Origin of the sequence: Halorubrum coriense DSM 10284, assembly GCF_000337035.1 — an archaeon.
GTDB classification, from domain to species: Archaea; Halobacteriota; Halobacteria; order Halobacteriales; family Haloferacaceae; genus Halorubrum; species Halorubrum coriense.
This window is the reverse complement of sequence record NZ_AOJL01000026.1, coordinates 1-57,437: the sequence shown is the minus strand read 5'-3', so window position 1 is coordinate 57,437 and position 57,437 is coordinate 1. Positions and strand designations below refer to the sequence as shown.

Here is a 57,437-nt window from a genome sequence, read left to right as displayed (position 1 = left end):
ATCGTCTTGGGTAGTTAGGTTGAGGAACTCGTCGACGTTTTCGGCCGTCAGTCGCGCTTTTTTGACCCGAGTAGAGTAGTCGTCGTCCGGCTCAATTGGTCGGTCTAGATTTACGAGGACGTCTCCCCCCAGCTTCCGCTGTATCTCAACGATGGCCTCCTGATCAACATCAACCTCAAAGTTGCTACCATCTAAGGTACCGTCGCCAAGGAATTTGAATCCGCCTGAGTCAAGAAAAAGGGTACCATTAAAATCGAATACATCGCGTTCCCTGATCGGTGCGGCAATGTAGTCTTCGTACCGCTCTCTCGAGATGCCGTAGTCCGTAAGCGACGCAACTGATGTCATCACACCATCGAAATATCGGCTGTAATCTCCACCGTTTACGACTTCATCTCCGTTCATGAACTCCTTGATAGTTCGGTGGATCCCGCCGCCATACAGACTTGCGTCTGTTCCCCCGGCATAGAAGTTAACAACTGGGAGAAGATTCGGAGTCGATAGTTTCGTGTCTCCGATCTGTAAAGATCCACTTCGAGCGTCACCCGCCTCAGCGGAGATCTCAAAGATGTCGTTTTTGAACTGCTCTGACCGAGATTCCATCACGCAGTCACCTCGGTGCCCATATCATTACGTACCACTTGTTTCAATTTCCTCCCTTTTGTTCCGATTCCATCACCTTTGACATAGTTTATATTTACATTATTATGGTTAGAGATATCACCAACAGCTTGAGTGTAGACAGACCCCATGTTCATGATAACAGTCTCATAATCACCATTTGAGATACAGTGACGTAGGTCTTCTGTAACGTATTCGCGTAATTCGCTAGCCCGCGAGGGTGTCATACGACGGTCATAATTGATGATTTCGTCGTCAGCGCGGAGTATTCCGTGCTCCGCAGAGAGAATCCGAAGTTCTATATCTGAGCGAAATGCGCCCTCTCTTATTGCTTTTTTGATAATTCTGAAAAAATAGCCATCGTATACTTCGATAGCTCGGGTAGGTTCAGCCACGTCATTTTTGGTAGCCGAACAGGACTGAACGAGGAGCGTGGTCATTGCATCCGTATCGATCCCGACCAGTCAAAAGTGTGTCCCCTAGGGATAACCAAATCAGCTATTTCAGTCGAAAATGTCGGTGTCTCAGAAAATTATCAGATACTATCGGCAATTACGTGTCATAACCTCTACCGTTATGTTTTCAAGAACTCGTGAACTGTTTTACTACAATACGGGAGCGAAGAGCATGTCGCAGTAATATCGGTAACCAAATGGACGCAGAAAGAATCTCGAAGCAATCGAAAGGTAACGTCGACCAGTCACTACTAGAAGGAACGGGTAGTGGCGGAATACTATCTGCGGGGTATTTCAACGATAATTCGCTTCTCGATCGACTTTACGACGGTGAGCGTGTGGACTACGCTCTTCAGAATCTCACTAAGGGAATTACAGTCGATAATGGCGACTCCTGTGATACAATAAGCCCTCATTCGAGCTATCGGACAGTCCTGCTCGTAACTGACGAGCGTCTCCTCTATGTCGTTGGTCAGGGAAGCGGTGATAAAACGTTCTCTGTCCGGTTCGAAGATATTCGAGATGTCGAGATATCTCAAGGCGTTCTAAAAGACCGAATTATTGTCCAAACAGACGATGAGACGTATGATATGTACACACAGAAAGATGGCAATTTAGACGAAGCTTCCAAACACATTTCTGACATCTCAGAAAAGAGGGCAAAAAATTCGAATGAATCGTCTGGTGATAAGCAAGTAGAGCGAACAAACAAAGAAGTTTCAGATAACGACGCAAATGGTCCTCCCGACAGACCCCAACGATCTGCTAACGTACTAAACCAATCCGGCCATAATAGGGATTCCGAGGGAAATTCGTCGAATTCAAACTCAAATATGTCTGTAACTGTTGAGATACTCGTTTCTAATATCGATGGAGAACCAGTCCCTGACGCAAGGGTCAAAATCACTGGTACGACACTCTCTGTCGACGGACGAACTTCGCAAACTGGGCGGTGTAGTATCTCTGTTTCCGAAGCCTCCGAATCGGTCAAGATGGAGGTCAATCATCCTGAGTATCGAACAATACAGGAAGAGGTAACGTTGGCTGATGGTGCCGTCATCGATATTACCCTCAAAGGTGCTGATAATTCTGACAGTCACTCGGATGAGAAGTCTCGCTCTGAGGGTGCAGATTCGACTGAAACTTCAGATACAAGCAATGAATCACCGGAGCGTACGGAGCTATTGGACGAGCTCGTCGCGCTAAATGAGCGCTTCTCCCGGAAGGTGACTCGAGGGAGAATGCGAACTGACGGAAAGTACAGTCCGGAAGATTATGAGAGGGAGTTCGGATCGTGGTCAACTGCCGTGGATCAAGCGCCGTTTGATCGGACGAACGAGAGTTCATCAGCTCAACCAAATCAACAAACGTACTCGAGACAGGAAGTTATCGATGCCCTCGTTGACCTAATCAAGGAGGTGGACGGTCGACCTAGTACCTCGGATATGAACGACCTGGGTGGAATGTCTGCCTCTCCCGTCTACCAGTATTTCAAAAGTTGGGATGCTGCCGTTGATGTTGCAAAGGAGGAACACGGTGCGGTAGAGTCAGGTCAGACCCGAGGTCAATCTGAGGAACCGGCTGACGATTCAGATACAGATTCTCCTGCGAAGGATACGGCGTCGGAACAGACAGAGGACGGCGATTTTCCGGCCGATCAGCGGGATTCGGAGGTTTCTTCTGAGGCATTCGCCGAACTCAGTGGTTTTCGGCGTGATTTGTTGGTCGTGATCAATGGATTGGAAGCACCGAAAGGACTCGAAATTAAACGGGAGCTAGAGGAGTACTATGACGGAACGATTCACCATGGTCGTCTTTATCCCAACTTAGATACGCTCGTGGAAGCAGGTTTCCTCGAGAAGTCAGCACAGGATGAACGGAGCAATCGATATGAGCTGACGGACCTCGGTGCCGATCACATTGAAGCCCGATATCGCTGGCAGCAGAATCGAATCGCCACTAACGAAAATCAAACACGGACTCCTGAACTCGAAGATAGGACGACATCAGAGAGCACTGAGTACGACACCCCCAATAAGAAAGAGCAACGAGATAACACTCACACAGAAAATATTCCACATGATTCGGCGACAGAGGATAGCGACCAAGACTCTAACAGTGAGCTGACCGAAGAAGATGACTTCGAATGGGGCGTCGAAGAGTCGGACACACTCTCGGACGACCTCAGTGAAGTACCAGAAGGACGTCTCTCTAACGTAGTTGTAGAAGTAATAAAAATCCGAGATATTTCGTCTGGGAAGCGCGATTCGATCGTCGACATCAAGCTATCGAACGGGAAGCGAATCGACTTCACGATCTGGACCAAGCACGACATTGAGATTGATTTTCAGACTGGGGATAAACTCCGGTTAAATGAGGTCAGACTCAAGCGATGGGAAACCGATCACGGATACGCTCATCAATTGAGTAGTACGAAAGACCTCACAATCGTTCCCGTTGAGGAGTCTGGTGTTCAGCGGCCGCTTGAGGAAGATGAAGAAGACGAGTGTGTAAGTGGTGAGTCAGAGAAAGCGGACGACGTTGATCAGCTTATCGGAGTGGGAGGTGCGACGAAAGCCGACGCGGAGGCTCTCATGGAATCCGGGTATATGACGACTGCGGATCTAGAAAATGCCTCGCTCGATGACCTCCGTTCCGTCTCAGGACTTGACGACGGAACGGCTTTGCGTATCAAAGCAGAACTCGGGTAGCGGAATAGCCGCTCGATGCCTACGACAACGAGAGTTCCACGTAATCCTCGAGGTCAGAATCTCGCAGCAAGTCGATCTGCTTGTCGGTAAGCTCGTCGAGAAAGAGTTGTTTATCGGATAGTAATCCCTCAACTATCGGTTCCAACGGCGTCCCAACGTACGGGCCGAATATCTCTTCGCGGCACTCTTCGAAGTACTCCCGCATGTCCTCACCGTAGTCTGCAGCCCGCTGCTTGAGTCTTTCAAAGCTCCACTGATCGTCTCGGTAGACCTGTCCCTTCCAATCCCAATCGGAGAGGAGTTCGTGGACCGCTTCGAGTCTGACCTCGCTCACACGTTCAACACGCTCATTGAGTCGCCGCATTCCGTTCACGCGGCTTTGCATTCCGATTCGAATCTCGTGAATCTCGTTGCTCACCCGACGTTTCTGGTCTTCAACCTTCGATCTGAGCGCATCGATGCGATCTCCAAGTGCCTCGAAATCGTCTTCTTCCAACAAATCTCGTGCCTCGGCAACGGCTTGTTTGGCATCATCGTCGATCTCAAGATCAGTCTGAAGGAACTCTTCAGCCAGGATCCGTTGGAGTATCGTTTCCTCCATCGTTTCAGCGATATCCTCCAATCGGGAAGCGAGCTGTCGGTGACGATACTGTTGGTAGATCTCTTCGATGCTTTCTTCGAAATTTTTGTCTGGCAAATTTTCAGATTGTTCAGTCGACATAGTGGGTACTCACCTCCGTGAACTCCTCGCCGAGCTTATCGGTGCCACTAGTACCTGTTAACGGGACTTCTCTGAAATCCGTCACCACTACATCGTTGTCAAGTTTCAGACTAGCCAGAGTTGCTGTAGTTCTGGCGAATGGTTTTCCACCATACAGCCTATTGGCAAGCTCAGCTGCACTCACGGCATCATCCAACTCTGATTGAGTGTGATTACAGACCTGCCCGAGCTGCTCCGTGAGATCGGGATCAACCGCATCGTACGTCTTCAGTTTCTTGTACCGATCACTAACGGATTGTAGGTCCGTATCCGACAGCATCTCTGAGACGTATTCAACCGCTTCGCGCTGATAGCCGTGGTCCGTTGTGTCGTTGAGCGCCTTCCTGACATCGTACATCGTGTTGGCAAGGTCACGTACGTTATGACCCGATTCGAATCGGACACGTGATTCGATATTTCCGATGTACTGCCGACCGAGCATCCCGAGAACTTCGAAAGGCGGGTTTTGTTCCAAACGGTCGCGGACCTCCGGTACGTCGAGAGTGCTTGCGGAAACACCTAGCAACGAACCAAGCACATCTTCAACGTACTTTGCGTCCTCCATCGCTTCCTTGACTGTCTTAATCTCCTCATGTCCAAGTACTTCCTCAAGTCCCGAGAGCAGTTGCCGGTCAACCGTGAGCTCGTCGTCAGATTGGTACCGCTCGTTCAGCCGCTCGGCAGTCACTTCGTGCCACGGATCATCGAGAAGTGTTAGCGTCGAATACGTTGCGAGAAGGAAGTCAGTGAAATCGTATCGAGCGTGCCGCTTATAGAACACGCTGTCGCTGTTCAGTTGTTTTTCGATGATCTTGTCACGCCACTCTTCAGCGTATCCGGTTAGTTGAGTACCGGCGGCTTCCAACTGTGCCGAAGAGTCCGAGGACCTCGGTTCCATGTCTCGACGTACCCCAAATTCGACGAGCCGACGAAGGTCGGAACGGCGAAAATCACCTCTGTCAAGGATGATCTGGTCGGAATCCGGTGACTCGTTCGAATCGGGATAGACGAATGGAGATTTCTGGCTACTGAGCATGTAGCGCAGTGAGGTTCCCTCGATTAGACGGAGATCATCAGTGATCTCTTCCAAGAGATCACGGAGAGCACGTTTGATGTACTCGTCCGTTTCGATGTACTTCTCCGGGTCTTCGATCCACGAGTCAATCTGTTCTTTTTGTTCCTTGATTTCCTGTTCAAGTCTAGATGGACCACCGCCACCACCAATTCTGTAGCCGCACTCAGAACAAATCCGGCTACCATCGGTATCGGTTCTCCACGCTATAGCACCACACTCGGGACAGGGATCCGGGGTTGGTCCCTCCCCGGTAGATGCTATCTCTACCTGATGAGCGCCAACTTCTATCTCGCTGGGTAGCCCGGTCGTTTCGAAACCAAACGCGTCGACAAATTCTCTATTGATAACGACGTGGTTTCCCTGCTCACGTCCGTACCATTTAGCGAGATCGGCGTACTCCTCGGCATCTTCGTAAACCTCGTCTGCGACAGAAACCGTATTCCCGAGTGGCCTGAGAACGTCCGCGGACGACGGTGATTCAATGTATCCTTCATGATAATCCTGTAACACCTCGAATATCGTCATGATAAATTCACGCGGGGACTGCTGACTCTCGTCGAATCCGGCATAGATCCGCCGAACGAACGTCTGGTTGAACGGGAATAAGTCACGGAACGATTCCTCACAGAAGCCACAATCAGCGCAGATTGACCCCTCTGGGGCTTCTTTGAGGTCGAACGTTCCATCGCCGGTGTCCCGGTCGTATTGAACGCTACCGTCGTGTGATTTGATATATCCGAGATACGGGCGCACAAAGTCGACTGCAGAATCTTCGTTCAGGAATAGCACCGTATTCGAATCCTGTTCATTCGTTTGGAAGAACTCGAAGCGATCCTCCGCCGTCCGAGTGTGTAACACCTCTGTAGAGTCACGGGTTCCCGCGACAATGAAGTCCCAACTGTCCGCGGATTTGTCGCGCTCCATGTACTTTCGGAGCCGCTCTGCTTCCATCGCGGCGATAGAGAAGTCCTCGAAGACGATGACCGGCCGAGTGTCCTCGAACTGTTGTCCGACTTGGTCAAGCACGTCACCAAGCGAAGAGGTATCGTAGTTCTCCCTGATTACCTGCCAGAGAGCGTTGTTGAACGCTTCGACGGCTTCTGAAACGCCAATCTCCTCGTTGAAAATCTTCAGTTCATCGCGCTGTCTGTATTCGTTTTCTCCGATGAACTGAATCTTCTGAGCATACTCGCCCCGCTCGACGAGACGATTCAGTTTCTCTGCGATGTAATCTCGTATCTTGTCAGTCTGCTCACCGTCGGGAGCGACGTCGTACCCCTGTCTACGCAGTGTGAGGGTGGCACCCGAAGTGGCGTTGTCTGCTACGGTCTGCGGGATATCGACGATGTCGTCACGTAGGCGCTTGAACTCAGACGCTCCCGAGAGCTCTTCACCGAACTGCTCCCGGTAGAACTCCGGAATCCGCTCGGAAAGGATCGACATCAGATCGTCGTCTTTGTCGATGTGAAGCATCGGACGATCATCGAGTCGGAGCCGATGAGAGAGGTACGCACAGAGTTCCGATTTACCGGTACCGACTTCTCCTTCGATGACGACGGCGAAATTCCCGACCCGATTATCAGAGAATTCTTGGTAGATGCGATCCTCGCCCCACGTTTCACCTCCCGCGGCTGTACCGCGGAAGACCTCCATGGGCCGGTGCGTGAATTGGAAGAGGTCGTAATCCTCAGAACGAACTGCAGCGACCTTACTGAACAATCGACGAAGCGTCTCTTCATCGACTTCGTCGTAGTGTGGACAACGTGTCGAGTCGGATTCGTCTGGTTTCACGATTTGATTCATTGAATCACCTCAATCGAGTTCGCGTCTCTGTCGATTCCGCTCCGCCGAGGGACACCATTCAGGTCGACGGCAGCAGCGTCACCTGATTCGACAATTCTAATCTCCTCCTCCCGCACTAGGTTGAAAAGAACCCGCGAGAGGGAGGCTGGTACGTTCCCGTCGGCCGTAAGCTCAATAAGAAAGAGATTTTCCCGCAACCAATCGATATACTCTGTAATTGTCACGCGTCCGTTTGTCCCAACTTCGTCCACTGCAAGCTGTATCGACTCCTGAATCATATCCGGGCCTGGGTAGACGGTATGTCTTCTGCCGTTAGCTTTGTGAACGAGGTTAAGAAAGTCCACGAGCCGGGACCAGTTGACGAACTTGTGTTCATTTAAATCGATCTCTCCCTGTTGAGACCGAGGAACGTATCCGCGCTCGCGGTGCCACCGATTGATCCTCGTGTACAGAGAGGAATCGTCGGAATCGAACGCCTGAATTTCCTCCTGAAGGAGGTATTGATAGTTGAGCAATACAACAGACTGTCTTCCCCAGTCTGCTTCCTCGGCTTCCGACGTGAGATTATACAGTACACCAAGCCGGAAGTCGAGGTCTTCATCGCCAGTTTTCCACGGGAGGTCAACGGCGTAGTAGTCAGGCTCTTGACGGCCGACGAGTCCAATTGCGCGCAACCCGTTTATCCCTTGGTTCAGAAGGTCGTCACTAAGTACGGTGTCGCTTTTGAGTTCATCTTTGGTAGTGTGTCCCCGCTTTATCGACCAGTAAACGGTTCGCAACGGGGCAGGAGTCTGTACCGTGTTCAGAATGTAAGGTGCTGTTTCGCTCATAGTGGGTGCATTAGCCAGTCGTGATACCGTGTGTCTATCGGGCTCGTCTCGGGGGGGAGATCCTTCGCCGCCTCTCGAGCCAAACGGATCTTTGGACTACGTTTCGCGTAGGAGGGGTCAAAGGTTGTTCCTTCCATCGAGACTGACCGATTCAGGTCGTGTGCGATCTCCGATGCAGTCGATTTGTCCCACTCGATTCGCCGTCGGAGCCAGCCTCCGAAGGCCTCGATAACGTCGTCGCTCTCCAAAGGTGAGACCCCAAGTTCGTCCCGGCGTGCGAAAATGTTTGAGAAGGCCTCGTAGAGTGGAAGGTACGGCGCTTCCGTGAGTTCGTCGAACAGTTCGGACGTCGTCTCAACCGTATCGTCTTCAACCAGTTCGTAGAGGTTCGCGTTGTCTTGTACAAAGAGATTTTTCGTGTCTCGAAGCGGCATCACCCAGCCTTCGCTCTCGTAATGCTCGACAAATGCCTCATAAACGCGGTCGTACCTCCCGATATGTCGACAGAACGGCTCGTGGTATAGGGGGCGAAGGCCACCAGATGGTTGGAAGCGACGCTCGTCAGCGACGACGATCAATGATCCCTCGGAACTCGCGTATCGGTTGACGAGGTCATTCATCGTGTACTGCGTGTTCTTTTCGTAGTAGCTCGTCGTGACGACACAGAGGTCCTCTGACGGAGGAAGCTGTATTCCCCCGCTAACGTGATAATCATACCCGGGGAAGTCGTATTGTCTACCCCCACGTTCGTGTTGCCACGTGTGCTTGAGCTGACGCCACGAAGTCGGGTACGTGGCGTGTTCCGTACCGAGATAATTAATCGCGGGGAGCGATCGCAGTTTCCAATAATGGACGTTTCCATCTGGGTCGTGGATGAACGCGACATCAGCGTCGTTCATCCGATTTTGGATTGCTTGTAGACTCACTGCTCACCTCCATCGACGACGGCAGTGAGTGTCCGGTGATCAAGCAGATCATTTTCGAGGTAGTGGCTCGGCGTCCGCGAGAGCAGCAGACACTCGTCACAGTAGTCGACGCATCGGTCACAATCACCGACATCGATGACGTTGTCTGCGACTTCCTCAAGGCTCTCATGGACGTGCCAGCCGATACCGTTGCCACCCTGGCGACCGTCCACGATGTAGACTTCAACCGTGTCTTCGGTGATCGACGCCTTGACTCGATAGTCGGACCGGTCACACTTGACGACGACCGGAATAGCCCGATCAAGGGCTTGTTCGAGGCTGGTCAACAGCTGTGGCCATGAGGCCGTGGGATGAGTCACCCGTTCGAACCGCTCGGCGATTGCATCACGCTCAAACTCGAGGCGCAGTCCCTGCGTGTGATGTTGTTGCCCCACGGGACGGTACGTCTCTTCCTGTGACTTTTCGAGCCGCTCGCGCCATGAGAGTCCGTCAGTGGAGCCGCCACCGTCATCTTTCTCGATCAACGCCTGTGATCGCAGTATCTCGGTCGAAGGGCTCATCGAATGGCCGCGCTCGAAAGCATAAACGAAGTCCGTCAGCTCGAATTGTCCGTATTCGATATCGCAATCTAAACCAAATAGTTCCGTCTCCTGACGGTCCCGCTCTGCGTCTGTTGAACGAACGTACGTCGACATCTGTGCGAACGTCCGATAAGAACGTTGGCCTCCCTTGGCTACCGAGCACTCAACTGACGAGATGCCGTGGATTTGTGTGGTCGTGAGGTCGGAGTCGCAATGTGGACAGATAGTCTCATCAGGGTCGAAGCTCCGGAACCGTCGATCACACTCGTCGTTGTCACAGACGGCGACGTCAGTGAGCGGTTTCTGTGTTCCCCGGACGTCATCGACGATGTATTCTGTTCCGTGTAGCGACACCATCCCCCCGAGCTCGTTCTCTTCTCCGGGATACATGTCGTACAGTCGACCGCTCCCTTCGAAAGAGATCTCTTCCCGCTGACCGCTGAATTGAACGGGGAAGTTCTGACCGAAACTACGGTAGTTGGCGAGATACCCGAGCTTACTCAGCCACTGATCGAGACGTGACGTGTTGCTCGTGAGATCTCGGTTCGTCGCCGCGCCTGTAGACATCCCGCGGAGCCGCGAAAACGTCTGATCAACACGCCGTGATAGGGAAAGCGGGCCGTCACCGAAGAAAATCTCTTCGTACACCTCGACTCCACGCTGGCCAAAAATACCGTGGAGGTATTCTCGCAGGACATCGTCCATCTCCTCTTGAATGAACTCTTGGAGGATCTGTAGCTTGTCCTCAACGGAGGTGACAAACTTCTCCAAATTCTCAAGCTCGGGCTCCGAGAGCCGATAGGTCAACTCAAACACTTGGTCTTCGTGCGGATTTCGCGCAAGGTATGCGAATACCTCTGTGACGACGTGTCCCGCTAGTACCTCGTCGAAGTCCTCTGGATCAGGAATCCGGACGGGTTCAAATTCTCCGAGATAACTATCCAAATTGGCGTAGTAGTGGCCGTCGACTGGGTGTTGTCCACGGATCACCGTCATCACGAGTGACGAACTACCTCGGGTCCGACCAGTTCGCCCGGACCGTTGGACGTAGTTCGTGAGCGTCGGTGGAACGCCGACTTGTGCGACCGTATCGAGGCTCCCGATATCGACCCCGAGCTCCATCGTCGGCGTTGAACTAACTACGTTCACCTCCGGCGGATCCTTGCGGAATCCTTCTTCGATAGCACCGCGGATTGCTGGTGAGATGTTCCCTTTATGTATGCCGACCGTGACGAACTCTGGTTCCTCTCCCCCCCGAATCGGTTCGGTCACGTCGTGGGCCCAATGGTCAATTGCGTAGTCCCATCCGGACTCGACATCGGCGTACCCGGGATTCGCCACGAATTTTCCCTCATCCGTTCGGGAGAACCGGGAATACGTCTCTATCGGCTTTCCACACTCCAAACAGGTATCGGGAGCGTCACCCGACTCCGTAGTGGGGAAAGACGCATAGCACTCCGTACAGAACGCTGCGTCGGGAATTAGAACAAGATTCGACTCGTCTTCTCGAACGTTTCGAGTGAACACTCCACTCTCTACCGGCGGTTCGACCAATCCGCTTTGTTCGAGGGAATCCCTTGCCTCATCGAAGAATTTCCCCACTTTGGCACGCTTCTCGTCATCTGTAATATTGGCTTGATCGACTCCGCGCTTGAGGGATTCGTGACTGGCGACGGAGACGATTCCACTCTCAAGAAACCGACTTAGGACGTCGTTGAGGACGTTATCGATTCGGGCACGGCTGGTTTCGAGATCGCTTTCGAGTCGGTCGAGAATCTTCTCCCGAGACAACCCGTCGATCTTTACGCCGGCGTATTGGAACGAGGCATCGCCGAGCACGAACCGCTTGTAGAGTGCGTGTGCGATTGTGAGGTCAGTTGGGTCATCGAACTCCATGACGGCATCAGCGGTCACGAGGGCGCTATCGAGTAGCGCCTCGCAGTTGGAGAGATACGCGTGAGCTTCGATATCCTCTCGCAACGGAACTAGGAAGTTGTAAGCTTCCGCGTCCTCGTCGAGATTCTCCTGAACTAGCGGCTCCCAGTACTCCTCGCGGAGGGTATCAGCAACCGATTTGAAAAGCTCGTACTGGTCGGCTTCACCACCAGCCTCTAGTAACTCTTTGAGGTAAATCGTCTGCGCCATCAGCCCATACTCGGTTCCAATGATTTCTTCGCCCACGCTCTCAGCAGCGCTGTGGGAGTCCGAGAAGACGAGCGTCTTATTCGACGGTGTAACACGGCATACCTCCGATAACATATATGAGAGAAGCGAAGACGTGGGAACACCGATATCAGTTAACCGGGGTGATCCTCCGCATCCTGGGCAACCACCAGTACCGTCACCACGTATCGGTGCGAACGTTTTCTCTTCTTCCTCATTGTCGACCGCGACGTACGGTTCGTGACATGTCCCTTTGCGACAGAACTGTACCTCCGGGATTGGTGCGGCACCGCATTCACGACACCGGTTGTCTCTTGAGAGTGCCCCGCACTCACGGCACCAGTGGACCCGGTGTGGTGGCTTGAGGAATACGTGGTATTTCTCAGTGACAATTCCCGCGAGTCGACCGAAGGCCATGATCGTATCGAGAACGCCTTCCGGGTCTGAAACCCCTTCGCGCTCCACCTCCGCGACGAGGCCCTCGTAGGATCGGAACCCTACTTCACCCGTTGTATCCCGATCGAACCACTCGGTGAAGGCTGCCACTTCGGGGAATTCTTCAAGTACAAACTCAAACCATCCACTCGCAAATCCACCGGACTCGATGGCGGCCTCAACGAGAGCGTCTCTACCTTCTTCCGTTCGCACGGTTTCGCCAACATCAGCTATATCGTTGGTTTCAGTATATTTGGCCGCAGCGTCGTAGAGTGGTTTGAACGCCCACTCCGGGGCTGAAGATGAAGGTTCGATAGAATCCTGAGCCAGTAACCCGACCACTCTGAGGGATTCAACCGCGCTCTGTAGACCATGCTCGGCGATAAAGCTATCTGGGTCGGCTACTCCGATTCGGGCGACTGCGAGCGCGGCCACGATCTCGTCGAGACTGCTCCCCGGGAGTCGGCCGAAATCGGGAGTAGTTTGAGGGCGGAACTTTCGGCCGGTGAACTCAACGCTATTGATTGAATCCTCGTCGCTGCCGGTGAGTGAGGCGGCGAGTTCCGTGGGATTGTCTACCGTCGCGGACACCATCGTAACTTGCGGATCGTTGTCCGCGTAGAACTCTTTTAGACGCCGCGAGAGCATTGAAATCGCTGCTCCCTGAATTCCGCTCCACACGTGTGCTTCGTCAAAAACGATATGCTCTAGCGGCTGCTGACTTGGCTGGTCTCCGAGAATATTTCTTGTCTCCTCCTTATCATTGACGAACATGTAATCCAATGCTTCCGGATTCGTGAGGAGGATATCCACCCCTTGTCGGATAGAATCACGAGTCACCTTGATCCACGAGTAGGAGTTATCTGTCGTCCCGACCGCGGAATCGCTCAGTATCCGAAGTTTCTCGTCCGGATTTCGGGGGTCAATCAGTCCGCGCACGTACGTCCCCTCCTCCATCTCGAAGTCCCGAGTACCGACACGAGCCGGCGTATCGGAGTCCCAGATGCCGATTGTGATTCGATCCTCCGGGGCCCGGTTCCGATTGATGTGATCGAGGTAAGTGATGAAACGGTTGAACTGATCGGATCCCAGCGTCTTCATGGGATAGAGGATCGCCGCCTTCAGTCCGGGTTTGTCGACGGAAAGGCAGGTGTTGAGGATCGGAAGGAAGAACGACTCGGTCTTTCCGGATGCGGTCGGGACCGCGAGAACATTGTCACCGGGCTCGGTCTCTATCGCATCGATCGTCTCTGCTTGGTGTTGGTAGAGCTGACCGTCAGGGTCGCCGCCGAACACTTCTCGCCGAATAGCATCCACAATGTCGTCGTGGTAATCAAGATCTCCGAGAAACTCGGCAGCGGTCTGACTATGGAACGCGGGTGCGTCGACGAATTCGACAAAAGGGCCCTTACGCTCGATTGTCTGATCAGAAACAAACGACTGAGCCCCCTCCACTCCATCGACATCGTTGAGCTTGGTCATGGCACGGTTCCACCAGGTGATCTCAGCCGCTCTATCGGTGGCAGCGTTGAGTCTGTCTTGTGGTGAATTCATTTTATGTGGTACCTGATCTCACCTTTGTCATCACGTACTCGACAACAGTGAGAAGGCAAAGATTTCCTGCCGTTTCGGTGCCGCCCCCGAATCGCTAGATTTGACGGTCGGTTTGTCAACGTTATCTCACGATTTACGTGACTCTGATGTAAAGTCACGGGGTCAAAAAATCACGTTAGATACTGACGCGCCGGTGAGAGTTTGCTGAAAACCACACCGTAAGGCCGCAATGGACCGTGGATATCTACAGAAACCGCTTCCTTCCTCTTTTCCGCATTCTATGCTTATTATTAACAAGATGCTTAGTTCGCAGTTATTCCAACCTACGCCGGAAGATTGAACTTGATATCCGAACCACACGTGATATCTCACTCGATGAAATATTTTGATTCGAATTCGGATCGATCACGCGTTGACGATGATGTAGAACCCCTTGTCCACGGGATTCTCGAAAATACGCAAATCTTCGGACCAGATACAAAGAGCCCTCCACGGGTCACCTCCGCGCTCAAGTACGTTCAGGAGCCGCAGAAGCGCCGAAGCCCGGGAGAATACAAGGGCGACGACGAGTTCATCGAGAACATTATCGACATTTTTGGATTTGAACCTCTGAACTTCCAACAGACGAGCTGGGACACCGTCCGTGACCTCAACGAACGACGACGGGGAGGAGATTCCCAAGGCGCAATATTCTCTGCACCAACCGGATTCGGAAAAACGGAAGCGTTCCTCGGTCCGCTGTATCAGTTATTACAGGACGACGACCTCGATCGGGTAGCCCTAGTATACCCCAGTAAAGCGTTGTTACAGGACCAATTAGGCCGTGTCCTCAAACACCTCCACACGATCAAAACGACGACTGATGAGCAGCTGTCGGTCGGCGTTTGGTCGGGAGACACAGCATACAAGCCCGAGGACGTTTCCACGGAAGATGCACTGTTCGAAGGAACAGGCCGGAGAAAACGATTCAGACTTGCCAACTGTTGGTGCGGTGATCACCAGGATCCGCACGCATTTCAGTACGAAGGGGGTGGCAGTCACTACGACCTCGTCTGCGAACACGACGAAGCGCACCGATTTAGTGATCGAGAAGTTGTCCTGAACAGAGAGGACATCAGGCGAAGTGATGGACCGGATATCGTCCTTACGACACTCGAATCGCTAGAGCTGTTCGGATTGAAACCGAACTACAGCCTCATTGATGAAATAGATGCTATCGTCTTCGACGAAGTACACCTTTATACCGGGATTCGTGGCGCACACGCAGCGAACATCATCGAGAACATCGAGGAGATTACGGATCACTCAACGCTCTGGCTTGGAGCGAGTGCGACGGTCGACGACGCCGAACAGTTCGCAGCCAAGATCTTCCCGATTCCGGACGGTCGGATTAGAGCCGTTTCTCCACCCGATGAAGACTTTGCTACCGACCACAACGATAAGGAGCATTACTTCTTCCTGAAGGCAACAGAAGACGGGCCCGGTGTCTCGTCTATGTTCATCCAACAGATCCTGCTTCTTGGCCACGCAATGCTCCAACAGAGGGGTGAACCACGCGGAAAGGTCCTCTCGTTCATCGATAGTATCAGTCAGGTCAATCAGAAGCGCTCGCAGCTAGAGGACGCGGACCGACAACGCGACCTGTGGCGGTACCACACGGACATCGATGAACCAGGTGACTGGCGCGAAGTTGCTAACGGGATGGACCGAGAATTTGTGGAGGGTCCTCTGAATTTCTCGTCCGTCTTTTCCGACGTTGGGTTCGATGCCTCAGTCGTACAAAGCGACGTACTCCTGTCGACGAACTTCCTCGAGGTCGGTATCGACGTCGGGGATATTTCGATCGTTACCCAGTACCGGACGCCGTGGAACCTCTCATCTTTCGTTCAGCGCGTCGGGCGTGCTGCCCGTGAGTCGGGAACGGACTCGTTCATCTTCGTCTTCCTATCGGATCTCACCAGCGACGCGAACATGTTCTACCGAGCTGATCGGTTCCTCGGCTCCGAGATCAGGACACCACTGAAGTCTGACAATGAGGTGATTGATTGGATTCACGAGCGATACCGCGAGTTCTATGAGGTCTCATCACGTGTCCGTGACCGCCACCACTACTCCACGAGTCAAGAAAAGACGGAGTTTCACAAGGAGTATTTGGTCGATGAACTTGGCTGGGAATCATATCATACTCTGATCTCCGATCCCCAGACGGTACTGTCCCGTGAGCTTGGGATGACCGACTCATTCTCACCGTTGACCGGACAGGAGCCGATTACGCACGTATTGGCTAAAATCGAGAGCAGAGAGGAAGAAATACAGCGAAAACTGGGTAATCTCGGACTTGACGGTGACTCCTCTACCGGAAATACGGCGAGAGAGATGGTTGAAGGCGTCCGTGAGGACATACTGTCATACGTCCAAGAGCGAGTGGTCCTCGTCGAACAGTGTCGAGAACATGATGACCCACTTGTTGAGGAATCAGTCCTCGACAGGTTAGAAGAAGTCCTCGTACAGTCTAGAGACACCATTGCGGACTCGAATCCTGACCCGATGGCAGAGCTCGATCACTTCCGTGACGTACTTCCTCTACTCTACGACTCTAAGGCAAGTGTCCTCAGAATAAAGAACGCCTCCGATCGTGACGATATCGTCCTCCCACGACTAAATTACGACGTCGGCGAGCTTGAGGACGCAGTCGAACGTGTTGCGGACGCAGCTGACGACGGGAGAGCAGGTGCGCTTGTCCGTGAGAGAAAACGGATTTACTACCTCAAACAATCACTTGAGGAGCTCTACGACTACCAGTCGATCCAATCCAATATCCTCAGTCTCTACTATGTCAAGCATCTCCTCCGCGGTGCGTACTACTACGATCGTTTTCTACAGGTCAACAATGATTCTCTCGGCGGTGAGGTATGGTATGTCCCCGAGAACTACTTCGATGACGCGGGGCAGTATTTCACCGTATTCCATGGAAAGAACGATACCGACGGGAGCGACCAGTCAATTGATACGTTAGTCCATTCGTATGCCCCTTTCAGAAGTGAATACAAACAAGAAGCCGGTCGCCTACAAGCGTTCGTCCCCGAAACAGTAGTTGAAGACGATACGGTCCGGTTTGTTTTCGAAGACGTGCCTGGTGAACGACGGGACGGCCTCATCATCCCCGACTCGATCAGACTCGACGAACTCACTGATCTGAGCGGATCGAAGGCACTGAACATCGTCAGATACTGTCCGCAGTGTCTTCAGATTCTCGACCAGGATAGCTGCTTGCGCCATAACGACTCGGCCTACGGTAAGATCCATGCCAGCCCCGATGTTGAGACGGACGTTGTCCTCGGCGGTGATGCCGAATCGCAGGAGATTTCGACACTCTCGGACGTTTCAGGCGAGATCAGACTCAGCGGTGCATCTTTAGAAATCACGCCGGCGACATATGCTCGCTCGGCGGACGAATACATCTTCACGGGCGGTGATCGAATAGAACGCTCCATCAAGGCTCCCGAACAGACACTCGGATTCGAACTAGACACGCGTGGTATTACCTTCGACGTGTCGGGATACCTCGAACGTATTGACGACCCGGATGTCATCTCACGAGTCGATCGATACAAGAACCTCTCTGAGGTCGGACTACAGGAGATTGGTGTACACACAGCCGCCCACTTTTTCACCCAATTGGTTGCCGACGTAGCTGGGGTAACTCCGGGGTCGTTGTTTTATGGTGTAGACTCCGAGGAGGAGGTTGTCTACGTCTTCGAGCGGTCGCAGGGCGGACAGGGACTCGTGGACATGGTCTTCGAGGACTTCCAAGAGGACCCGGGAACTACACTCGAATCAGCGACTCGGATCACGTATGATCCGCAAGTGATCTGCGAACGACTCTGGGCAGACAAAGATTTCATCGACAAGGTTTCTACGTCCGATATCGGCCGGGCGAAAATCGAGGAAATCGTCCGTAAATCGGACGAGGTGCCGGTGTTTGAACACGTCGTCGAGCAAGTCGTAGAAGAAGTACAGTCGTCAATCGACCGAGCACGTCAGCTCGTTCGGGAAGAGAACATATCCGTACGACGTGCGTGTACTGTGAAACACGTGGTCGCATCAGCACGGATAGACGGTGATGACACGTATCCCGAGGAAAAAGTGAACAACCACCTTACGGACTTCGACAATCACGAGCGGGTGAAGGCGCTCTTCTTTTCGCCGAATATCGACGGCTGCGTCGAGAATCTCCAACTGTCGGAATGTATCTCAGGCCACGACCAGTCGGACACTCTTAGTTACGTCCTCTTAGAGGAACTTCGTGAAGAGCTGATTCAGCGGGTTGAGCATGAAGATCTCGGTGATGAGATATTTGACCGCGAAGTCTTACCAGGAGGTGAGTACGATGGGACGAGCATTTTCCTTACCCTCTAGCGGCCTCCGATATCTGCTCGGCCACGCACTCACATACAGTGAGCATGTCGTGATCTGTTCACCGTGGTTAAGCGATGTCGACGTACATCTCCCACTCACGGAGGATATCAACGAACGCAGAATGAAGTTGACTGCTGCGATTAGAGCGTTGCCCACCCAACTCGACGTCTACGTCCGGCCTGACGAATCAAGTAACGACTACGCACTCTCTCGACTCACCGATATTGAGAACGTCAACGTTCAACAGATTAGCGACCTCCATGCGAAAGCGGTAATCACCGAGAAGTACGTCTACGTCGGATCTGCGAATATCACCCGAGGAGGGCTACTGACTAATCTAGAACTCTGCGAGGTTCTTGAAAACGACTACGGGAACGTAGAGACGTACCTCACAAAGGAGTTAGATTTAGGCAATTAAATCCGTCTGGGGGACTTGATCGGTTATTTATCACTACACAGTAGAAACTGGTATTATGAATCATAGTGCTCGTAGAGGAGAGAAATCTGAATTGGCGGTTGCCTCGGAGTTGTTGGCACAAGGGTACGGTGTGTCGTTCCCGTTTGGTCACAACCATCAGTACGACCTCATCGTTGACAAGGACGGTTCTCTCTACAGAGTTCAGGTAAAAACAGCAAAACGCGAGGGAGGAAACCGGTTTTACGTCCAAGCAGATGCCGATGCCTACGATAAAACACATGTTGATTTGTTAGCAGGCTATTCCGAGGAGAAAGAGCCCGCATTTTTTATTCCGATTGAAGAGACGAGTGGAAAGCGCCAACGCGTGACGTTTACCGACTTAGACCAGATGGGATCTGACGCAAGTCGGCAGCGGGCACATCATATCAGCGATTATCGGTTTAGCGAGGCGATCAAGAGGGTATAATTTGATATGTTCTTCCGTCGAGTTCGTTAATACAGCCTCTATTAACGTGACGTGTTCTGACCCAGTCGCAGTCAGTACAGAGGAGACACTTATCGCTCAATACCAGTTTTAATGCCAGCTACTATTCCTGCATCAACTTCCGGAGGTTCTGCTGCGTGTTTCTGTTTTCATTCACCTCGAAGTCGGTACCTTCCGCGATACTTCTCATAGAATCCATCAATCCGTATGAAACAGGTGAAAGCTCTGCGACTGTAGGTCCACCGTCGCTAGATTGTTTCTCAAATACGACTCCACTGTCGTCTTCAAACTGCATAATCAGGTAGTGGCCACCGTTGCCGTCACTAAGTTCTTTGAATCCGCTCAGCTTCTCTTTGAACCGATCTGCGTCACTTCCCATAGCCGAGGTTAGAATTCTCAAACGACTTATAACGTAACGGCACGCCGGAAATTAAGAAATGTTGATGATTGAGAGAACACTGGTAAATACGCAGCTCTCACTTACTGGCTGTTTCAGGTGAGAATCAGTCTGAGGAATAGTATTTCAACAGAGTCGTACATTCAAAATATACCCCAACTAAGCCGGCCGTTCCACGAACTCCGTAACAGCGTAGAACGGAAGCGTATCGATCAGCGCGACAAGCAGTTTCACGATGTACTGCCCAGTAACGATCGACACAAGCGCCCAACCCCACGTCGGGTCCCCACCGAGGCCGAGTGCCGGAAAGATAGCGAAGCCGAGCGTAATGAACACGACAGTGTCCACGCCCTGACTAATTGCGGTGGACCCGCAGTTTCGGAGCCAGCGATGCCGACCGCCGGTGCGACTCTTCAGATTAGCGAAGAGTCGGACGTCGAGATGTTGGGCGGCGGCAAGCGCCACGACGGAGGCAAGGATGATCGACGCGGAACCACCAAGCGTCGACACGAACGCTTCCTGCCCACCGTAGAACGGAGCAGATGGCATCCAAATGGCGAGGTACACGAGGGCATACGCGAAGACGAGCGTGACGACGGTCCCGTTGACCACGGTCGCGGCATACTCTTTTCCGTGATACTCGACGAGCAAGTCTGAGGCGAGGTACGCGACGCCGAACGCAACGAACCCAGCAGGAACAGCCACGCCGCCAAGCCCGGGGAGTTCGATCCACGTGAGTTTCGCGGCGAGGACGTTTGCGAGAACAATGGAGCCGGCGAACACGGCAGTAAAGATGGCGCGAGTCTCCTCAGTTTCCATCAGCTGTCACCACCGGTCATGACCGTATAGTCGCGTGCGGTGCTGTGTCCCGGTTCACCCGGAGTGAGTACCGATCGGCACCGAGCAATTCGGTGATCAGACGATCGTGAGTGGTGTTGCTGTTCCATCGGTGTAGCAACGAAACTCAATCTTTATGTATTCTCCGAATATTCTCCGAGTATGGCCCGAGGTTTATCGAGAGGCGAGTCCGAATCAGATGCGCTTCAGGAAGCAGGCCAACGCACACTCCACATCGGAGCCGACAACCCCATCCGAATCAGCTCGGGCCACCGCATCCTCCACCACGACGGAAAGTGCTCGCGGCCACACGGCCACAACTACAAAATTACCGTCGAAGTGACCGGTGAACTCACTGAAGAAGGCTGGGTCGTTGACAAAGGCGACGTCACAGACGTCATCGACGCGTGGGACCACCGGTTCCTCGTCGAGGAAGGCGACCCGCTCGTCGACGCGTTCGAGGCGTCCGGCGACGGCGACGCACTCGTCGTCTTAGACCACCCACCGACGGCAGAGGTGATGAGCGTGCTCCTCGAACAGCGCATGCTCGACGCGTTCCCAGACACTGTCTCGGACGTGTCGGTGTCGGTGAGCGAAACCGGCGAGCTCTGTGCGACGTACTGATGCCGGTCGCTAGCGATATCGAAGAGCCCACAACGGACGCTGACGCGGGCGGAGAGGGCCTCCCGATCAACGAGGTGTTCTACTCGCTCCAAGGCGAGGGAACGCTTGCTGGCGTCCCCTCGGTGTTTGTGCGGACGTCTGGGTGTAACCTGCGGTGTTGGTTCTGTGATTCGTACCACACGTCCTGGGAGCCGACCGGGGCGTGGCGTGACGTCGACTCGATCATCGAGGAAGTACAATCACACGAGCAGGCTACCCACGTCGTGCTCACGGGCGGCGAGCCACTCATCCACGAGGAGTCGGTCGAACTCCTCGAGCGACTCTCGGCTGAGGGGTATCATACGACGGTGGAGACCAACGGCACGATCTACCGGGACGCGCCGATCGACCTGGCGAGTATCAGCCCGAAACTGGCGAGCAGCACGCCGACACCGGATCGAGACCCGAAAGGAGAGGGCGAGTGGGAGGAGAAACACGAACAGAATCGGATCGATATGGATGCGCTCTCCCAGATGGTCGACGAGTACGAGGCGCAACTCAAGTTCGTTGTGACAGATGAGTCGGACCTCCCGGAGATCACGGACCTCGTCGATCGTGTACGGGCGGCGACCGCGACGACCGTGGCGGACGATGATGTCTTGCTGATGCCGGAAGGCATGACGCGGGAGCAACTCGATGGGACGCGAAGTGAGGTCGCAGAGTTAGCGATGGAGTACGGGTACCGGTACACACCACGACTCCACGTCGATTTGTGGAACGACGCGCCAGGAACATGATTGTCGCCCCGGTCAGCCCGGTCGACAGTGTACGGTGGAGGCGTGGACAGAGCAACAATCGAGACGACGCAACTGAGCAGACATGAGCAACAAAAGCGCAGTAATTCTGGTGTCCGGCGGGATGGATAGTGCGACGGCTGTCTACGAGGCGATGGAGCAGGGGTACGAGCCGTACTTCCTCCACACGTCGTACGGGCAGCGGACCGAAGACAAGGAGTACGAGTGTGCGAAAGCGCTTGCTGAAGAGGTTGATGCGGCTGACTTCCTCCATATCGAGACAGGGCACCTGTCTCAGATTGGGGCCTCGAGTCTCACAGATGAGGAGATGGACGTGGCAGATGCTGATCTCGAGAGTGATGAGATTCCGACGTCGTACGTCCCGTTCCGGAACGCGAATCTGTTGTCGATGGCGACGTCGTACGCGGAGGCGACCGATTCAGAGGCGCTGTTCATCGGTGCGCACTCCGAGGATTTCTCCGGGTACCCTGATTGTCGTCCGGCGTTCTTCGATGCCTTTCAGAACGTGATCGACGTTGGGACCAAGCCGGAGACGGAGATCGAGCTGAAAGCACCGTTCGTCGAGTGGTCGAAAACGGACATCGCGGAACGTGGCTTGGAGCTTGGGGTGCCGTACAAGATGACGTGGTCGTGTTACCGAGATGAGGAGCCGGCGTGTGGGACGTGTGATGCCTGTGCGTTCCGCTTGGAGGCGTTCCGGAACGCCGGCTCACGCGACCCGATCGCGTATGCTGAGCGGCCGGAATTCTCGTGATTGACAGGCCAAACGGGGCTCGTGCTCTTTGAGATGCCCTTGCGGCTGTAGATCAGAACACACGTCCGGTTATCCCCGTTCTGTGACGGACAAGTAGAGAGCGTAATTCCCTGTCTTCTCCCCCGTCTCTCGGTCTTCAGTCTCTTTCAGATTTATTTCCACTCGGCGGCTGTAGTCCTCCATATCGACAATCCACCGGAACAACCCAGCGATAGTCTCTATGAATTGTGGGTCTCCCGTGATTCGAATGTTCGAAATATCTGTCGGGTAGGTACTTCCCTCAAAATCGCTTGGTTTCTCCATAGTTGCCTGTTTCAACTCGGTTTCCGACGGGCGATCACGGTTGTTTAACCAGTCCATCGCTTCTGACTTCGGAATGGATCCCGACTTCGTCGTCGGGAGTGATTCAAGTTCTGTTTTGTTTGAATCTCCGCCGTCAGGCAGACCACGTTCAGCTTCAGTTTCGTCTTGAAACGATTGTGATGCCGCCTCTTCGACCTCATATTCCGAACCGCACTCTTCACACTCGCCACTTCCGCTCTGTGGAGTGATCATACTACCACAGTTCTCGCAAAATAACATGCTGAGGTACACTTTGTGTGGGTTAATAAATACTTACAACACCGTCTAGCACGTTGCTTCGACAGACACACACAGCGAAGTGTCAAATTATAACGGGAAGCTAGCCGGAGCCAGTAGTAGGACTTACGATAGCCAATCTGGGAGAATTTCTGAGAGTTCTGGTAATTCAATCGATGGCAAATGCCGCTCAATCGGGCCTTGGGGCGGGCGAGCAAACGGAGCACCGCCGCCACCACTGAAATCAGTTGAATCCACTAGCTCTCGTATCTCTTCTTCAGTGAGTTTAACATCAACATCATAGTCGATCTCACGTGCCTCCGCGTGTAGTTCGTCAAGTTTTCTCGAAATGAATGCAATCTCGTCCTCGGAAGTGACCTTGTACGGGATAACTCGAAGTCCCCAGTGGAGTTCGCTCATCACTGCTGCTATACAGCCATTACAGCCGTGATTTGCGTATCGGAGGATACTGCGATTTGACGCGAACCGAGTCCCAGACCATGCCATTCGGTATGGGGCAGTACTGTACCACAGAGCTACCTCTGCTCCAAAGGCCAGACACGCGTACATAAACCGCTCCACTTGGCTGGGCTTCGGAGGGTCTTCGACAGCGCAAGCGGCGGCTTGGAGGTTGGTGAGCGAGCCGATTAATGGGACAAATCGGGCTACTTTGTTGTAATCGACCTCAACGGATCGGACCATTGACTCATCAATAGCTGATGTAATCTGCTGTTCATTTAGGATTCGAACCGCAAACCGAACGCGTCGGATATGGTGTTTCAGATCATCGGTTTGATTGACGATCTTTTCCGTTGATTGTTCAGATCGATCCACATCTCCACAGAGGGCATTCGCACAACCAATGAACGCCTCTTTTTTGTCCGATTCTGAGACGCCTTCGAGTTCACTGAAGAATCCATCTTTGATGGACACCTCTTGAGTTGAAGCGACCGAAGGTGTCCCTGCCACGAAGGGTGAAGCTGTAATTCCGCTCAGTACTGATCGTCGGGTGAGTTCCTTCCTCATTATTACTCCTCAAACTCCACGTAGTTATTCTCAGAGCTTACCAACAACTCGCGTGTGGACTCTGTCAAATTACTAGGCTGAACCGTTCTCACTTCCCTAAGATGATTTTGGTTGTGGCTGGGACTGAGTTTCTCTAACGCTGCCGACCTTGGCGTCGGGCATCTTCAAGTACCAAACGGCTCTTCTCTTGACAACGATTCAGCGGTCGTCGAGATGATCCGGATGGGGACACTCCTTTGGACAAGCCATCCATCTTAGTGACTCATCTGACACTCTTGCTCGGCTGATAAGTGAATGGTGGTTTTTATCCCACTCAAAACGACGAATTTTGCTCGTAGCGCCTTATTCGTACAATGATCCCAAAATAGGATGGTAGAACGGAATCTGAAAAGCTGACGAGGGGTTAAGATCAGTTGATATGTGACAGTATTAGTTGTAATATATTTACATAACACCTCCGATCTAAGAGATCTAAAGTCAGAGAAACCAGTCAAAGTGGCTTGATTGACTCTATTTCGAAGGTTCTAGATATGTCTATGGTGTATAAGACAATAGTAATTCAGATAATATGGTGGAAAACAACTAAGTTTCGACAATACCTCCACTGACTTAGGCCATTAGGAATACGACATTGTCTGGTAAGATTCCGTTCACATCGTCGTGGACGCTTGCTTGCTGAACAATACCCAGACGCACACCGAGTGACTGCCACCCGTAGTGATCGAAAACCTACCACACTACACAATGAGTACCAGCGATTCCAACGACACTGACAGACTTGAACAGTATATCCACGACAAGAAGGGCCATCTCCACAGTTGCGAGAGTATGATTGCGCTCGCCAATTGGCTCTACACGAACGAATATTTCGAGACCAATGACCGTAACGTCCCCACGAGCGATCTCAAAGAAACTCCGGGCAATCGGCTCGAATACGGTGTGGACACGGTTCTCGACCATCTCGAAGAAATCAACGTCGTCGACGAAGTCTCACGAGTAGGTGGTCAGTTCATCCTACATGAGCGGACCGGGCAGGCATTCTTCGACCCGGACAACAGAGAGATGCTGCCACTCCTCGACGAAGAGATTTCGCGGTTCCTTGAAGACCTACACCAGCAAGAAAGCCAAGCGCTAGAATCCGAAGACATCGGCAAAGACGAACCTCAGTCGGTTGCTGACGGCGGAGAATCCGAAGACGCCGATCAGGACGACACAAACGGGACGGAAGCTGACAATGGGGTAGACTCCGCCGACGTGCCGACAACGTTTCGCGCAGTCGCCGCAGCTTCACTAGACGTTAAGATACCGCTTGAGGACGCACTCACAGACCCCACGGACCATATCGAGCGGATTGTCCGATTCGATGACGTAGTTACGGCGATCATTGAGAGCGATGACGTGAGCCGCGGCCGTGCGTACGAGCCGATGGGGTGGCGCAACGCTGCCAACAAATGGGTGCTGACGATGACGGCGAAAGCACGCAAAGAGAACGAATCGTTGTCGTGATTGGTCAGCATAAGGAATCGACCTCGTACGTTCCCTTCCGGAACGCGAACCTGATGTCGGTGGCGACGTCGTATGCAGAGGTGCTGTTTATCGGTGTACACTCGGAGATTTTCCGGGTACCCTGACTGTCGCCTAACCCTCTTCGATGCCTTTCAGAATGTGATCGACGTTGGGACCAAGCCGGAGACGGAAATCGAGCTGAAAGCACCGTTCGTCGAGTGGTCGAAAACGGACATCGCGGAACGTGGCTTGGAGCTTGGGGTGCCGTACGAGATGACGTGGTCGTGTTACCGAGATGAGGAGCCGGCGTGTGGGACGTGTGATGCGTGTGCGTTCCGACTTGAGTCCTTCCGGAATGCGGGGTCACGCGATCCAATTCAGTATGCCGAGCGGCCGGAGTTCTCGTAACCAGGCGGTTGACACGGGTTTACGGGCCGGATGGTGTTGTAAGGTCTTGTGGATTCGTGAACTCAGCGACATGCTGATAATATTCCTCTCCGAATACGCTAGTATACCGAAAGTCAGCGTCAAAATTCCTCAAGAACTGCTTGATGACGTTGAAATCGAAGTATTCACCGTGCCACCTGCCTCCCTAATGTGAATACAAATAGTGCGATTAAGAACGCGCCTGTGAATGATTCAATGATAACAAGCGCGTTCGTGAGGGACCCGACTGGGGCGTAGTTATTGTAGCCTATCGGCGCAAACGTGACGATACTGAAATGTAGCGTATCACCGAGGTATGAAAGATAGTTGGTGCCGTCACTTGTAAGGACAGTCTGGAGTGAACGTGTTTGACCACTTACTTCGATACGACCAAAATATAACAGGAAAAGCCAGGAAGATACGATCACGGCTATCGAGACGAGAATCGGCTGTAGTGGGCTTTCACCATACCGGGTCGTCCACTGGTGGAAGACTTCCCGAAAGTACTTGGAGGCATTCTGAACCGTGGACTCGGTGTTGAGTTTGTCAGCCGTCTGTAGTGCGTGCCTGTGACGCAGTTTTCTCGCAGTTCGTTCTTGGAGATACAGGTGTGACGCTGAGTAATTGTCCCCCCAATCTGTCGCAGCTTGTCGAGCGAGCAAATATGTCTCTTCGTTGTCTTTTAGTTCCTTATCATAGCTGTAATTCGGTATCGATGGTGGCGTGATACTGCTGGCCAAATCGGAATGCTCCACTTCAAATCGCTCCATATTGTCCACCTCGAACCGGTGAAGCTGCCAGTTTTCATCTGCGAAGGTATTGCGATGGTTAGCGTACCGAAACCCATCGTATTCTGTCTCATGGAAGTAATACCGTGTGAGTGGTACATTTGAGGGGATCTGAATATCTCCGAGAATTGCTCGCGTGAAGTCATAGTAGAGTGGTTTGTCATTCGGTTGTCCTAATCTCCCTCCATTAATGTTCGTATGATGCCACAACAGAAGTGTCGCGGAGGCAGTCTCAATTCCTAATTTGATGCTGGAGAGTTTCGAGTCCGAGAAGAAAATTCGGTCATCCGGATCAGCATCCGTGAGATCAAGTCCTTCTTGAAAGGTACATTTGTGAATGTATGCGTCGTTACCCACCTCTATCCGTTTACACTGTACTGGTCCTTGGAATTGAGCCCGGTTAAAGAGAAGCCCCTCATTAAATGTCGAATCAATAAACTGAGCGCGGTCAGCAAACGTACCGCGGAGTCGGAAAGATTTCTCGAATACATTTCCATTTATATTGATAGGTGCATCAGTATCGGCTCCCCGAATAGTGACGTCCCCCCGATATCGATTACCGCTCAAATCGAACTTGTTGGTGGTTTCAATCCGGTCTACCCGAAGCCTGTCGAAGAGACTGCCTGCAATCGTAATGTTATCGTGGCTTATCAGCTCTCCAATCTCAAACCCGTCGAGAAACTTCACGTTGTGTAGCACGACCTCACCCTCGGTTCCGAGTTCAATGGTGTCGAGAGTGAGGCCGTGAAACTCTGCACCCAAGACGTGATCAGATTCCGTGATTAGTGACCGGAACGCCTGTTCAGTCGTGACTTCAGCGTCATCGTGCTGGTCGATCTGCGCATGATATTGGCATTTCTCAGCTCCCTTGATAGTCGGTTGGTGGCACTGTTTTATTCCATCATATTTTGCTGAAAGATCAAACCGATGTTCCCACTTGGTCGATTCAAATTCGTGGCTACATTCAGTCACAATTGTACAGATACTAGAACTACAATAAAAATTAGCCTCCACCGGTTAGTAGCAACCAGTTGATAATTATATCGGAATGCGTGCGGTGCTGTGTATCCGTTCCCTCTGTCGCATCCGACAGAACGCTTATTCGAGCGGTCCGCGAAGAAGAGGTATGGCGAGTGCGACACGCGACGCATCCGACAAGGAAGGCGTCGAGTTCATCCATGAAGATGACGGCTCGATTACCGCGAGAGACATCGAGACCGGTGTCGCGTCCTTTGGCGAGACGAAAGCGGAAGCCCTCCGGATGCTTGCAGAGGCGATCGAACTTCACGAAGGCGGCGGCGAACCCGTCACTGAGGAGGATCTAGAGGAGTGGGGTCTCGAAGCCACAGAGCCCGGTGACAAGGAGCTTCCCGACTTCATGCGGTGAATGGTCCGGACAAACTTCTCCGGGCGCGAGATTGCATCTGTCCTTCACGACTTCGGGTACAAGCGTGTCGGTCGTGTTGGTAGTCACCTGAAAATGCGGTATGAGTCACCAGATACGGACGAAGTCCGGATCGTGACTGTTCCTATGGCATCAGAAGACGAAATTCCGACCGGAACATTACAGTCGATCGCAGACCAGTGCGGAGCCGACGACTTCCACGCGTGGTGTGAGTGGATCGACGAGCATCGGTAACGCTCTGCTCGACACCGACTCGTCAGCCGTTTATTCGCACACACCCGGACCATTTCCCCAGATATCCTATTGTCGCTCGGCCTTTTACGACGTGTTTCAGCAGCGATTGAGATTGGGAGCAGGAGCTGGCGTGCGGGACGTGTGATGCGTGTGCGTTCCGGCTTGAGGCGTTCCGAAATGCTGGGTCACGCGATCCTATTGCGTATGCTGAGCGGCCGGAGTTCTCGTAAGCGAAATCGGAATATATTGGTGTGAAGTATGCTAATCGCACAGATATTTTCACTATTTTTCCCAGAATGTACTGATACCAAGCTTTTCTCCGAGGAGTTTTAGCATCAAAATCAGAAATCCCAGAATCAAAATTGTTCCAAGATGTCCAAATATCGGATGTACAAGATCAGAGGTAATATCCGGCGAAATAAATAACAATACTAACCCAGCAAGAACAAATCCTGCTGTGTAGGTTTTTGTCCAATATTTTGCAGAGAGATAGATGCTCAACAGCATAATTCCCGTTAGCAATAAAAAGACAAATCCGGCTACTACGTCACCCCAAGCGGTTTGCGCGTAGACAACTCCCAGAAAAACGGCAATTGATGGTAACGCGATCTCGAAAATAGCCCGAACAATTCCGTTCGTTATTTTTGGTGTTCCCATTTTGTGATGTCACACTCTATTTCTCATAAGTCTACTAAGTCCACTGTAGATGAAATATAATTAATTCTACGGATTCTAGTTGGTCCGATAACATCTGAGCTATAAACGAAAGGTAGCCTGGTGTCAGCTTCCGTTTTATACCTTTTATTAACCAATATTCAAGAGTACATTCTCCGATTTGGCAAAGGTTAGGTGTTCAGGTTAGTTAGATTAGGTATGGATTTGGGCGTTCTCGGACTTGGAAGTGGAGGAAACAGAATTGTAGATTCAATGATAGAACAAGAGTTCACTGAGGGAAGTCATGTTATTTATGAAGCAATTGGAATCGACTCGGCGAAATCAGATATCGCAGGACTCGAGTATATCTCTAAATCAAAGCGGGTTACAGTAGGTCTTTCTGAGGTCGGTGGACACGGTACTGGCTCCGATCTCGAAGTAGGGTCAGATATCGTTAGTAATGAAGAACGAGAAATAGCATCTGCGATTAGTGATTCAATGTTAGAAGAAGTCGACGCATATCTTGTCGTAACCTGTGCTGGTGGTGGAATGGCTGGGGGTGCCTCAACGCTGATTGATTTATTCCATGCAATCGATACGAAGCCAGTGTACGCAGCTGTCGTACTTCCTCATCCAAATGAAGGAGGACTCTATGCTCTTAACGCGTGTCTAAATATAAATAGTATATACCCGAGTGCAGATGGCCTGTTTCTTTTTGACAACGATCACTACTATAACAAAGAATCAGATAATTTTCGGCGTGAAGATGCCACAGAGGCATTCTCAAATCAACTTTTAGGGCTATTCTCATCTATAGGTGTAGACTCAAATACTACTGGCAACGCACTGCTCCACGATGAAATCGATACGATGCTTGGATCTACCGGAATTTCGGCAATTGGATGCGCTTCCACTACCGTTACCACTGGTTCCCAAGGTACAATTTCACGGTTCTTGGGGGAGGAAGCCAATATTGATCCTGATGAAGCAACTGAAGCACTAATTTCACTCACCAAAACAGCAGCCGATGACGTTGGTGTATTAGCAGCCTATGATAACGTCCCAACAGCCATATTTTTTATATCAGGTCCGGAAGAGTATTTGAACTCCGACGCGATCAGACTAGCGGAACAGAAAGTGGTAGATCCCAACATTACAGATGTCACAATTAGAACCACGGTTAATGACTCATCTACGCTCGAAGTTGTGATCGGATTTACAGGAATCACAGAGGCTCCGATACTTAGTTGGCTAGAGCAGATCTACGACGAATCAGGTAAAAAATCCGATACAACTGATTCTCGACCCCCCTTCCGTATTACTAATCACTCAACCAACACTACTGAGAGTCAGGATGATACAACGGACTCAGTCCAACAACCAAAAGACGATACACCGACCACATCCGACGAGACAGTTACCCAAACAGAGGGTGCCGAACACACAGAACAATCTATTCCTGATCCATCAGATGTCCAAGGAGTTGATCGACCACCAGAGAGAACATTTGAGGATGTAATCGGCCTCTCCGATGTCAAAGAACGCATCAAAGAAGATGTACTGATCCCGGCAAGAGACGACCGATTTGATAAGTACGGAATCGGATCTGTAACAGGTGTGTTATTCCATGGACCGCCAGGAACCGGAAAAACGTACGTTGCAAAGGCAACCGCTGGTGAACTAGGTTACAATTATATGGAGGTTGATCCCTCCGATATCAAAAGTCAGTATGTCGGTGGTGGATCTGAGAATGTGAACGATCTATTTGAGCGTGCGAAAACAGCCCAACCGACATTAATTTTTATTGATGAGATTGACTCTATCGCAGGTGAACGTTCCGAAACGGGTGGTATGACACAATCAGAGCGTAGCATGATAAATGAATTACTGGGAGAACTCTCTAAACTTAATGAGAGCGAAGATGACGTTATCGTTGTTGCTGCGACGAACACGCTCGACGATGTCGATACTGCAATTAAGCGGTCAGGGCGGTTTGATACGACAATTCATATCGGAGCTCCGGACTTCGAGACACGGTATGGTATTCTTCAATCAACGTTAGACGATGGTCCACCGAATGAACTCGCCAACATCGATTCCGATGTCATCCGATCGAAGACCGACGGACTTGTCAGTAGCGACATGGCTGAGATCGGAAAATCGTCAATACGAAAGGCCCTTGCAGCATCTCAAGATGGATCAACCCCTGTTGTCAGAGTAGAACATTTACTCGAGAGTATCGAAGAGATAGTTTCGAAGCGCCAACAAGATAATTCGGCGGCAAAAATGATTCAGGAGCCTCCGGAAATCAATTTCAATGACGTTGCTGGCATGGATGGTCTAAAACGGAAACTCAGTCAAACAATCATTGACCCCGCAGAAAACCCGGAAAAGTATGAACAATACGGATTAGACATTACAAACGGAGTGTTATTATACGGTCCTCCGGGCACCGGTAAAACGTATCTAAGCAAAGCTGTTGCTGGTGAGCTAGAATTCAATCTCATCAGTATTACTGCGTCTGATGTTGTAAGTAAATGGATCGGAGAAGGAACTCAGAATGTTGGTGAGTTGTTCGAGACTGCGCTTGACAACCAGCCATCTATCGTGTTTATTGACGAGATCGACGCTATTGCAAGCCAACGGGGTGGTGGAGATAGAATGCATCAAGATCAAAAACAGATTGTCAACGAGATTCTTACTGGGATGTCGGAGGTACAGGGAGAGGATGTAGTAGTTATTGCTGCGACAAATCTTCGTTCTTCGCTTGATGATGCGCTTACACGCTCGGGACGATTTGATGAAACAATCGAAGTCCCACCACCAGACGATGAGGCACGCATGGAGATGCTCAAATATCACTTATCAGATCGACCACTTGTAACTGATAAAATAAACTGGGAGAAAATCAAGATGTTGAGCAGAAAGGATGCAAATGGTCATCCATACGTCGCTTCCGACATGAAACTCATCACAGAAACAGCTGCACGGCTGGCTATGAATCAAGGTTCAAAAATCACACAGGACCATCTTCAGCAGGCGATCAAAGATACTGACGCTAGCCATTCAACATATAATTGAGAATTTAAATATAATATCCGCTGACTGTAGTTGAATATCACCACGAATTGTTGGCTATCAAGCAATATTGGGAACAAAATATCGACGTGCTGGCATCATATCTCCACGGATCGTCGCGTCTCGTAAATCCATTGGGCAAGTTGTTTGCCCTCGGAGAAGGTGAGAAGACAGATCTAACATAGGTAGAGTGACACCAATAAAACGATTTGGAGAATTGTTATGAGCACTTTCCGATTCAGTTGGTGATTGAATACTATGTAAGAATGTCTCAGTGAGACCTTCCTGCCGCCGAGCAGCATGCGTTGGTGGGGTGTAATAAAGGCAGTACTCTCCATCAGAAACAGCAGCGCGCGGACACCGCCATGTATCGTCTGGATCGGGGAATAGAGTGTCAACAGAAATCATGAGTATAATTACATGGCGTAGAAGCCATCTATCTTGTCTATTGATGGGTCAACGAGTGTCTAGTCGTTAATCACGGAGAGATTCAAATAATCTTGACACCAGTCTCAGATTAAACAACACAGATCATTCTGAGACTGTATGACTTTCCTGAATCTCCCGTTCATACTCGTCAACTCCAACACGAGACCCTTCCCGAGCCGGGTCTACCGGCGGATCCTCTGAAAGGAAGAAGGCATCATATCTCGTGCTTGAGCGGATATCGAGGACTTCGCAGATCGCTTCGTACGTCTGGTCTGAGTCGATCCACGCGATCATCGCCACACCGCGAATAGAGGGTGAGTCAGACATCGCTTGCCCCATTGACCCCGGAACATGAATTTCGTATTGGGGACCGTTCCCTGAGAGGTTCACTCGAACACACTCTTGTTCACTCTCCGGCGCGAACCGGAAACGGACATCATCAGCGTTGAGCTCTAATTCCGGATGTCGCTCAATAATCGACCACGTTGCTTTCCGGCGTTTCTCTTCGATTGAGTCCCCGGCGTAATCGCCGTCGGACTCCTCATGACACAGTTCACACATACGATCTCCCCTACGATAGAACACGCTCAATCATATTCATTCGCCTGGCGCAGGTGCGGAGTGAAACCGAGCCGTGTAGAACTCAACGAACCGTACTAACAGTCGTCATTCGACTTCGGATCGTCATCGACAAATCGCCAGATGAACTCGTCGTCATTTGCTTCAGTGACCGTCAGTCCAAATACATCAGCAAAGTCGTCTAACCACACCTTGTTTCTCTCACGGCCTACTAAGAGACTCACTCGCCCCTCCCGGTCTAAGTCGACGCGCGTATCCATCCCAAATTCCTCAAAGAATCCTCGTTGGGCGGCAAACCAACTGAGGGCGTCACGAACAGAGCAGAACTCTGGTATCACCCGGTCGGTCGATTCAGGGTGCGATTCGATGACCCCCTCGACAACTCCGTCCTGATTTTCGGTCTCATCCATGTTTTTGAACGCTATCTGTTATTCCTAAATGTAGCTGAGAGACAACTCGTCGAACTGCGGGTCAGTGAACGGCCTGATAATTTCTTCACGGAGTTCCTGTTTCACGGCATGGAGCCCAGCAACATCGCCGAAGTCTAGATCCGGAGGCGGGTCGATGTACTCGTTGTCTGGGGCAACCACAGCGTCGGTGTCGGAGTGAGGTGTCGGTTGGGTTCCCGGATCAGGTCCGGGCTGGGTATCTGCGGCTGGGGAGGGCTTCACGTACTCGAAACGTGGGGACCGCTGTGCGAGTTCGTTGAACGCCGCCGACGGTGACTTTCCGGGCCAGTATCGGATTGTCCGCTGTTCCCCTGCTGCTAACTCGATGCGTATCTGAAACTCATTGGTTTCTTCTTGTGCTCCCCAGGTGACGAATTCCTTGTCAGTCGCTTTTGATGACGCAATATCGCACGTGACGGGAAACTCTTCGACAATACCAGCGATCTTGTCGGTCTCATTCCGATTCTCGAAAGTCAGACGGATACAGCGGGGGTAGAGGCCGTCTCGCTTTTCGATCGATTTGTCGATCCAAATCCCACTTTGAACTGCCTCTACTGATGGTGCTTCGTCGTTGCTTCCCATCCGATACCGAGTACCAACCGCTACACCACCATAATTCTACGGCACATGTCAAATCGTAAATCACCGCGGCTAAGCGTTCTAATACCACCGTGGCTCTCGGAGTCGAAATAATGCCGAGCAAGACAACGAGGACGTTCTCTTAGGTCTCTTCAGATACCCCGGCAATCTCCCGATGTTTTGAGGAGACTGTTCCACTCACACCGATTTTGTTCCCCCTTTCCCAGGCCTCCACACAGTTTTTAACACGCAGTAAGAGTGTCAAGTAGACGGTGACAACGAGTGGGTGTTGACAAATTTGACCTGTCTTCGCTAGTGGCTGCGGCTGAACCTCGTGAAAATATCATCACCTCAAAACACTCGGCTTTTGCTGAGACTGATTCGGAGACCACTCAAATCCGGTGTGCGATCTGTGGGACACCGGATACAGACGCCCACAAGTTGGCGATCGGATATGCAAATCCCGTCTGTAAAGCGTGTGATGAATTAGCTGTTAACGAGGAAGGGGCTGAGCCGTGGACGGGATGGAAACCCGGGAACGAGCCTGAACCAGAGCCAGGCGTGATTCAGCTATCACCGGATCAAGGCGAAAACCCCGTGTATATTGCGGGCGTGAAATGCTGGCGTCGGTATCGGTTTGGCGGGCACGTCACTCGACGTGACGCGTTTGATTGTGATTCACTCGAGCAATTTCAGCAGAAACATCGGGTAGACGGAGAATGGATTCACGCGTTTAATTCACCGAAGCCGAATGGGGTTTCGCTCTCGAAGGAAGTCTATCAGCAACTTCAGGATCGTGAACAAGAGGTACAGAGCCTCCGTGACGAATTGGACCGTATTATTGAACAAGACAGTACGGAGCTAGGTCTCGAAGATATCCGACAGCGAGTACGAACCATTGGTGGGAAGCTTCCAAGCCAAGTCGAGAAAAAAGTGGATGGTGGGGAGGAGTCTCTCACAGAGTATGCAACTAGCGTTAGAAGTGCGCTAGCATGGACCGAACACACCCGCCAAAATTCGCTTGGACTCCACAGACGGTATTTCGAATCCTCATGACTCGAATCGGTCGGTTGCTGTAGGGTCTTATTCGGTCATCTTAGCGGAGCGGCAGGTGTTGATTTGCCAATCACGGTATTACTGGGTCCCGTCATACATCATCCTCCCAGTTGAATGACGGTGTCTCCTCGTACACGTCTTCTCTGAGGTGTTCAAACAGTTTCGCGTATGTTAGTCCGAGGGCCCTTGCCACGGCCCATGGTCTGTGGTCATGTGCGAGGAGGTACAGGCCTATTGCTCCGAGACCACGACTTGCAACACGTACCGGAATTTGCGGTCGATCCTGACCACGGACCCAGTACATTGCGGCGTTTTCGACGTCGTCACGATATCGGAGCGGACCGACGAGCTCCTCTATTTGTGCCCAATCTGACGCACGGCTGGTCGCTCGGTCTAGCTTCCCGCAGAACGAAAGTACACCGTCAAAAACACTGAGGTCGTCAGGAGTCAGTTCGACTGAGTCTCCTGAGGAGGCATCTATTGTCGCCACTGAGTCTCGCTTGAGGTCTGGGCATTGTTCCGTCGTTGCCGGCCATTTCATTCCTCTCGGGGGCTTCTTTGTCGGTACGTAGTACACGCTGGTGGAACCGGCGAGCACAGCGCCATACGTGGCAGTAACGATAATATTCATGTTATTCACCCCCGAGATTGTCAACGTCAACGGCGAGCACAAGTGAAACCGCGATTATCGTCAGCGTCGGGGCGTCTGTGACGACACTTGCGACTTCGAGGCCGATCAGACACAACGCGATTGCGCAGCCAATCTTGAACCGCTGAATAATAACACGACCAAGTAACACCGGGCCACAGACAACGGTAGCAGCCACCACCGAGAGTCCGGCAAGGGCGGCAACCACTGACCGTAGTATAAGCACTCGCTCAGTAATGACGACTGTCCGTACCCAGTCGACGACTCCATCGCCCGGGAGGAGAAGTGTTACTTCACCGCTCGCAACACTCACGGCCACGTCGAGAAGTAGTAGACAAATTAGCACGCAGCCGATCGTCAGTAATGAGGGAACCCACTGCGGCGTCGAACTGTTAACGATTTCAAAAGCGATCACGAATAACACAAGCATTGTGAGGACAGCGAACCCGTCAACCCAGAGTACAGCACGAGAAGCCGTCGCTATCGTTGCGGTAAGGGCTGCTGCGGGGAGCTGAACGACCCCAATTAGACCTACGATCTGTAGCCCCCGTTTCCTGTCCGTGGTGAGTTCTGTAAGGACAATGGCGACTGCCGCTGGCCCGCCGAAGACGACTACCCCAAGTGCAACTGAGCTCGGAAGTGAACTCAGCGCTCCCGTGGCAACCATGGACGGGTAAATTCCGGCAAACGGTAGCAGCATCACTAACGCGAGTGCTCGGGCACCGCTACCTGCCAACAACTGCCTGACTGTGTTGAGACCGTTGTGGGTCGCCAAGAGGGCTGACAGACGGCTCACTGTCGCCCCCCTGTCGAAGCAGTGACCAGGAACCGGCCCTGAAAAGACGAATACACTAGGGAGTACGCAGTTGCCGTTACGGCGGCGGTTGGAGACGATTCCACGCCGGTAGGCATGGTGGAATGCACCATTGAGATATGCCGACCGACGGCAACTCCGGGGGCGTACAGCCAAGATGTGGCTCTTGTAACAAGTAGTAGTGCTGGAAGATTATTTAGTCTTCTGCCGGAGAATTTGTTGAGCGTCAACTGCTTTGTTGAAGCCGATAATGGGGTCGGGGGAAGAATGCCACAACCGGTTCACGCGGCGCTTCCCTGGACAGTCTGGTCAAAAACCAGATTCGAAGTTTCTCTGATCCTCCCCCACTGAGGTCAGGATGGCGCGAAGAGCTCACTTCGATATAGAACGAACCATCTCAACTTATATTAAGATACAGTTCGAACGGTGGGGTATGACCGAAGACGAATCGAACGCTAATGGCCTGATGGAACGCCAGACCACGGGTGAAGATCGTGTGCGGATGATCGTCAGGCAGCTGTCGGAGCCGCGGACGGCCAACTGGGTCGCTTCTGAAGCGGACTGGTCACACGAGCCAACCAAACGCGTCCTCGAACGCCTCGTCGACGATGGCATCCTCCACCGTGACGAAAGCGGCACTCACACGACATACTATCCTGATTATCGTCGCCAAGCGATGCAGGAGGCGATGCGGCTTCGAGACAGCGGGCACACTGTCGAAAAACTCACGGACCGTCTCGCCGAGATGAAGACGCAGATCCGCGACTGGGAGGCCGAATTCGGCGTTGAGTCACCGAACCAGCTTCGCGGAACGATCGCTGACGAGTCCCTTGACGCTAACGAGGAAGGCCGTCGCCGCGAGATCGCCCGTGAGTGGGAGCAGCTTCAGCGGCGTATTCAGATTGTTGGCTTCGCCATCCGCGAATGGGACTTCCTCGCTCCAACGACAGAGCCTGCCGAGGCCAACAGCTAACGGATGTCTGTCCCGCATCCCGGTGGTGATCCGAACGCGAACCTCTATGCCCAGCTAAAACGGGATGTCCTCGACCGTGTGCCACAGATTTCGACGGTTGAGTTCGTTCCGGATGATATCGAAGCCAAGCAGCTGCGAGCAATTTTCGATCCGGCTCGTCTTGATCCCCCGACAGGTCCTGAGTCACCAGTACTAACTGTCAAGTGGTATCGACAGGACCCAGACGACTGGTTCCGTATCAACTACACCGACCGTGAACTACCGCGCCCTACTCTCTCGTTGAGGCGGGTTCCTTGAGGACGCGGCTTCCTGCTTCCACGACGCGACTTGCATCAACGACAGCAGCCAGACAGCTGCCGTCAGTTGACGTAGCGGTCGCAGTCTCCGCAGGCGTTGATTCGGAGTGAACCACTCCTAGTTCTTCTACTCCACGGTGGAGGATATTCGCCGCAGCATTCAGGTCTCGATCAGTCGAAAACCCACACGTCGGACACGAGTGTTCGCGCACCCACAACGGTTTCTCCGTCGAGACACCACACGACGCGCACTCCTTCGTCGTGCCTGCCGGCTCGACAGTAATCACATGGCATCCATTCTTTCGGCCATGGTGCTCAAAAATTCTGATGAGGTCACGCCAGCCAACCTCCTGCGTGTTTCGGGCGTTCCCATCCCCTTCCAACACCGACTTCACATTCAAGTCTTCAAGGAACACGGCATCGTATGACGTCGTGTAGAAGTGCGCGAGTTTATGTTTAAAATCGCGCTTCTTGTTCGACATACGCTGGTGGACCTCTGCGAGCCGTCGTCGCTGTTCCGACCAGTTGTTCGACCCGTGTTGTTTGCGTGAGAGCGACCGTTGCGCTCGTTCGAGCCGTTCTCTATCCTCACTCAAATCAAGACGGCCGATTTCACGGCCGTCGGAATCGTGGATGAACGTCGTAATTCCAAGGTCGATCCCGACACAATCGCTCACGTCGATTTCATCAACAGCGGGCTTCTCTGGTGAGTCCGTTTTGATGGTAAACGACACGTGCCATGCGCTGGTCGTATCCTGCTTAACCGTGAGTTGCTGAATCGAATCATGCTCAGGAAAGTCACGATGAAGACGGATTGGGACGGTGATGTTGTCACCAGCAATTTTCTTCAGCGTGAGTGTTCCACGTCCGGATGGGCCGCTCTTCTTGTCGAGCTCAAAGCCCTTCTTATTGTACGTGAAACTGCGGAATTCCCGCGGTGCCTTCCACTTGAGCTCCCCAGCACCGGAGCCTTGTTTCTGTAGTTCTTGGAGGCTTTTGACGTTGTCACGAATACGCATCACTGCGTTTTGTAACACCGTCGAATACACGTCGTTCAACTCACTCCACCAACTCTTCATCGACGGGAGTTCATCCCGGATAGATCGGACACGCTGGCGTAGCGTCCCAGCATCCCTTGGGACCTCTTTGTACTTGCCGAGTGCGTCGTTGTAGACTTGCCGCACGACATCGACAGTCCACTCTAGTTGCTCCCGTTGCTGTGTGTTGGGAAACAACCGATAACGTGGACTGTACTTCATGCGACTGTGTCGGAAATAACACCATTGACCAACTTAAACGTCGGTAAATCGATTCATTGCCGCACGATATACAGCATGTGGTTCTGTATCTCCGCCCTACTCACTCACACCGTTCGTTCCTTGAGGACGGAGGCTTAGAGTCATCCTTGCTAACACGGACTTTCACGCCGGCTGGCACCAAGATGAGGATCATTCCGACCTTGGACAGGCGCATTTTCAGTACTCAACCGACGAGACGGAGGACCGCCGGGGGATTACATTCGAGCACGAAACTCCCTCTCTGATCCTCTGGGAAATCGTCGAAGAACTTCTCGAAGACATCCGTCCCACATATCAGTAGACGGCTGAATGCTGAAACCGCTATTCGTTGAGTGGTCGAAAACTCAGATTGCGGAGCGTGGCTTGGGGGTCGGCGTGCCCTACGAAATGACGTGGTCGTGTTACCGGAACGATGAACCGGTCTGTGGGACGTATGATGCCTGTCCGTTCCGTCTTGCGGTGTTCCGGAACGCGGATCATGCGACCCGATAGCGTACGCTGAGCGGCCGGAGTTCTCGTAACATCTTCACCCCTGCTGACTGGGTTAGAACTTGTCCTGTAACTTGTCCATCTTACATTGGACACAGAGGTCATCGAAAAAGCAGGAGATGTTATCGTACGGGCAGTCGCGGTCCTCGACGTTAACCGATTGGCGACGTTTTTCGTTTTTCCAATTCGACTCCCAGACATCGATATCCATCTCAGCTGAGGTGAAGACTACCTCCTGCTCTCGGTCAATAATTTTCGCGGTGGTGACCTCGTGTTGATGTTCTTTGACAAGTGCTATCGCCTTCGTGTAGGATGAACACGGGATTACTCGTGTATCAGCATGGTCATCAAGGAGTTTCACTCTGATCCGCCCGTCATACTCCTCGGTCGGCTCTAGGTGATTTGTCATGGCACGTGAGTTCTCAAACCCCACGCAAAAGCATTCATGTCTGGGTGTTTGGGCCCGTTACCGTACAGGGGTCTCGTGTGTTTCCTTGCGCTCAGACTGACCAGCAACTGTTTGCCTGTCGTCCTACGTACATTCTGACGAGCGAGAGTTCAAAAAGAGGGGACGACGAGGGTTTTTAAGCATGTGAATCAGAGTCATAGACATGCGACGCCCGAGAAAACTCATGCATCTGTATTCTGACGATGCTTAGGAATCTCTGGCAAGCTCACCCGATACCCAAAATCCTGGTATCATAGTCCTTTGCTGACGCGGGGCCAGCGCGTCATCGGACGTCGCGTGCTTGCGGTGCGGAAAGCGATTAGCACGCGATACCAATGACACAACAACATACGTCAACCGACGACAGTGGTGACCAGAGCGATGAATATAGCGGCCGCTTCGAAACAATTGAAGCCAAAGCCAGAGAGGCGCTCAGACACGATGACCCAACAACGAATTGTGCCATCTCGGTTCGTGCTCACAACCATGATTATGATTCAGATCGGAAGGTAACTAATCACCTCATCAAAACTGGTGAGGGGTGGATTGCGGTTCGGACGTGGTCTGAAGCTGGTGGCGAAGCTGGGCTCACAGTCACAGATTACGGCGAAACCCTTGAGATGGAGATCTTGGAACTGTCCGGGGACTATGTTGCTGAACGGATCACTCATAAAGCACTTGACGCGATCGACTGCCATGAAACGGTCGGGCGACCTGTGAAACCGTTCACTACCCTGGTTCAGTATAACTCGGAGGTCGCGGACAACCTCATAACAGCGTGGGAAACCGCAGCGGACCACGTCGTCAGGGAACGACTTTACGAAGGGCTTGCTGGGTGGACCGGACGCACTGCGTGGACCGTATATGGGGAGGAAGAGATCTATCTTCAGGCAGAACAGGTAGCGACGCAGTTCATCGACGAGCACGTCCACAACGAGGTAAATGAAGACGTGGAGACAGCAATTCGGGACATCTGTAGGGAAGCATTGTACGACGAGGTCGCCACACACCGCGACCGTCAAACCGCGTGTATGGAATACGGTGCGGAGGTGACACTCACAGAGTAACCTCCTAGACGATTCGATTTGACAGCACCTGAACTTCTGGTCCGACGCTGCGTGTCAGTATCACGCTGGTCGATCTAGTGGGCACAATTGAAATCCGGCTCTTCAAATAGAGTCTCTCATCTGAAACGGCCAATCGCTGAGGTGTGCGAATGTTCCGCTGATAAACCGAACAGATTGGATTGGTGCTTTTGTGTGAGATACAGAATGTGAATCGGTCAAGAGAAGCCAATCCCACTCAGAGAGTCAGGTCGTAAACAGCAGTAGCCAGATTGACTGGGCAACTAGCGGCTACGACTCGGACGTCGCTCCGACTCCGTCAGCGATCGCTTGGAGATCAGCCTTCCGGAAGGTGGAGTCGTCGGCCGCCTCCCTCGACTCTGCGATACCGATGTGCGCCCGGATGAGCTGGCGCATCTGTGGTGTTGATGACCGCCCACCCTCGTCGACACCAACTCCGAGTGCCTCACAAATCGCTTGGAGTTCCTCCTTCGTGAACGACGCCTTGATTTCCCGTTCGAAGCGGCCAGTCGCCACTCGAATCGTATTTTGAAGTTCTTGGACGGTCGGACTCATGAATCTCTACTCTCCGCATATCCCCCTCAAAGTTCCTACTCAGTTGCGGTGAGACGTTTCTAATGGTTCGGACTTACTCGTCACTACTGAACAGAATCCGACACACAGTCAGACCATAGTACACCCAACTAAGAATCAGTGCTCAGCGACGAAGAAAATGCGATATGGTCGTGCTCTCAGTCGGACGTCCATCCCATGAATCAGAATTCGGGAGTTTCAGGCCCTCTATAGTCGTAAATCAGGGTATTCCGGGTCAAGGGTTTATACGTGATTGGGTAATTTCAGGAGGTGCGATGTAATGGGCCACCAACGACACAATAGGCGACAAGAACAGTTAGCCGATCAACTCACAGAATAATCACAATGACAGCGAACCACGAAATCGAAACAATAGTACAGGCCTTAGACGATAATCGCATCCCCCTTGTCAAGGTGGAACGCAAACCTCACATCTTCCGGACTTATGAATTAACTGACGATATCGTTCAAGAGAGAATAGATGGGTTTGCGTCATTTGATTCACTCATCATCTTACAGGAAGATATTACTAAACTCGCTGATTTTCTCGACGAACCATCTGATTTACCGTCTGGTATGACGGTTTTTGCAAGGCCTTGTCGCGGAGATCTCATCTGGGGAACTACATTTAATCACCGTGAACACATGACTGAAGATGAGTACAGAGACTGGGTAGAAGATGGTCATGGGATAACATCTGAAAGACGTCCGCCAGTGGAACACCCGAACGTAGAATTAATCCTTGACCTTTCGAGAGAACCCGATCAACTCTTCGATCGGTAATAAGATCGATTTATCTTTTAGCTCTGCTGAGATTCGGTCTTCGGATACACTCTTTGGGAAAGTCGAAGAGAAAGCCTCGCGCTTCAGCGCGTGGAGGAGGTTAATTCTCAGAATTCTCTCGATAGAGATACTGCACCGACCGCATCGTGCCACGATCCGATGCCTGCTGTAGATTTAACAGAGCAGAATGCTGGGTCACATGACCCGATTGCGTATACTGAGCGGCCGGAGTTCTCGTGACACGTCTGTTCACCCAGCGTCAAACAGAGTAGTCCAATCTGTCGAAATTAAGATTCGTCGCTGATGTCACCGGTAAACTCAGCCTCGCCGTTGAGCCGCCCCGCAACCCCGTTCATGGCATAGATGAGTGTCGCTGCGACGTCGAACGCGCCAGTTCGTGACAGCCCGGACAGTGGTTTTGTGACGAATTCCTCGCCCTCTGCGTTCACCCCAGTGATTGGAGTTACGGAATACTGCCCGTCGCCCATCGTCCCGTCAAGACGGACGAAAATTGTCTGATCGTCATCGAGAATCCACTCGATGTAGTATTCATCGTGAATCTCTTCACTCCACCCTGAAGGGTAGTAGTCGAGGTCCTCAGTTTCACTTTCGGGCATAAGGTGTACCTGATCATCGTGTGTAGTAGCGATTAAAAATGTGTGTTCCACTCTTCGCTTGAATTCTCTCTGAAGACTATATCTCAGGAACCGATCGAGTGCGCAACTCTAGTAGTGGTTCCCGTACTCCGCCAGTTCAGATATACTCCGCCGTTCACAGCAAGTAGGTCATATCGAAATCAGGTGGCTGGTCCGGTGTGTTGTGCGACACGCTGAAGATATTCCTCTACGAATACGAGCGTATGCCGAAGGTCAGCGTCGAGATTCCACAGGAATTGCTTGATGACCTCGACGAACACGTCGGTGACGACGGAAAATTCGTCAATCGAAGCGATGCAGTTCGAGCATCAATTCGCAAAACGCTCGACATGCTCGATGAGATCGATAGACGACACGGACGGGCTGAGACGGACGAACCTGACTCTCACTAGTTGTACCCATTAGGACAGCCGGAGAACAACAGACTGTGTCTTAGCTGATGGCTGATAGCATCTGCTCGAACAAATTTTGGCAGTCCCTGCGAGAACGACTCAGCGTGCGCCCAGACAGTCCCGCGAGCGATGCTCCGCTAAGAAGGACAGATACGGCAGAGACAGGGAGAAAGCATGCTACCAGTTGCTAGTTCGCGGTCGACGCCGGCCAGTCAGGAGTGATGTCGACCAACTCGGCACTCATCTGCCAGAGGCGTCGTCGAACCGCTTGGTTCGTCGCCTCGGGCGCGGGGTCTTCGGGACCATCGTTGCCGACGTATTGGCCACTTACGGTGCCATACCGAGGGTCTACGAGAAGTGTTTGGAGGCGTTCGGCGGCCGCCTGCTTTGAGGTGCCGACACCCGGAACCAGCCCAGCGATCCGAACCAGGAGCCGCGTTCGGAGCGATGCCTCACGGAACAGGCCCGTCGACGGAATGAATCCCGGATGGACGCAGTTGACCGTGACTGCGGCGTCGTCCGGGAGCCGGTCAGCAAGTTCGACCGTGAACGCGATGTTCGCCAGCTTCGAGCGGGCATACGCGTCGAGTGAGTCGTACCCATCCGTCAGTTGTAGGTCGTCGAAATCGAGTGTCGCCCGTCGATGAATGTCTGAGGCGGTAATGACAACACGCGGATTGGGTGCGTCACGGAGATGCTCGAGCAATTCATATGTCAGGAGGTAGGGAGCCAAGTGGTTCACCGCGAGCGTGAGTTCGATTCCGTCCGGACTCTCACGCCGTGACCCGGCCGAGAGTCCGGCGTTGTGAGCGAGTACGTCGATACGCTCGTACTCCTGTTTCACGGTTGCTGCGAGGGATCGGACGGTGGATTGAGACGCGAGATCGGCCTGATGGAACGTGATCGTTCCGGCAAGGTCACCGGACTGTTCTACGAGAGTGGCTCCCTTCGACTCGCCGCGGCCGACGACTGCGACAGTCGCCCCTCGGTCTGCGAGGTCAACCGCTGCCACCCGTCCGAACCCGCTCGTTCCGCCGGTGAGAAGGATCGTGCGGTCGGAGAGCTCATCGGTCATGACCCGTTTCGACGCCGACGGTCAAAAAGCGCGAGGAGCACGTACACAGCGCCGATCACGCGGACACCGTCGGTGAGGTGTTCGTTCCACTCCACTGACTCAGGGTCTTCGTACACGAGCGGCCCGGCGATTTGCTCGTACACTCGCGGGATGAAAAGCAAGACGGCACCAAAGATTCCGGTGACATTCATCAGCCACGCGTAGGGGCGGCCGCCACGGAGCGCGGCGAACGTAATGACGACTCCTTCCGCCCGAATCAGGGGACCAAACCACGAGTGGACGGTGTTTTCGTCAGGGTTCTCGACCGCAATCGCCTCGAATACGTCCACGATCCGATCCGGAACGAGCGTCGTGAGAATGCCGAGCGCACCGAGAAACTGCCGTAGCATACGTAGTCTTTCGATCTGACGTAGCTTAAGAGTCGGTGCCAGCAGAATGGACTCCCCACTCAACGTGAACGGACCCGTAATCTCTGAGAGTCGCACAACTCAACGAGGGTTCCGATAGCCGTGCGAGATCCAACGTGCGTGTCAGCATGGTTAGTCGGCTGTCCGGAGAATCTAATAGCGAGTAGGGACGATTTCGATCATCTCACTCATGGACGGGCAGCCACGTTTCCGTGAAGTACAACGGTTTCGCCAGCCGTGGCTCTGGGTGCTTCTCGGAGGTGTCTCTCTGCTCATGATCGCCTTCGGGCCCATCTCATGGGGAGGGCTCGTCGTTGTCGGCGCAGTCGCTCTGCTCCTCTACAGCCTTCGTCTTGAGACCGAAGTGAGAGCCGACGGGATCTATCTCAAAATGTGGCCTCTTCACCGATCAGTCCGTCGAGTTCCGTGGTCAGAGATTGAGCGATACGAGTCCACACAGTACAGCCCCCTTCAGGAGTTCGGTGGCTGGGGGATCCGCTGGACTCCCGGAAAGGTTGCATACAACGTTAGTGGCGACCGAGGGGTTCGGATCGAACGAACAACTGGGCGGGTAGTGCTCGTTGGATCACAACGTCCCGAGGAACTCGTCAGGGCCATTGACGAGGCAGTACAGTGACCCACCTCTGTGCGCGCTCTTTCCCGCACACCTCAATGTACAGTTCAGAGCAACGTTCTCACATCACTCACCGTCACTCCCTTTCGACGACCTCTACCGCAACTTCATTTCGTCGCAGAAACGGCGGTGTCCGCGGGTCGTTATACCGAAGGAGATAGGGATCGCCCTTCGGTTCGATGTCTTCATCTTCAAGCGTAGCAAGCAGTTTCTCTGTCCGTCGTTCGACCCGCCACTCCGGGGCATACCACGAAAATTGATCCACAGCGACTGTCTTCTGTGGTTCGGTGACGAGTGTAACATCTGGGTCCGTCGGTTCCGGTGCCGTTTCAGGCGTATACTCGGAGGGTAGATAGAACGCCATCCGGATTGTCTCAGTGTCAGTCCCGGTCGCCTCTGATCGAACAGGCGCAGTCATCGCAATTGAGTCTCCTGATTGGGTTTCGACAGGGGCCGTCATCGAGATCGACTCGTCACCACGGTTGGCTCCCGAAATGTACTCGAAGAGGCGTTGAAATGCAATCCGTTGGCTCGGTGCCGCCGTTTCAACAAGAATCGTTTGTGGATAACGCCGAATCTCGGCCCCGTTTACCGTTCGTAGCTGCTCATATGGGACTGATTCTGTATTCTTAGTCGAATAAATTCCCCACCCAACCCAGCCAGCAAGCACCACACTACCACCAACAAGTATCGTTTTTGTAATCGATCTCATATATCCTACTTGTCGCCCAGAGTGATTAACAAACTGCTCTGACAAACGTTGAGCCCTTTTCGCCGTCCTACAGAGATACCGATCTATGAGTGATGGCGGAGTATTGCTGTGATCGCTGCGGGGTCCTGTGTTGGGTCAATCCACTCATCAGTATCAGCGGCTTCAACTGTTCGTCGATGGTCACTCAGACGCCGTGATCAATGTACTCGGCTTCCCATTCAGCCCGGGCCTCGATCTCCCTAGTTCCTCGGCGGGTAGTCGTGTACTCGTTGGTCCGTCGATCGCGCTGACTTTTTTCGACAAGTCCCTTCTCAACGAGCGTGTCGAGATTCGGATAGAGACGTCCGTGGTGGATCTCCTTCTCATAGTAGTCTTCGAGATCGTCTTTGATAGCGAGTCCGTGAGGGTCATCGAGGCCAGCAATTACGTACAGCAGATCCCGCTGAAAGCCTGTGAGGTCATACATATCATAAAATACGTATTCGAGTTTTGAAATACTATTGGTTGAATTCTCTTGGATTTCAACAGAGCCTTGTATATGTAACCGGCCCAACTACTGATTATCTGGTCTGAAGATATGTATCCAACTCTTGCCGCACCTCATCGACGGTCGCGTCAGTTGCTTCTGCGGGTTGTTTCGTGATCATCCAATCCGTGAGCGTGAGAACCGACCACGGAGACACGTAGGACGTTCGGGGGAGCTGTCCCCGTTCGAGCCTGTTGACGGTGAGTTCAACGGCCTCAGTTCGAGCTGTCGTCGTGATCACTGCCGCAACATACTCTTGGCCGTAGAAAGAGACCTGATCGTTCGAGAGGATCAGGTACGGGAGCTTTGGGCCGTTTCCGAACGGGTCCTCTGCGATAACGATAGCGCCTTGCGAAACCCCATTCTGCTACTGGTCCTCGTCGTTCAGGTCGGGTAGCTCCTCATCCCACCCATCATTCTCAGCGTACCAATCACCACTGTACGTGGAGGCTGTCGTCTCGACCCCAAGGAAAGAAGCCGTTGCTGCTGCGATGCGACCGTCTTCTGCGGCTGCCCAATACGGTTCTTTGTGACGGACCAGCCCCGCGGCTTCGAGTCGGTTGAGCGTCGGCCCAATACTCCCACGCGGTACCCCTGTCTCCTCTGCCAATTCCGCTGGTGTGTATCCAACGCCCGGTGACTGTAACAAACACTCCATCAATTTCCTTGTGTTGGTCCCCTCTGACAGGTCAACACGTGGATTTCCGGGTTCATGTGTTTCGAAATCGACCGGCATATACGAGTGTTGTACGTCTATTGTATTAGGTGTTGGAAGCGGAACGGGAATCTATCGGGATGTGATATAGTTCATCTGTACTGAGCAATCGGTGTGTCCTCCGTACAGACCACCAAATTAGCCAGAATGTACAGTAGAGCAGTTATGGTCCACGGGTGTGGTAGGAGACAATCATAGTGACCAGAACTTACTACTGTGTTTCAAACAATCAGAAATTCATGCCCTCCCGACAGTGGTCGCTTCCGATTCAGATGCTCCTAACCATCGTTGGAATGGCGGTTGTCACGATCGCGTTTCTCTGCGGGGTCTGGGCCGTCCTCTACGGTATCCTTTCGTCTCTTGAGGTCTCTACAGCGGCATCGTTTGCGGGAGGACTCACTACGTTGACCGTGGTGACGATCGGCTATCTCGAATACAAACAGGTCGACACGATCGAACGGATCGCTGACGCCACCCACGTCGATGAGGAAGACGAGCCCGAGCTGTACGAGTTGGTGACCCGGGTCGCGGCGCAACTCGACGTCCCCGTGCCGACGATTGCGCTTTCGGACCGACAGACACCCGAAGCACTCGCTGTCGGATTCCGCCCGGAAAATGTCCATCTCGTCCTCTCCCGTGGGACGCTCGACACGATCGACGGACGTGCCGAACTCGAAGCAGTCATCGCTCACGAACTCGCACACGTGAAAAACCGAGATGCGATGGTGATGACGGCCCTATCACTCCCCGTCATCCTCGCTCGCGGACTTGGGACGCGACTTGCGGACATCGAAAATCCGGGGGGCGCTGCGATCGTCATTGTCCCACTTGGACTCATCTCGACGCTCATCTGGGGAACGGGAAAAGCGATGACTGCCCGGCTCTCGAGGGCACGAGAACAGGCCGCAGATCGAGCTGCCGTTGCGGTCACTGGGTCACCGTCGGTCCTTGCGACTGCGCTCACGAAGCTCGACCGGAACATTTCGGACACGCCAAATCAGGACTTACGTGAGGCATCGGGAATTTCGTCGCTCTCGATCCTTCCGCTCGAACCCGAAGAGTTGGAGAAGGTAATGCTGGGTCCGGAAGGAGAGAGGGAGCCGTCGTACTGGTGGCTTCGGCAACGCCTATACCGATTCGAACGTTGGTTGTTCCGAACGCATCCGCCGACAGAGGAGCGGATCGAACAACTCGCAGCATATGAGCGACAGCAGGACTGACGTTGATCCGCGCAGCGATAGATACACGGCCTTCAGAAAGCCCAACGGCACCGCAACGCACCACGTCCGGAACTCTCAGCCACGGTCATCGACGCGCTCACAATTGGCGAGTCTCTACCGAGAAGTAAATCCCGTTCAGAATGAGCCTGACTCTCCTCGTTCAATGCCACAGACTTTCCGTGCGGCACTACTCGAAATCGTATGACGATAGCTACTGGCGATTCTGTGACGCTTGAGTACACGGGCCGACTTGACGACGATACGGTCTTCGATACCTCCCGGAAGTCTGTCGCCGAGGAGACGGGCCTTGCTGAGACCCAGCCCGACCGAGAGTACACACCGTTGACGGTCGAAATTGGTGCTGAGCAGGTCATCGAGGGGATGGAAGAGGGCTTGATCGGCTTAGAAGCTGGGGAGACAGAAACGTTGACCATCCCGCCGGAGAAAGCCTACGGCGAACCGAGCGACGAGAACATTCAGGAGTTCGAAACTGCGGAGCTCCAAGAGATGCTTGGCGGCCAGACGCCGGAGGAGGGCTCGTATCTCGAAGCGCAGAATGGGAGCCAGGGAGAGGTTATTCACGTCGACGAGGATGTCGTTCGGGTGGATTTCAACCCTCGTCTCGCCGGTGAAACGCTCACGTTTGACGTCGAAATTATCGACGTCAGCTGAGACCGAACGGTGCCGGTGTCAGCGATCGGTGGTTTCGGCAGGAACGGGACTCAATTCCCCGTAACTTACCGGCGTGGCTCCCAATTGAAACTATAGCTTGAGTATGGACAACGGAGACTCTCTCCAATCAGTGCCAGATTCCCTCCACAGGAATCAATTCATTCAGTGTGCTGCTTGCGAATCTGCCCTTCAATCACCAGGAAGGGAAAGTGTCTCGTTCCTCCTGCTCGACCAATTAACGATTCCTCTCGTTGGATGTGACAACCACCTCGAAGAATTCTGTTCTCTCTGTGGGCTGGCAACCGAGGATCGCGCCCAACTTCTCAATCACCGCCCGGCCGGCGGGGTTAATTGTCCAAGTTGTCGTCACGCACCGCACAAGCCACAACAACCGGTCATCCCAGTTGGGAACGGTGGGCTGGCGGTACTCGCATGCTCAACCCACCAGTCCGACATCTTCTCTCGGTTCCATACAGGCCTACAGGTACGACAGCATCTCACTTCCTCACTTGACGCGGCCTCTTCTGACCCATGACGAGTATTAAAATAAACCGGTTCTGTTGAAAGTCTAGAATTCAGACACATTCTCTCCCGAAATAGCCGATTGATAAGCGCCACGAAGAAATGTTTCTTGAGAATGGCTGGCGCTGCTACGCGCTAAGTTGTGAATCAATCGTTGTAGTATGGACGAAAGATGTACATCTTTCGTCGTTTCCATGCCGCCCTCGTCTTGCGGTTCCTGCAACTCTACCGAGCCTCGTATGAAAGCTCTCAACGAGAGAATCGCCTGACTGCGTCGATGATACATCGGGCAAGAATTCACAACGAAGATCAACAAATATATTTCTCGAAATGTTCTAATGATCGCCCGACTGCGTGGGAGTGGGTTAGAAAGACATTTGGATAATAATAGCGTTTAGTGTGTGTTCACATTATAATCGCTAAAAGAACACGCTAAGTTCGGATTTTTATCGGGCCCAAAAGATATGGTCAAGCGGCGAGGAATTTTCGTTATGCGTTGGACAGAAAACAAGTTGCGCACAAAGTTTCCGGCGAAGGTCCGAGAGGAGCGGCGTGCCGAGGGTCTCGATCCTGATGTGCGTCCCACTCATGAGTGGATTCGGGAGCACGGCTACAGTGGAATCGAGGGGTTCGCCCGCCGGAACGACATGTCGGTCACGGAAGTGTTGGAAGACATCTGTGGGTTCAATCCCCGACCGAAGAAAGCGCTAAAAATTAACCACGCCGAGACTCGTCACCTCGTTAATGAGTGGCTCGAAGTCGAACAGAACACATTCCACCGATGGGGTGACAGCCGCGTCCAAGACGCCCGGACACACTTCCGGACACTGGCGAGGGTCGCCTACGAGGAGTTGGGCAGTACGAACCTCCTGCGTCTGGTCCGCTCGGACCCACCCACGAATATTGATCTCATTATGCGGCTGTTCATGGGTCTCGCCTCTGAGATGGAGACTCAGGGCTCAGAGTCAAACTACACTCGAAGCCTAGAGCGCTGGGCCGACTACCTCGCTCTCCGCGAGGAGATAGAGGACCACAAGATCGGTGAGGTGCGTGAGATGATGGGCTACACGTACGAACGCCGGTCGCCTGAACACGACCTCGAACCGAAGCAGATCCGGATGTGTTGGCGAGAGGCTGAGACACTTGAAGAGAAGGCATTACTCATCATCCTCATCGCGGCGGGGACACGCCGCGCCGAGCCCACAAACATCAAGATATCACAGCTTCGCCTCGACCGCAACGACCCGTACATTGTCTTCGACGACGACCGAAAGACCGGCGCGGCGACCGTCCCAATCATGGCGGGTGTGGAAGTCATCGAAGCGTGGTTAGAGCGCCTCGAAGAGTTGGACCACTGGGAGGGAAGATGGCTGTTCCCGAGCAAGAAATCACGTGACGGGTCGCGGCCGCCGGGGTGGGTGAACAACACCATCGAGGAGATCGTGAATCGAGCTGGTGTTTCCTTCCCCGACGGCGAGGTACCGACACCGAAGTCCTTCAGATCATTTTGGTACAATCACTACATCAGCGCCCGGCAAGAGTGGCTCGCCCAAGTAGAGATGCTTGCCGATGAGCAAGGCGTCGCATCATCGGAGATCATCGATCTTCATTATCTGACCGCAAAGGGTGAGCGTGACCACTTCCGGAAGTTCGCACAGTCGTACTTCGCTGCCGTGTTCGGGGAGGACCTGGTACACGGTATTGAGGGTGTCATTGAGGCCCGAGAAAAGGAACGCGACGAATTCGTACAGAGAGGCATTGACGACTACATGGATGATGTCCGAGAGGAGCTGAAGGAAGCCAGTAGTGACGAGGACGAGTCGTCACACGAGTCGCTGGCGACAGTAGATCCAATCAGTGCGTGGGCTCAGACTCGACTCCGCGTCGAGCACACTGCTGCTGCAGCGTCGGACACTATGAAACATTACCCACCATCACCGAAGCGCACTGTAGCTATTGTAGCAGGCCTCACTATGTGGGCTGTGGTTACTGGGACGTTCTGGGGGATTACGGGTATGTTCGCTATCGACCCAATATCCGGGTCTATCACTGCCATGCCAGGTACAGTTATCGGTCTTGCAGTCGGATTCCTCCTCGTCGTCACCGATCTTCCCGAGTTCGACGCCGTCGAATCGGAGTCACCACGCCTGTAGCATCGATCAGTCGCACTCTTAACCTATACTCTCACCGAGTGGTGCCAAATGTTGGTTAATCGGCTTTGAGTCAAAATAAGAAACCTAGAGACAGCAACTGCCGACCAGGAGAACTGGGAGGATACGACACCAACTGATGCCGGAGAAACGCTCTTTGGAATGACTACAAAGGAAGACGAACACACCACGCTCTAAGGATTTTGATAGAGCCAACCGTTCTCATCCGCTTCCGAGGATTACAATGGAACTGCCCGGGTGAACTCGAACTTAGGAGACAGCAGATGCCGCTGAGTATGGTAGTGTGGGGTAACTCACTTTGGTCCATACTTATGAAGATGACCTAGCCCTGCTCGGGGATCATCTTCGACATATATTCGCTCAGTTATTTTCACCGAAGAGTGACCCATTGCTTTGGACACCTCCCAGAGTCCCGCATCGGTTTCGTTTATCATGAAGGTCCCAAATCCATGTCTAATGTTGTGTGCGCTGATTAGCCATCTGTTCGGAATCGGATTTCCATCTTCATCAACAGAAGCATTAGCGTCTGCATAGAGTTTCCGGTTAATTCCTGCATCATCAGCAGCTTCGATGGCAATTTCGTTGATACGATCTCCCGACAGTGGCGCTCCCCGCTCACCAACGAACAGTCGAGTGTGCTCAGCAGTCGCTGCTTTTTCAGCTCGGTACCCATGGTCTAACCATTCTCTCAGCAGGCCGTCTAGTGATTGTTGATATGCTACTACTCTCTCCTTGCCGTTCTTTGCAACCGATTCTCGAATAGTTATCTCCCGTTCATCCCGATCAACGTCATCAAGCGTCAGCCCTGATACCTCCCCTCTTCGTAGGCCTGTCTGCCACAGTAGCCTAATGACGAGTTGATCCCGAACGCGATTCCGTCCTACGTTCTCTTCCATTACTCGTATCTCTCCTTGCGAGACAGCGTACTGTTCTCCGTCTTTCAACTGAGTCGACTGCTCGGACCGCTTCGTAAATCCAAATTTTTCGTCTTTGTCCTTGTTCCACTTCTCAAACGGGTTTGACTCCGCAAGCTCCATTCTGACTAGCCAGTCGTGGAACGCATTGATTCGATCCCATCGATACAAATCGGTCGTCCCGTTGAACTCCTTCGACAATACCTGTCCAACCTGGTTGGCTTGATCAGGCGTCAGGTCAGTTGGTGAATCTACTTCCGCATCGTCCAACCAGTGATCGTACCATCGGAGGTCCTGTTTGTATCTATTAGTACTTCCTGTACTACGTAGATCTGGGTTGTCGTCATCAGTCCCAGTGTCTAACTGTCCGCTGTACCGCTTAATTTCAGATCGGCAGTCTTCAATCGGCTTGTATCGTGGTGGCACAGTCAGTCACCAGATTCCTTGTAGTAACGACGAACGGTACTGTGACCCTGCTCTTGTGTCTTTTGCGGTCGGCTTGACGAACTGTTTTGACCGGCAATCGAATCGACTTGCCTTGATGTATTGGTCTGGCCAACGTCGTCATGGACAGGAACATGCGGCTTTGACTCTCCTGCCGTGTCTTGGATGTAATTCACCTCCGGGTAGTACTCTAACATTCGAGCGCAGGCGCGGCGTACATCCGCGAGTTTCTCGTCGTAATATTCTGCCCAAACCTCTGGCGTCGAGATGCCCTGAGCGAGAGCTAAGTCGCTCGGTGCATCGAACTCTTCGATCTTATCGAAATCTGGCAGTCCATCAGCTTTCGAGTGTGTTGGCAGTGATGAGTAAAGGTCCTGTGCCAGAAGGTCGATTTTATCATCGTTCGTGACGCTTGAATCGATCGATAGGACATGATCTTCAACCGTTTCGAGTCGTTCTGAAATGGGTGTTACTGCTGAATCCACGGCATCAATGATCTCCTCAGGATCGATGGATACATCTTCGTTAGCAGTTGCCATATGCCGATGTGCGGCGACACGGAAGAATCGGCTTATACTGTCGAACTCGTCTTCCTCACGCAAGAAGTCCTCAAATTTTTCACGCTCTGCTGGTGTGAGTCGGACGCCGACGATCTCGCTTCTGTCTGTCATTATACGATAGTCTATGGGGGGGATTTGTGTTAAACGTGGGTATTACAACAGAACCTAGAACCGCGTCATCTGATCGGGATCTCCCGCGGGTAACGGCCGTTTTCACACGGGATCGCGGCGCGCGCGGTCCTCGATTTCTCTCGGAGCCGGTAGCGACCGGTCTCTCGCTTCAGTCGGTTCGAGCGCCGACCGCGCCGCCGCCTCGCCCGAACACGTTCGGCCAAATTTCGCGGCCGTGGGAACGCGCGAAACGCCGTTCCGGGGACCGTCCGTACGGGGGGTATGGTCGAGAAGACGGACCGAGACGGGAACACGAACGGGCCGCGGTCGGCCGACGGTCGCCGGTTCGAGGTGTTCGTCCGCGAGGCGGAGTCGGACCCGCTCCGCCACGTCGGCACGGTCGCCGCGCCGACGCCGGACGCCGCCCACGAGGAGGCGAGCAAGCTCTTCGCGTGGTACGCCCGCGACGTGTGGGTGTGCCCGGCCGCGGAGGTGTCTAGGTTCTCCGCGGAGTCGCTCGCGGACGACGACGTGGAGAGGGACGCGGACGCCGAGAAAGACGCGGACGCCGACGAGCCGCGCGTCTACGACGAGACTGAGGGGACGCCGACCGCCTCCTGCGGCGGCGCGCCCCCGGCGGACGCGGCCGACGCCGACGACGCGGGGGGGCGGCGATGATCTCCGTCAGCAAGCTGCTCTGCGGGCTCGACGCCGAGAGCGACGGGCTCCGCTACGACGCGGCCGACGGCTCGAAGAAGCCGCAGATCACGGAGGACAAGCAGCAGCGCCCGGTCGTCGTCTGGAACACCACGAAGCGGTGTAACCTCTACTGCGAGCACTGCTACGCCGGCGCGGACACGGAGGGCGCGCCGAACGAGCTCTCCACCGCGGAGGGGAAGGCGCTCATCGACGACCTCGCCGAGTTCGGCGCGCCGGTCATCCTCTTATCCGGCGGCGAGCCCCTCGTCCGAGAGGACCTCACGGAGCTCGTCGCGTACGCCGCCGACAGCGGGATCCGGCCGGTGCTCTCGACGAACGGGACCCTCCTCACCCGGGAGCGCGCCCGCGAACTGAAGGACGCCGGCCTCAAGTACGCCGGCGTCTCCGTCGACGGGCTCCCCGAGCGCAACGATCGGATCCGGGGCGAGGAGGGCGCGTTCGACGCCGCCGTCCGCGGGATCGAGGCGTGTCTCGACGTCGGGCTCAAGACCGGGCTGCGGTACACGATCACCGAGCACAACGTCGACGACCTCGCGGGCGTCGTCGACCTGCTCGCCGACGTCGGCGTCGACCGCTTCTGCTTCTATCACCTCGACTACGGCGGCCGCGGCGCGGACATCTCGAACGTCGACCTCTCGCCGGAGGCGACCCGGCGGGCCGTCACCGACCTCTGTGACCTCACCCGCGAGTACCACGACCGCGGCGAGGAGATCGAGACGCTCCTCGTCGGCAACTACGCCGACGCGGGCCACCTCGTCGAGTACGCCGACCGCGAGATGGGGGCGGACCGCGCGCAGCTCATCTACCGGTACCTCGAACGCAACGGCGGCGACCCCACCGGCGAGCGCGTCGCCGACGTCGACCCCGTCGGGAACGTCCACCTCACGCAGTTCTGGCAGGGGTACTCGCCCGGGAACGTCCGCGACCGCTCGTTCGGCGCGATCTGGTCCGACGAGTCGAACCCGCTCCTCGCCGGACTCCGCGAGCGGGAGGAGCGCCTCTCCGGGCGGTGCGCCGACTGCGCGTACCAGTCGATCTGTCGGGGCGGCTCGCGGCTCCGCGCGCTCTCGGCGCACGGCGACCCGTTCGCGCCCGACCCGAAGTGCTACCTCACCGAGTCGGAGCGCGCCGGCGAGGAGGCGCTCGCGCGGATCGACGCCGCCGACCGCCCGGCGCCCGCCGACGACTGAGCGGGCTCGTCGCCGGCGCTCACCCCCGTCCGTCTTCCGAGACGCCTCCCGTCCCGTACTTCGCCGAGAAGCGCTCCGCGGGCACCTCGCCGCGGGCGACGCGGACGGCGTCGCGAACGAGTTCGACGGTGGCGTCGTCGCGGAGCGGCTCGGCGACCGCGTGGTCGTCGTCGCTCACGGCCGAACGGAGGCGGTCGCGCTCCGTCGGCCTCCCGCTTCACGTGTGGACGGCTTCAAGCGGTCTCACGGCTCCGCCCCGTCGAAGACGTCGGTCACCAGCTTCGCCTGCGCCGTGCGGAGCCGCTGGGAGAGCGCCGACTTGCTGATGCCGAGCTCCTCGGCCAGCTCGCTCAGGCGCACGTCGCGGTCGTCGTCGAAGTAGCCGCGGACCACCGCAAGCTCGAGCCCACGGCGCTGTTTCGGCGTCAGCGCGGAGAGGTCGAAGGTGACCTGCTCCGTCGCGTCCGGCCCCTCCACCACCGCGAGCCGGACGAGCCGCACCCGGTCGACGACCGCGCGGAGCTCCTCGACCAGCCGACGGACGGCGTCGCGGTCGTCGACGTACGCGGTCACGAGTATCGTCCCGTCCTCGACGCGCCGGAAGTGCGGCGCGTATCCGAGCCGCCCGAACGCGTGACAGAGGCACTCCTCGTCGACCTCGCCGGTCCCGCGGCGAACGTCGCCGCTCGGCGTCGTCACGTCGGCGACGCACTCGTCGCCGACGGCGTTGACCGTGACCTCGGCGGCCGAATCGGCCTCGGAGACGATCGGGCAGCCGCCGTCGCCGACCGGGTCGACGTCGAGGTCGACCCGCAGGCGACGGTCCCCGTCGGCACCGGCGACGTCTGACATGTCAGTCCGTACGTGTGGCGCGGTTTTTACTCTTCGGCGGATTCCCGCGGTCCGGCGCGACATCGCGGGGGGATAAGAAATCGGTCGGGTCGCGTCCGCGGAGCGAT

General features: G+C 53.6%; 52 protein-coding genes and 7 pseudogenes (1 of these 59 running past the window's edge). 28 read left to right on the top strand and 31 right to left on the bottom strand.

Going from position 1 to position 57,437, the window contains the following annotated elements; translation table 11 throughout:
• Positions 1-603, bottom strand: partial view of a tRNA-guanine transglycosylase gene (locus C464_RS05335; protein ID WP_239640199.1) — the beginning only. 636 nt of this gene lie to the left of the window's left edge; the window shows 603 of its 1,239 coding nt (coding positions 1-603); its start codon is at positions 601-603; the stop codon falls past the left edge of the window.
• The gene (gene yaaA / locus C464_RS17375) at positions 603-1,061 is read right to left on the bottom strand and encodes a peroxide stress protein YaaA (RefSeq protein ID WP_080510406.1); all 459 of its coding nucleotides are present in this window, start codon (positions 1,059-1,061) and stop codon (positions 603-605) included. The genes C464_RS05335 and yaaA overlap by 1 nt, the downstream gene beginning before the upstream one ends.
• Before the next feature lie 212 nt (positions 1,062-1,273).
• Here yaaA and C464_RS19585 point away from each other — a divergent pair.
• From C464_RS19585 to C464_RS19940, 3 genes and pseudogenes are all read left to right on the top strand, one after another.
• A pseudogene (locus C464_RS19585) lies at positions 1,274-2,581 on the top strand (homing endonuclease associated repeat-containing protein); the annotation flags it as partial.
• Positions 2,582-2,794: 213 nt separating this feature from the next.
• Positions 2,795-3,031 (top strand): annotated as a pseudogene (locus tag C464_RS19580) (PadR family transcriptional regulator); the annotation flags it as partial.
• Positions 3,032-3,634: 603 nt separating this feature from the next.
• A complete protein-coding gene (locus tag C464_RS19940) occupies positions 3,635-3,787 on the top strand; it encodes a helix-hairpin-helix domain-containing protein (protein WP_343122414.1) in 153 nt (50 codons plus the stop codon).
• Positions 3,788-3,806: 19 nt separating this feature from the next.
• On the opposite strand, the gene C464_RS05320 is transcribed toward C464_RS19940, so the two are convergent.
• The 5 genes from C464_RS05320 to C464_RS05295 form a co-directional block, all read right to left on the bottom strand.
• Positions 3,807-4,388 (bottom strand): hypothetical protein, encoded by a 582-nt coding sequence (locus C464_RS05320; RefSeq protein ID WP_152420896.1) that lies wholly within the window; start codon positions 4,386-4,388, stop codon positions 3,807-3,809.
• 109 nt (positions 4,389-4,497) lie between these two features.
• Positions 4,498-7,275 (bottom strand): hypothetical protein, encoded by a 2,778-nt coding sequence (locus C464_RS05315; protein ID WP_239640198.1) that lies wholly within the window; start codon positions 7,273-7,275, stop codon positions 4,498-4,500.
• Between the two features lie 146 nt (positions 7,276-7,421).
• Positions 7,422-8,255: a hypothetical protein gene (locus C464_RS05305; RefSeq protein WP_006112584.1), complete on the bottom strand. Its 834-nt coding sequence runs from the start codon at positions 8,253-8,255 to the stop codon at positions 7,422-7,424.
• On the bottom strand, positions 8,252-9,181 hold the full coding sequence (locus tag C464_RS05300; RefSeq protein WP_006112583.1) for a hypothetical protein: 930 nt from the start codon (positions 9,179-9,181) through the stop codon (positions 8,252-8,254). The genes C464_RS05305 and C464_RS05300 overlap by 4 nt, the downstream gene beginning before the upstream one ends.
• Positions 9,178-13,842, bottom strand: coding sequence for a DEAD/DEAH box helicase (locus tag C464_RS05295; protein ID WP_006112582.1), 4,665 nt, complete (start codon positions 13,840-13,842; stop codon positions 9,178-9,180). The genes C464_RS05300 and C464_RS05295 overlap by 4 nt, the downstream gene beginning before the upstream one ends.
• A gap of 414 nt (positions 13,843-14,256) precedes the next feature.
• On the opposite strand from C464_RS05295, the gene C464_RS05290 reads away from it, so the two are divergent.
• From C464_RS05290 to C464_RS18435, 3 genes are read left to right on the top strand one after another with little or no spacing between them, the layout of a single operon-like run.
• Positions 14,257-18,333, top strand: a complete 4,077-nt coding sequence (locus C464_RS05290) for a DEAD/DEAH box helicase (RefSeq protein WP_239640197.1) — start codon at positions 14,257-14,259, stop codon at positions 18,331-18,333.
• A complete protein-coding gene (locus C464_RS05285; RefSeq protein ID WP_239640196.1) occupies positions 18,305-18,751 on the top strand; it encodes a phospholipase D-like domain-containing protein in 447 nt (148 codons plus the stop codon). Before C464_RS05290 ends, C464_RS05285 begins: the two co-directional genes overlap by 29 nt.
• Positions 18,752-18,806: 55 nt before the next feature.
• Complete coding sequence (locus C464_RS18435) at positions 18,807-19,217, top strand: group I intron-associated PD-(D/E)XK endonuclease (RefSeq protein WP_152420894.1); 411 nt, start codon at positions 18,807-18,809, stop codon at positions 19,215-19,217.
• Positions 19,218-19,338: 121 nt separating this feature from the next.
• Here the strand turns inward: C464_RS18435 and C464_RS05280 are convergent, their stop codons facing one another.
• Positions 19,339-19,614 (bottom strand): hypothetical protein, encoded by a 276-nt coding sequence (locus C464_RS05280; RefSeq protein WP_049910869.1) that lies wholly within the window; start codon positions 19,612-19,614, stop codon positions 19,339-19,341.
• 177 nt (positions 19,615-19,791) lie between these two features.
• Positions 19,792-20,451, bottom strand: coding sequence for a queuosine precursor transporter (locus C464_RS05275; RefSeq protein WP_006112579.1), 660 nt, complete (start codon positions 20,449-20,451; stop codon positions 19,792-19,794).
• 180 nt (positions 20,452-20,631) lie between these two features.
• On the opposite strand from C464_RS05275, the gene C464_RS05270 reads away from it, so the two are divergent.
• The 3 genes from C464_RS05270 (at position 20,632) to queC (ending at position 22,641) form a co-directional block, all read left to right on the top strand.
• On the top strand, positions 20,632-21,093 hold the full coding sequence (locus tag C464_RS05270; RefSeq protein WP_049910867.1) for a 6-pyruvoyl trahydropterin synthase family protein: 462 nt from the start codon (positions 20,632-20,634) through the stop codon (positions 21,091-21,093).
• Positions 21,093-21,869, top strand: coding sequence for a 7-carboxy-7-deazaguanine synthase QueE (locus C464_RS05265; protein ID WP_006112576.1), 777 nt, complete (start codon positions 21,093-21,095; stop codon positions 21,867-21,869). Before C464_RS05270 ends, C464_RS05265 begins: the two co-directional genes overlap by 1 nt.
• A gap of 82 nt (positions 21,870-21,951) precedes the next feature.
• A complete protein-coding gene (gene queC, locus C464_RS05260; RefSeq protein ID WP_006112575.1) occupies positions 21,952-22,641 on the top strand; it encodes a 7-cyano-7-deazaguanine synthase QueC in 690 nt (229 codons plus the stop codon).
• A gap of 69 nt (positions 22,642-22,710) precedes the next feature.
• Here the strand turns inward: queC and C464_RS18430 are convergent, their stop codons facing one another.
• Both C464_RS18430 and C464_RS18425 read right to left on the bottom strand, forming a co-directional pair.
• Positions 22,711-23,196 (bottom strand): hypothetical protein, encoded by a 486-nt coding sequence (locus C464_RS18430; RefSeq protein WP_239640195.1) that lies wholly within the window; start codon positions 23,194-23,196, stop codon positions 22,711-22,713.
• A 150-nt stretch (positions 23,197-23,346) separates the two neighbouring features.
• Entirely contained in the window at positions 23,347-24,246 is a 900-nt protein-coding gene (locus tag C464_RS18425) for a hypothetical protein (protein ID WP_152420893.1), read from the bottom strand.
• Positions 24,247-24,990: 744 nt separating this feature from the next.
• Between C464_RS18425 and C464_RS05255 the strand changes: the two genes are divergently transcribed.
• Positions 24,991-25,752, top strand: coding sequence for a hypothetical protein (locus C464_RS05255; RefSeq protein WP_006112573.1), 762 nt, complete (start codon positions 24,991-24,993; stop codon positions 25,750-25,752).
• Positions 25,753-25,772: 20 nt separating this feature from the next.
• Positions 25,773-26,160: pseudogene (locus C464_RS05250) on the top strand (7-cyano-7-deazaguanine synthase); the annotation flags it as partial.
• 164 nt (positions 26,161-26,324) lie between these two features.
• On the opposite strand, the gene C464_RS18420 reads toward C464_RS05250, so the two are convergent.
• Positions 26,325-27,938 carry an ion channel gene (locus C464_RS18420; protein ID WP_152420892.1) on the bottom strand — a complete coding sequence of 538 codons (1,614 nt, stop codon included), beginning with the start codon at positions 27,936-27,938 and terminating at the stop codon, positions 26,325-26,327.
• 154 nt (positions 27,939-28,092) lie between these two features.
• Here C464_RS18420 and C464_RS05245 point away from each other — a divergent pair, with 154 nt between their 5' ends.
• The 3 genes and pseudogenes from C464_RS05245 to C464_RS19570 all read left to right on the top strand — a co-directional run.
• Entirely contained in the window at positions 28,093-28,353 is a 261-nt protein-coding gene (locus C464_RS05245; RefSeq protein WP_006112571.1) for a type II toxin-antitoxin system HicB family antitoxin, read from the top strand.
• Positions 28,354-28,605, top strand: a complete 252-nt coding sequence (locus tag C464_RS05240; protein ID WP_004050680.1) for a type II toxin-antitoxin system HicA family toxin — start codon at positions 28,354-28,356, stop codon at positions 28,603-28,605.
• A gap of 116 nt (positions 28,606-28,721) precedes the next feature.
• Positions 28,722-28,835, top strand: a pseudogene (locus C464_RS19570) (7-cyano-7-deazaguanine synthase QueC); the annotation flags it as partial.
• Positions 28,836-28,887: 52 nt separating this feature from the next.
• On the opposite strand, the gene C464_RS18415 reads toward C464_RS19570, so the two are convergent.
• Positions 28,888-29,262 (bottom strand): hypothetical protein, encoded by a 375-nt coding sequence (locus C464_RS18415; protein WP_152420891.1) that lies wholly within the window; start codon positions 29,260-29,262, stop codon positions 28,888-28,890.
• 216 nt (positions 29,263-29,478) lie between these two features.
• Between C464_RS18415 and C464_RS17345 the strand changes: the two genes are divergently transcribed.
• Positions 29,479-32,340: an AAA family ATPase gene (locus tag C464_RS17345; protein WP_152420890.1), complete on the top strand. Its 2,862-nt coding sequence runs from the start codon at positions 29,479-29,481 to the stop codon at positions 32,338-32,340.
• 528 nt (positions 32,341-32,868) lie between these two features.
• Here C464_RS17345 and C464_RS18410 read toward each other — a convergent pair.
• The 5 genes from C464_RS18410 to C464_RS05225 all read right to left on the bottom strand — a co-directional run bounded on the left by C464_RS18410 (position 32,869) and on the right by C464_RS05225 (position 36,745).
• Positions 32,869-33,093: a hypothetical protein gene (locus C464_RS18410; protein WP_152420889.1), complete on the bottom strand. Its 225-nt coding sequence runs from the start codon at positions 33,091-33,093 to the stop codon at positions 32,869-32,871.
• Positions 33,094-33,422: 329 nt separating this feature from the next.
• The gene (locus tag C464_RS05230; RefSeq protein WP_006112567.1) at positions 33,423-33,755 is read right to left on the bottom strand and encodes a hypothetical protein; all 333 of its coding nucleotides are present in this window, start codon (positions 33,753-33,755) and stop codon (positions 33,423-33,425) included.
• A 24-nt stretch (positions 33,756-33,779) separates the two neighbouring features.
• Positions 33,780-34,376: a hypothetical protein gene (locus C464_RS18405; RefSeq protein ID WP_152420888.1), complete on the bottom strand. Its 597-nt coding sequence runs from the start codon at positions 34,374-34,376 to the stop codon at positions 33,780-33,782.
• A gap of 1,144 nt (positions 34,377-35,520) precedes the next feature.
• On the bottom strand, positions 35,521-36,060 hold the full coding sequence (locus tag C464_RS18400) for a hypothetical protein (RefSeq protein ID WP_152420887.1): 540 nt from the start codon (positions 36,058-36,060) through the stop codon (positions 35,521-35,523).
• A 1-nt stretch (position 36,061) separates the two neighbouring features.
• Entirely contained in the window at positions 36,062-36,745 is a 684-nt protein-coding gene (locus C464_RS05225; RefSeq protein ID WP_239640194.1) for a DUF5794 domain-containing protein, read from the bottom strand.
• 580 nt (positions 36,746-37,325) lie between these two features.
• On the opposite strand from C464_RS05225, the gene C464_RS05220 reads away from it, so the two are divergent.
• Positions 37,326-37,865 carry a DUF7342 family protein gene (locus C464_RS05220; protein WP_006112563.1) on the top strand — a complete coding sequence of 180 codons (540 nt, stop codon included), beginning with the start codon at positions 37,326-37,328 and terminating at the stop codon, positions 37,863-37,865.
• 3 nt (positions 37,866-37,868) lie between these two features.
• Positions 37,869-38,117: pseudogene (locus tag C464_RS19565) on the top strand (hypothetical protein); the annotation flags it as partial.
• A gap of 16 nt (positions 38,118-38,133) precedes the next feature.
• Here the strand turns inward: C464_RS19565 and C464_RS17335 are convergent.
• Positions 38,134-39,420 (bottom strand): RNA-guided endonuclease InsQ/TnpB family protein, encoded by a 1,287-nt coding sequence (locus C464_RS17335; protein WP_006112562.1) that lies wholly within the window; start codon positions 39,418-39,420, stop codon positions 38,134-38,136.
• A gap of 151 nt (positions 39,421-39,571) precedes the next feature.
• Here C464_RS17335 and C464_RS19920 point away from each other — a divergent pair.
• Together C464_RS19920 and C464_RS17325 are read left to right on the top strand one after the other, a co-directional pair.
• Positions 39,572-39,760 (top strand): annotated as a pseudogene (locus tag C464_RS19920) (hypothetical protein); the annotation flags it as partial.
• Positions 39,761-39,771: 11 nt separating this feature from the next.
• Positions 39,772-39,980 (top strand): annotated as a pseudogene (locus C464_RS17325) (7-cyano-7-deazaguanine synthase); the annotation flags it as partial.
• Positions 39,981-40,003: 23 nt separating this feature from the next.
• On the opposite strand, the gene C464_RS05215 reads toward C464_RS17325, so the two are convergent.
• Positions 40,004-40,357, bottom strand: coding sequence for a hypothetical protein (locus C464_RS05215; RefSeq protein WP_006112561.1), 354 nt, complete (start codon positions 40,355-40,357; stop codon positions 40,004-40,006).
• Between the two features lie 374 nt (positions 40,358-40,731).
• Between C464_RS05215 and C464_RS18395 the strand changes: the two genes are divergently transcribed.
• Complete coding sequence (locus C464_RS18395; protein WP_152420886.1) at positions 40,732-41,463, top strand: hypothetical protein; 732 nt, start codon at positions 40,732-40,734, stop codon at positions 41,461-41,463.
• 288 nt (positions 41,464-41,751) lie between these two features.
• Here the strand turns inward: C464_RS18395 and C464_RS05205 are convergent, their stop codons facing one another.
• Positions 41,752-42,036, bottom strand: coding sequence for a hypothetical protein (locus tag C464_RS05205; RefSeq protein ID WP_049910862.1), 285 nt, complete (start codon positions 42,034-42,036; stop codon positions 41,752-41,754).
• Between the two features lie 363 nt (positions 42,037-42,399).
• On the opposite strand from C464_RS05205, the gene C464_RS18390 reads away from it, so the two are divergent.
• Positions 42,400-42,837: a hypothetical protein gene (locus C464_RS18390; protein ID WP_152420885.1), complete on the top strand. Its 438-nt coding sequence runs from the start codon at positions 42,400-42,402 to the stop codon at positions 42,835-42,837.
• A 287-nt stretch (positions 42,838-43,124) separates the two neighbouring features.
• On the opposite strand, the gene C464_RS05200 is transcribed toward C464_RS18390, so the two are convergent.
• A complete protein-coding gene (locus C464_RS05200; protein WP_006112558.1) occupies positions 43,125-43,454 on the bottom strand; it encodes a hypothetical protein in 330 nt (109 codons plus the stop codon).
• A gap of 242 nt (positions 43,455-43,696) precedes the next feature.
• Here C464_RS05200 and C464_RS05195 point away from each other — a divergent pair, with 242 nt between their 5' ends.
• A complete protein-coding gene (locus C464_RS05195; protein WP_006112556.1) occupies positions 43,697-43,885 on the top strand; it encodes a ribbon-helix-helix domain-containing protein in 189 nt (62 codons plus the stop codon).
• Positions 43,886-44,072: 187 nt separating this feature from the next.
• On the opposite strand, the gene C464_RS05190 is transcribed toward C464_RS05195, so the two are convergent.
• Both C464_RS05190 and C464_RS05185 read right to left on the bottom strand, forming a co-directional pair.
• Positions 44,073-44,960: an SDR family NAD(P)-dependent oxidoreductase gene (locus C464_RS05190; protein ID WP_006112555.1), complete on the bottom strand. Its 888-nt coding sequence runs from the start codon at positions 44,958-44,960 to the stop codon at positions 44,073-44,075.
• Entirely contained in the window at positions 44,957-45,349 is a 393-nt protein-coding gene (locus C464_RS05185; RefSeq protein ID WP_006112554.1) for a hypothetical protein, read from the bottom strand. The genes C464_RS05190 and C464_RS05185 overlap by 4 nt, the downstream gene beginning before the upstream one ends.
• Positions 45,350-45,641: 292 nt before the next feature.
• Here C464_RS05185 and C464_RS17320 point away from each other — a divergent pair, with 292 nt between their 5' ends.
• Positions 45,642-46,004, top strand: a complete 363-nt coding sequence (locus C464_RS17320) for a DUF6141 family protein (RefSeq protein ID WP_239640193.1) — start codon at positions 45,642-45,644, stop codon at positions 46,002-46,004.
• Positions 46,005-46,077: 73 nt separating this feature from the next.
• Here the strand turns inward: C464_RS17320 and C464_RS17315 are convergent, their stop codons facing one another.
• From C464_RS17315 to C464_RS17300, 3 genes are all read right to left on the bottom strand, one after another.
• Positions 46,078-46,713 carry an SOUL family heme-binding protein gene (locus C464_RS17315; RefSeq protein WP_193366010.1) on the bottom strand — a complete coding sequence of 212 codons (636 nt, stop codon included), beginning with the start codon at positions 46,711-46,713 and terminating at the stop codon, positions 46,078-46,080.
• A 184-nt stretch (positions 46,714-46,897) separates the two neighbouring features.
• Positions 46,898-47,179, bottom strand: coding sequence for a helix-turn-helix transcriptional regulator (locus tag C464_RS17310; protein WP_006112551.1), 282 nt, complete (start codon positions 47,177-47,179; stop codon positions 46,898-46,900).
• 427 nt (positions 47,180-47,606) lie between these two features.
• Positions 47,607-47,975, bottom strand: coding sequence for a MarR family transcriptional regulator (locus C464_RS17300; protein ID WP_006112550.1), 369 nt, complete (start codon positions 47,973-47,975; stop codon positions 47,607-47,609).
• A gap of 218 nt (positions 47,976-48,193) precedes the next feature.
• On the opposite strand from C464_RS17300, the gene C464_RS05175 reads away from it, so the two are divergent.
• The 3 genes from C464_RS05175 (at position 48,194) to C464_RS05165 (ending at position 52,521) form a co-directional block, all read left to right on the top strand.
• A complete protein-coding gene (locus tag C464_RS05175) occupies positions 48,194-49,174 on the top strand; it encodes a M48 family metalloprotease (RefSeq protein ID WP_049910859.1) in 981 nt (326 codons plus the stop codon).
• 225 nt (positions 49,175-49,399) lie between these two features.
• The gene (locus tag C464_RS05170; protein WP_049910910.1) at positions 49,400-49,846 is read left to right on the top strand and encodes an FKBP-type peptidyl-prolyl cis-trans isomerase; all 447 of its coding nucleotides are present in this window, start codon (positions 49,400-49,402) and stop codon (positions 49,844-49,846) included.
• Positions 49,847-50,859: 1,013 nt separating this feature from the next.
• The gene (locus C464_RS05165; RefSeq protein WP_006112544.1) at positions 50,860-52,521 is read left to right on the top strand and encodes a tyrosine-type recombinase/integrase; all 1,662 of its coding nucleotides are present in this window, start codon (positions 50,860-50,862) and stop codon (positions 52,519-52,521) included.
• A 311-nt stretch (positions 52,522-52,832) separates the two neighbouring features.
• On the opposite strand, the gene C464_RS17290 is transcribed toward C464_RS05165, so the two are convergent.
• Entirely contained in the window at positions 52,833-53,723 is an 891-nt protein-coding gene (locus C464_RS17290) for a tyrosine-type recombinase/integrase (protein WP_239640192.1), read from the bottom strand.
• Positions 53,724-53,881: 158 nt separating this feature from the next.
• Complete coding sequence (locus C464_RS18385; RefSeq protein ID WP_152420884.1) at positions 53,882-54,568, bottom strand: hypothetical protein; 687 nt, start codon at positions 54,566-54,568, stop codon at positions 53,882-53,884.
• A gap of 282 nt (positions 54,569-54,850) precedes the next feature.
• Between C464_RS18385 and C464_RS05155 the strand changes: the two genes are divergently transcribed.
• Positions 54,851-55,246: an Htur_1727 family rSAM-partnered candidate RiPP gene (locus tag C464_RS05155; RefSeq protein ID WP_006112542.1), complete on the top strand. Its 396-nt coding sequence runs from the start codon at positions 54,851-54,853 to the stop codon at positions 55,244-55,246.
• Positions 55,243-56,478 (top strand): TIGR04347 family pseudo-SAM/SPASM protein, encoded by a 1,236-nt coding sequence (locus C464_RS05150; RefSeq protein WP_006112541.1) that lies wholly within the window; start codon positions 55,243-55,245, stop codon positions 56,476-56,478. The genes C464_RS05155 and C464_RS05150 overlap by 4 nt, the downstream gene beginning before the upstream one ends.
• Before the next feature lie 19 nt (positions 56,479-56,497).
• Here the strand turns inward: C464_RS05150 and C464_RS18890 are convergent, their stop codons facing one another.
• Both C464_RS18890 and C464_RS05145 read right to left on the bottom strand, forming a co-directional pair.
• The gene (locus C464_RS18890) at positions 56,498-56,656 is read right to left on the bottom strand and encodes a hypothetical protein (RefSeq protein ID WP_161781661.1); all 159 of its coding nucleotides are present in this window, start codon (positions 56,654-56,656) and stop codon (positions 56,498-56,500) included.
• Positions 56,657-56,721: 65 nt separating this feature from the next.
• Positions 56,722-57,393, bottom strand: coding sequence for a helix-turn-helix domain-containing protein (locus C464_RS05145; protein ID WP_449404380.1), 672 nt, complete (start codon positions 57,391-57,393; stop codon positions 56,722-56,724).
• Positions 57,394-57,437: the final 44 nt, after the last annotated feature.

What these genes read in the sequence shown, in the direction of transcription:
- yaaA (WP_080510406.1), bottom strand. Translation starts at nt 1,061, where the DNA reads ATGACCACGCTCCTCGTTCAGTCCTGTTCGGCTACCAAAAATGACGTG.
- C464_RS05320 (WP_152420896.1), bottom strand. Translation starts at nt 4,388, where the DNA reads ATGGAGGAAACGATACTCCAACGGATCCTGGCTGAAGAGTTCCTTCAG.
- C464_RS05315 (WP_239640198.1), bottom strand. Translation starts at nt 7,275, where the DNA reads ATGGAGGTCTTCCGCGGTACAGCCGCGGGAGGTGAAACGTGGGGCGAG.
- C464_RS05305 (WP_006112584.1), bottom strand. Translation starts at nt 8,255, where the DNA reads ATGAGCGAAACAGCACCTTACATTCTGAACACGGTACAGACTCCTGCC.
- C464_RS05295 (WP_006112582.1), bottom strand. Translation starts at nt 13,842, where the DNA reads ATGACCAAGCTCAACGATGTCGATGGAGTGGAGGGGGCTCAGTCGTTT.
- C464_RS05285 (WP_239640196.1), top strand. Translation starts at nt 18,305, where the DNA reads ATGGGACGAGCATTTTCCTTACCCTCTAGCGGCCTCCGATATCTGCTC.
- C464_RS18435 (WP_152420894.1), top strand. Translation starts at nt 18,807, where the DNA reads ATGAATCATAGTGCTCGTAGAGGAGAGAAATCTGAATTGGCGGTTGCC.
- C464_RS05280 (WP_049910869.1), bottom strand. Translation starts at nt 19,614, where the DNA reads ATGGGAAGTGACGCAGATCGGTTCAAAGAGAAGCTGAGCGGATTCAAA.
- C464_RS05275 (WP_006112579.1), bottom strand. Translation starts at nt 20,451, where the DNA reads ATGGAAACTGAGGAGACTCGCGCCATCTTTACTGCCGTGTTCGCCGGC.
- C464_RS05270 (WP_049910867.1), top strand. Translation starts at nt 20,632, where the DNA reads ATGGCCCGAGGTTTATCGAGAGGCGAGTCCGAATCAGATGCGCTTCAG.
- C464_RS05265 (WP_006112576.1), top strand. Translation starts at nt 21,093, where the DNA reads ATGCCGGTCGCTAGCGATATCGAAGAGCCCACAACGGACGCTGACGCG.
- queC (WP_006112575.1), top strand. Translation starts at nt 21,952, where the DNA reads ATGAGCAACAAAAGCGCAGTAATTCTGGTGTCCGGCGGGATGGATAGT.
- C464_RS18430 (WP_239640195.1), bottom strand. Translation starts at nt 23,196, where the DNA reads ATGATCACTCCACAGAGCGGAAGTGGCGAGTGTGAAGAGTGCGGTTCG.
- C464_RS18425 (WP_152420893.1), bottom strand. Translation starts at nt 24,246, where the DNA reads ATGAGGAAGGAACTCACCCGACGATCAGTACTGAGCGGAATTACAGCT.
- C464_RS05255 (WP_006112573.1), top strand. Translation starts at nt 24,991, where the DNA reads ATGAGTACCAGCGATTCCAACGACACTGACAGACTTGAACAGTATATC.
- C464_RS05245 (WP_006112571.1), top strand. Translation starts at nt 28,093, where the DNA reads ATGGCGAGTGCGACACGCGACGCATCCGACAAGGAAGGCGTCGAGTTC.
- C464_RS05240 (WP_004050680.1), top strand. Translation starts at nt 28,354, where the DNA reads ATGGTCCGGACAAACTTCTCCGGGCGCGAGATTGCATCTGTCCTTCAC.
- C464_RS18415 (WP_152420891.1), bottom strand. Translation starts at nt 29,262, where the DNA reads ATGGGAACACCAAAAATAACGAACGGAATTGTTCGGGCTATTTTCGAG.
- C464_RS17345 (WP_152420890.1), top strand. Translation starts at nt 29,479, where the DNA reads ATGGATTTGGGCGTTCTCGGACTTGGAAGTGGAGGAAACAGAATTGTA.
- C464_RS18410 (WP_152420889.1), bottom strand. Translation starts at nt 33,093, where the DNA reads ATGTCTGACTCACCCTCTATTCGCGGTGTGGCGATGATCGCGTGGATC.
- C464_RS05230 (WP_006112567.1), bottom strand. Translation starts at nt 33,755, where the DNA reads ATGGATGAGACCGAAAATCAGGACGGAGTTGTCGAGGGGGTCATCGAA.
- C464_RS18405 (WP_152420888.1), bottom strand. Translation starts at nt 34,376, where the DNA reads ATGGGAAGCAACGACGAAGCACCATCAGTAGAGGCAGTTCAAAGTGGG.
- C464_RS18400 (WP_152420887.1), bottom strand. Translation starts at nt 36,060, where the DNA reads ATGAATATTATCGTTACTGCCACGTATGGCGCTGTGCTCGCCGGTTCC.
- C464_RS05225 (WP_239640194.1), bottom strand. Translation starts at nt 36,745, where the DNA reads ATGGTTGCCACGGGAGCGCTGAGTTCACTTCCGAGCTCAGTTGCACTT.
- C464_RS05220 (WP_006112563.1), top strand. Translation starts at nt 37,326, where the DNA reads ATGACCGAAGACGAATCGAACGCTAATGGCCTGATGGAACGCCAGACC.
- C464_RS17335 (WP_006112562.1), bottom strand. Translation starts at nt 39,420, where the DNA reads ATGAAGTACAGTCCACGTTATCGGTTGTTTCCCAACACACAGCAACGG.
- C464_RS05215 (WP_006112561.1), bottom strand. Translation starts at nt 40,357, where the DNA reads ATGACAAATCACCTAGAGCCGACCGAGGAGTATGACGGGCGGATCAGA.
- C464_RS18395 (WP_152420886.1), top strand. Translation starts at nt 40,732, where the DNA reads ATGACACAACAACATACGTCAACCGACGACAGTGGTGACCAGAGCGAT.
- C464_RS05205 (WP_049910862.1), bottom strand. Translation starts at nt 42,036, where the DNA reads ATGAGTCCGACCGTCCAAGAACTTCAAAATACGATTCGAGTGGCGACT.
- C464_RS18390 (WP_152420885.1), top strand. Translation starts at nt 42,400, where the DNA reads ATGACAGCGAACCACGAAATCGAAACAATAGTACAGGCCTTAGACGAT.
- C464_RS05200 (WP_006112558.1), bottom strand. Translation starts at nt 43,454, where the DNA reads ATGCCCGAAAGTGAAACTGAGGACCTCGACTACTACCCTTCAGGGTGG.
- C464_RS05195 (WP_006112556.1), top strand. Translation starts at nt 43,697, where the DNA reads ATGCCGAAGGTCAGCGTCGAGATTCCACAGGAATTGCTTGATGACCTC.
- C464_RS05190 (WP_006112555.1), bottom strand. Translation starts at nt 44,960, where the DNA reads ATGACCGATGAGCTCTCCGACCGCACGATCCTTCTCACCGGCGGAACG.
- C464_RS05185 (WP_006112554.1), bottom strand. Translation starts at nt 45,349, where the DNA reads ATGCTACGGCAGTTTCTCGGTGCGCTCGGCATTCTCACGACGCTCGTT.
- C464_RS17320 (WP_239640193.1), top strand. Translation starts at nt 45,642, where the DNA reads ATGATCGCCTTCGGGCCCATCTCATGGGGAGGGCTCGTCGTTGTCGGC.
- C464_RS17315 (WP_193366010.1), bottom strand. Translation starts at nt 46,713, where the DNA reads ATGAGATCGATTACAAAAACGATACTTGTTGGTGGTAGTGTGGTGCTT.
- C464_RS17310 (WP_006112551.1), bottom strand. Translation starts at nt 47,179, where the DNA reads ATGTATGACCTCACAGGCTTTCAGCGGGATCTGCTGTACGTAATTGCT.
- C464_RS17300 (WP_006112550.1), bottom strand. Translation starts at nt 47,975, where the DNA reads ATGCCGGTCGATTTCGAAACACATGAACCCGGAAATCCACGTGTTGAC.
- C464_RS05175 (WP_049910859.1), top strand. Translation starts at nt 48,194, where the DNA reads ATGCCCTCCCGACAGTGGTCGCTTCCGATTCAGATGCTCCTAACCATC.
- C464_RS05165 (WP_006112544.1), top strand. Translation starts at nt 50,860, where the DNA reads ATGCGTTGGACAGAAAACAAGTTGCGCACAAAGTTTCCGGCGAAGGTC.
- C464_RS18385 (WP_152420884.1), bottom strand. Translation starts at nt 54,568, where the DNA reads ATGACAGACAGAAGCGAGATCGTCGGCGTCCGACTCACACCAGCAGAG.
- C464_RS05155 (WP_006112542.1), top strand. Translation starts at nt 54,851, where the DNA reads ATGGTCGAGAAGACGGACCGAGACGGGAACACGAACGGGCCGCGGTCG.
- C464_RS05150 (WP_006112541.1), top strand. Translation starts at nt 55,243, where the DNA reads ATGATCTCCGTCAGCAAGCTGCTCTGCGGGCTCGACGCCGAGAGCGAC.
- C464_RS05145 (WP_449404380.1), bottom strand. Translation starts at nt 57,393, where the DNA reads ATGTCGCGCCGGACCGCGGGAATCCGCCGAAGAGTAAAAACCGCGCCA.